At 69.3% G+C, this 57,004-nt stretch carries 53 protein-coding genes and 1 tRNA gene (1 of these 54 cut by a window edge); 39 read left to right on the top strand and 15 right to left on the bottom strand.

What is annotated here, in order from left to right:
• The 6 genes from J2Z79_RS05800 to J2Z79_RS05775 form a co-directional block, all read left to right on the top strand.
• On the top strand, positions 1–659 hold the 3' portion of the coding sequence (locus J2Z79_RS05800; protein WP_245302274.1) for an ABC transporter substrate-binding protein. It extends 565 nt beyond the left edge of the window; 659 of the gene's 1,224 nt are visible here — the last part of the coding sequence; its start codon lies beyond the left edge, outside the window; the stop codon is at positions 657–659.
• Positions 660–736: 77 nt separating this feature from the next.
• Positions 737–1,624 carry a branched-chain amino acid ABC transporter permease gene (locus tag J2Z79_RS05795; protein WP_209465924.1) on the top strand — a complete coding sequence of 296 codons (888 nt, stop codon included), beginning with the start codon at positions 737–739 and terminating at the stop codon, positions 1,622–1,624.
• A gap of 12 nt (positions 1,625–1,636) precedes the next feature.
• Entirely contained in the window at positions 1,637–2,623 is a 987-nt protein-coding gene (locus J2Z79_RS05790) for a branched-chain amino acid ABC transporter permease (protein ID WP_209465923.1), read from the top strand.
• A complete protein-coding gene (locus J2Z79_RS05785) occupies positions 2,610–3,380 on the top strand; it encodes an ABC transporter ATP-binding protein (RefSeq protein ID WP_209465922.1) in 771 nt (256 codons plus the stop codon). The genes J2Z79_RS05790 and J2Z79_RS05785 overlap by 14 nt, the downstream gene beginning before the upstream one ends.
• Positions 3,377–4,096 (top strand): ABC transporter ATP-binding protein, encoded by a 720-nt coding sequence (locus J2Z79_RS05780; protein ID WP_209465921.1) that lies wholly within the window; start codon positions 3,377–3,379, stop codon positions 4,094–4,096. The genes J2Z79_RS05785 and J2Z79_RS05780 overlap by 4 nt, the downstream gene beginning before the upstream one ends.
• 240 nt (positions 4,097–4,336) lie before the next feature.
• Entirely contained in the window at positions 4,337–6,682 is a 2,346-nt protein-coding gene (locus J2Z79_RS05775; protein ID WP_209465920.1) for a methyl-accepting chemotaxis protein, read from the top strand.
• Between the two features lie 48 nt (positions 6,683–6,730).
• On the opposite strand, the gene J2Z79_RS05770 is transcribed toward J2Z79_RS05775, so the two are convergent.
• A complete protein-coding gene (locus J2Z79_RS05770; protein WP_209465919.1) occupies positions 6,731–7,552 on the bottom strand; it encodes an HAD family hydrolase in 822 nt (273 codons plus the stop codon).
• Positions 7,553–7,686: 134 nt separating this feature from the next.
• Between J2Z79_RS05770 and J2Z79_RS19110 the strand changes: the two genes are divergently transcribed.
• Complete coding sequence (locus tag J2Z79_RS19110; RefSeq protein ID WP_209465918.1) at positions 7,687–8,805, top strand: M24 family metallopeptidase; 1,119 nt, start codon at positions 7,687–7,689, stop codon at positions 8,803–8,805.
• 144 nt (positions 8,806–8,949) lie between these two features.
• Positions 8,950–9,156: a heavy-metal-associated domain-containing protein gene (locus J2Z79_RS05760; protein ID WP_342589425.1), complete on the top strand. Its 207-nt coding sequence runs from the start codon at positions 8,950–8,952 to the stop codon at positions 9,154–9,156.
• 57 nt (positions 9,157–9,213) lie between these two features.
• Here the strand turns inward: J2Z79_RS05760 and J2Z79_RS05755 are convergent, their stop codons facing one another.
• The 5 genes from J2Z79_RS05755 to J2Z79_RS05735 form a co-directional block, all read right to left on the bottom strand.
• On the bottom strand, positions 9,214–10,299 hold the full coding sequence (locus J2Z79_RS05755) for a sulfate/molybdate ABC transporter ATP-binding protein (RefSeq protein WP_209465917.1): 1,086 nt from the start codon (positions 10,297–10,299) through the stop codon (positions 9,214–9,216).
• Positions 10,296–11,141 carry a sulfate ABC transporter permease subunit CysW gene (gene cysW, locus J2Z79_RS05750; RefSeq protein ID WP_209465916.1) on the bottom strand — a complete coding sequence of 282 codons (846 nt, stop codon included), beginning with the start codon at positions 11,139–11,141 and terminating at the stop codon, positions 10,296–10,298. Before cysW ends, J2Z79_RS05755 begins: the two co-directional genes overlap by 4 nt.
• Positions 11,134–11,964 (bottom strand): sulfate ABC transporter permease subunit CysT, encoded by an 831-nt coding sequence (gene cysT, locus J2Z79_RS05745; protein ID WP_209465915.1) that lies wholly within the window; start codon positions 11,962–11,964, stop codon positions 11,134–11,136. Before cysT ends, cysW begins: the two co-directional genes overlap by 8 nt.
• A gap of 21 nt (positions 11,965–11,985) precedes the next feature.
• A complete protein-coding gene (locus tag J2Z79_RS05740; protein ID WP_209465914.1) occupies positions 11,986–13,041 on the bottom strand; it encodes a sulfate ABC transporter substrate-binding protein in 1,056 nt (351 codons plus the stop codon).
• Positions 13,042–13,244: 203 nt separating this feature from the next.
• Positions 13,245–14,090, bottom strand: a complete 846-nt coding sequence (locus J2Z79_RS05735) for a metal-dependent hydrolase (RefSeq protein ID WP_209465913.1) — start codon at positions 14,088–14,090, stop codon at positions 13,245–13,247.
• A 365-nt stretch (positions 14,091–14,455) separates the two neighbouring features.
• Between J2Z79_RS05735 and J2Z79_RS05730 the strand changes: the two genes are divergently transcribed.
• The gene (locus J2Z79_RS05730; RefSeq protein ID WP_209465912.1) at positions 14,456–14,647 is read left to right on the top strand and encodes an FmdB family zinc ribbon protein; all 192 of its coding nucleotides are present in this window, start codon (positions 14,456–14,458) and stop codon (positions 14,645–14,647) included.
• Positions 14,648–14,844: 197 nt separating this feature from the next.
• Here the strand turns inward: J2Z79_RS05730 and J2Z79_RS05725 are convergent, their stop codons facing one another.
• Positions 14,845–18,102: a winged helix-turn-helix domain-containing protein gene (locus J2Z79_RS05725; protein WP_209465911.1), complete on the bottom strand. Its 3,258-nt coding sequence runs from the start codon at positions 18,100–18,102 to the stop codon at positions 14,845–14,847.
• Positions 18,103–18,503: 401 nt separating this feature from the next.
• On the opposite strand from J2Z79_RS05725, the gene J2Z79_RS05720 reads away from it, so the two are divergent.
• The 3 genes from J2Z79_RS05720 (at position 18,504) to aspA (ending at position 22,332) form a co-directional block, all read left to right on the top strand.
• Positions 18,504–19,193, top strand: coding sequence for an HD-GYP domain-containing protein (locus tag J2Z79_RS05720; protein WP_209465910.1), 690 nt, complete (start codon positions 18,504–18,506; stop codon positions 19,191–19,193).
• Positions 19,194–19,532: 339 nt separating this feature from the next.
• Positions 19,533–20,738, top strand: coding sequence for a methionine gamma-lyase (gene megL / locus J2Z79_RS05715; protein ID WP_209465909.1), 1,206 nt, complete (start codon positions 19,533–19,535; stop codon positions 20,736–20,738).
• A 184-nt stretch (positions 20,739–20,922) separates the two neighbouring features.
• Positions 20,923–22,332 (top strand): aspartate ammonia-lyase, encoded by a 1,410-nt coding sequence (gene aspA / locus J2Z79_RS05710; RefSeq protein WP_209465908.1) that lies wholly within the window; start codon positions 20,923–20,925, stop codon positions 22,330–22,332.
• Between the two features lie 935 nt (positions 22,333–23,267).
• Here aspA and J2Z79_RS05705 read toward each other — a convergent pair.
• Positions 23,268–24,929, bottom strand: coding sequence for an RsmB/NOP family class I SAM-dependent RNA methyltransferase (locus J2Z79_RS05705; RefSeq protein WP_425353533.1), 1,662 nt, complete (start codon positions 24,927–24,929; stop codon positions 23,268–23,270).
• Between J2Z79_RS05705 and J2Z79_RS05700 the strand changes: the two genes are divergently transcribed.
• Entirely contained in the window at positions 24,915–25,343 is a 429-nt protein-coding gene (locus J2Z79_RS05700; protein ID WP_209465906.1) for a hypothetical protein, read from the top strand. The two genes, J2Z79_RS05705 and J2Z79_RS05700, sit on opposite strands and share 15 nt — an antisense overlap.
• On the opposite strand, the gene J2Z79_RS05695 is transcribed toward J2Z79_RS05700, so the two are convergent.
• The gene (locus tag J2Z79_RS05695; protein WP_209465905.1) at positions 25,340–26,170 is read right to left on the bottom strand and encodes a purine-nucleoside phosphorylase; all 831 of its coding nucleotides are present in this window, start codon (positions 26,168–26,170) and stop codon (positions 25,340–25,342) included. The genes J2Z79_RS05700 and J2Z79_RS05695 overlap by 4 nt on opposite strands.
• A gap of 365 nt (positions 26,171–26,535) precedes the next feature.
• Here J2Z79_RS05695 and pfkA point away from each other — a divergent pair, with 365 nt between their 5' ends.
• The 5 genes from pfkA to J2Z79_RS05670 all read left to right on the top strand — a co-directional run bounded on the left by pfkA (position 26,536) and on the right by J2Z79_RS05670 (position 31,987).
• Complete coding sequence (gene pfkA / locus J2Z79_RS05690) at positions 26,536–27,495, top strand: 6-phosphofructokinase (RefSeq protein WP_209466000.1); 960 nt, start codon at positions 26,536–26,538, stop codon at positions 27,493–27,495.
• Positions 27,496–27,518: 23 nt separating this feature from the next.
• Positions 27,519–29,273, top strand: coding sequence for a pyruvate kinase (pyk, locus tag J2Z79_RS05685; RefSeq protein ID WP_245302271.1), 1,755 nt, complete (start codon positions 27,519–27,521; stop codon positions 29,271–29,273).
• 103 nt (positions 29,274–29,376) lie between these two features.
• Entirely contained in the window at positions 29,377–29,796 is a 420-nt protein-coding gene (locus J2Z79_RS05680; protein WP_209465904.1) for an acyl-CoA thioesterase, read from the top strand.
• Between the two features lie 150 nt (positions 29,797–29,946).
• Entirely contained in the window at positions 29,947–31,059 is a 1,113-nt protein-coding gene (locus tag J2Z79_RS05675) for an Mrp/NBP35 family ATP-binding protein (protein WP_209465903.1), read from the top strand.
• A gap of 250 nt (positions 31,060–31,309) precedes the next feature.
• Positions 31,310–31,987, top strand: coding sequence for a TIGR00266 family protein (locus J2Z79_RS05670; RefSeq protein ID WP_209465902.1), 678 nt, complete (start codon positions 31,310–31,312; stop codon positions 31,985–31,987).
• Positions 31,988–32,105: 118 nt separating this feature from the next.
• On the opposite strand, the gene J2Z79_RS05665 is transcribed toward J2Z79_RS05670, so the two are convergent.
• From J2Z79_RS05665 to J2Z79_RS05655, 3 genes are read right to left on the bottom strand one after another with little or no spacing between them, the layout of a single operon-like run.
• On the bottom strand, positions 32,106–32,456 hold the full coding sequence (locus tag J2Z79_RS05665) for a hypothetical protein (protein WP_209465901.1): 351 nt from the start codon (positions 32,454–32,456) through the stop codon (positions 32,106–32,108).
• A gap of 21 nt (positions 32,457–32,477) precedes the next feature.
• Complete coding sequence (locus tag J2Z79_RS05660) at positions 32,478–34,991, bottom strand: ATP-binding protein (RefSeq protein WP_209465900.1); 2,514 nt, start codon at positions 34,989–34,991, stop codon at positions 32,478–32,480.
• Positions 34,988–35,350 carry a response regulator gene (locus tag J2Z79_RS05655; protein ID WP_209465899.1) on the bottom strand — a complete coding sequence of 121 codons (363 nt, stop codon included), beginning with the start codon at positions 35,348–35,350 and terminating at the stop codon, positions 34,988–34,990. Before J2Z79_RS05655 ends, J2Z79_RS05660 begins: the two co-directional genes overlap by 4 nt.
• 223 nt (positions 35,351–35,573) lie before the next feature.
• Between J2Z79_RS05655 and J2Z79_RS19265 the strand changes: the two genes are divergently transcribed.
• Positions 35,574–35,864 carry a matrixin family metalloprotease gene (locus tag J2Z79_RS19265; protein ID WP_209465898.1) on the top strand — a complete coding sequence of 97 codons (291 nt, stop codon included), beginning with the start codon at positions 35,574–35,576 and terminating at the stop codon, positions 35,862–35,864.
• A 19-nt stretch (positions 35,865–35,883) separates the two neighbouring features.
• Positions 35,884–36,501 (top strand): hypothetical protein, encoded by a 618-nt coding sequence (locus tag J2Z79_RS05645; RefSeq protein WP_209465897.1) that lies wholly within the window; start codon positions 35,884–35,886, stop codon positions 36,499–36,501.
• Positions 36,502–36,566: 65 nt separating this feature from the next.
• Here J2Z79_RS05645 and J2Z79_RS05640 read toward each other — a convergent pair.
• Positions 36,567–36,653, bottom strand: a tRNA-Leu gene (locus J2Z79_RS05640).
• Between the two features lie 241 nt (positions 36,654–36,894).
• On the opposite strand from J2Z79_RS05640, the gene J2Z79_RS05635 reads away from it, so the two are divergent.
• The 19 genes from J2Z79_RS05635 to J2Z79_RS05545 all read left to right on the top strand — a co-directional run bounded on the left by J2Z79_RS05635 (position 36,895) and on the right by J2Z79_RS05545 (position 54,155).
• Positions 36,895–37,521, top strand: coding sequence for an RNA polymerase sigma factor (locus tag J2Z79_RS05635; RefSeq protein ID WP_209465896.1), 627 nt, complete (start codon positions 36,895–36,897; stop codon positions 37,519–37,521).
• Positions 37,511–38,716, top strand: coding sequence for a zf-HC2 domain-containing protein (locus tag J2Z79_RS05630; protein WP_209465895.1), 1,206 nt, complete (start codon positions 37,511–37,513; stop codon positions 38,714–38,716). Before J2Z79_RS05635 ends, J2Z79_RS05630 begins: the two co-directional genes overlap by 11 nt.
• 16 nt (positions 38,717–38,732) lie before the next feature.
• Positions 38,733–39,428 carry an SIMPL domain-containing protein gene (locus tag J2Z79_RS05625; RefSeq protein WP_209465894.1) on the top strand — a complete coding sequence of 232 codons (696 nt, stop codon included), beginning with the start codon at positions 38,733–38,735 and terminating at the stop codon, positions 39,426–39,428.
• A gap of 196 nt (positions 39,429–39,624) precedes the next feature.
• A complete protein-coding gene (gene polA / locus J2Z79_RS05620) occupies positions 39,625–42,249 on the top strand; it encodes a DNA polymerase I (RefSeq protein WP_209465893.1) in 2,625 nt (874 codons plus the stop codon).
• Positions 42,242–43,195, top strand: a complete 954-nt coding sequence (gene mutM, locus J2Z79_RS05615; protein ID WP_209465892.1) for a bifunctional DNA-formamidopyrimidine glycosylase/DNA-(apurinic or apyrimidinic site) lyase — start codon at positions 42,242–42,244, stop codon at positions 43,193–43,195. The genes polA and mutM overlap by 8 nt, the downstream gene beginning before the upstream one ends.
• A 112-nt stretch (positions 43,196–43,307) precedes the next feature.
• Positions 43,308–43,511: a hypothetical protein gene (locus J2Z79_RS05610; RefSeq protein WP_209465891.1), complete on the top strand. Its 204-nt coding sequence runs from the start codon at positions 43,308–43,310 to the stop codon at positions 43,509–43,511.
• Between the two features lies 1 nt (position 43,512).
• Complete coding sequence (coaE, locus tag J2Z79_RS05605; protein WP_209465890.1) at positions 43,513–44,139, top strand: dephospho-CoA kinase; 627 nt, start codon at positions 43,513–43,515, stop codon at positions 44,137–44,139.
• Positions 44,139–44,699, top strand: coding sequence for a lytic transglycosylase domain-containing protein (locus J2Z79_RS05600; RefSeq protein ID WP_342589424.1), 561 nt, complete (start codon positions 44,139–44,141; stop codon positions 44,697–44,699). The genes coaE and J2Z79_RS05600 overlap by 1 nt, the downstream gene beginning before the upstream one ends.
• 23 nt (positions 44,700–44,722) lie before the next feature.
• On the top strand, positions 44,723–44,929 hold the full coding sequence (locus tag J2Z79_RS05595; protein ID WP_209465889.1) for a hypothetical protein: 207 nt from the start codon (positions 44,723–44,725) through the stop codon (positions 44,927–44,929).
• A 185-nt stretch (positions 44,930–45,114) separates the two neighbouring features.
• On the top strand, positions 45,115–45,564 hold the full coding sequence (locus J2Z79_RS05590) for a DUF4418 family protein (protein ID WP_209465888.1): 450 nt from the start codon (positions 45,115–45,117) through the stop codon (positions 45,562–45,564).
• A complete protein-coding gene (locus tag J2Z79_RS05585; protein WP_209465887.1) occupies positions 45,554–46,765 on the top strand; it encodes an ABC transporter permease in 1,212 nt (403 codons plus the stop codon). The genes J2Z79_RS05590 and J2Z79_RS05585 overlap by 11 nt, the downstream gene beginning before the upstream one ends.
• Positions 46,766–46,778: 13 nt before the next feature.
• On the top strand, positions 46,779–47,447 hold the full coding sequence (locus J2Z79_RS05580) for an ABC transporter ATP-binding protein (RefSeq protein ID WP_342589423.1): 669 nt from the start codon (positions 46,779–46,781) through the stop codon (positions 47,445–47,447).
• 40 nt (positions 47,448–47,487) lie between these two features.
• Entirely contained in the window at positions 47,488–48,387 is a 900-nt protein-coding gene (locus tag J2Z79_RS05575) for an FtsX-like permease family protein (RefSeq protein WP_209465886.1), read from the top strand.
• A gap of 461 nt (positions 48,388–48,848) precedes the next feature.
• Positions 48,849–49,772: a DUF4097 family beta strand repeat-containing protein gene (locus tag J2Z79_RS05570; protein WP_209465885.1), complete on the top strand. Its 924-nt coding sequence runs from the start codon at positions 48,849–48,851 to the stop codon at positions 49,770–49,772.
• Positions 49,773–50,278: 506 nt separating this feature from the next.
• A complete protein-coding gene (gene liaF, locus J2Z79_RS05565) occupies positions 50,279–50,803 on the top strand; it encodes a cell wall-active antibiotics response protein LiaF (protein WP_209465884.1) in 525 nt (174 codons plus the stop codon).
• Entirely contained in the window at positions 50,800–51,855 is a 1,056-nt protein-coding gene (locus tag J2Z79_RS05560) for a HAMP domain-containing sensor histidine kinase (protein WP_209465883.1), read from the top strand. Before liaF ends, J2Z79_RS05560 begins: the two co-directional genes overlap by 4 nt.
• Positions 51,852–52,481 (top strand): response regulator, encoded by a 630-nt coding sequence (locus J2Z79_RS05555; protein ID WP_209465882.1) that lies wholly within the window; start codon positions 51,852–51,854, stop codon positions 52,479–52,481. Before J2Z79_RS05560 ends, J2Z79_RS05555 begins: the two co-directional genes overlap by 4 nt.
• Positions 52,482–53,002: 521 nt before the next feature.
• On the top strand, positions 53,003–53,911 hold the full coding sequence (locus J2Z79_RS05550; protein WP_209465881.1) for a DUF6220 domain-containing protein: 909 nt from the start codon (positions 53,003–53,005) through the stop codon (positions 53,909–53,911).
• A gap of 13 nt (positions 53,912–53,924) precedes the next feature.
• The gene (locus tag J2Z79_RS05545) at positions 53,925–54,155 is read left to right on the top strand and encodes a DUF5957 family protein (RefSeq protein WP_209465880.1); all 231 of its coding nucleotides are present in this window, start codon (positions 53,925–53,927) and stop codon (positions 54,153–54,155) included.
• A gap of 63 nt (positions 54,156–54,218) precedes the next feature.
• Here J2Z79_RS05545 and J2Z79_RS05540 read toward each other — a convergent pair whose 3' ends face one another.
• Together J2Z79_RS05540 and J2Z79_RS05535 are read right to left on the bottom strand one after the other, a co-directional pair.
• Positions 54,219–54,914: an aspartate/glutamate racemase family protein gene (locus J2Z79_RS05540; protein WP_209465879.1), complete on the bottom strand. Its 696-nt coding sequence runs from the start codon at positions 54,912–54,914 to the stop codon at positions 54,219–54,221.
• 253 nt (positions 54,915–55,167) lie between these two features.
• Positions 55,168–56,199: a PDDEXK family nuclease gene (locus J2Z79_RS05535; protein WP_209465878.1), complete on the bottom strand. Its 1,032-nt coding sequence runs from the start codon at positions 56,197–56,199 to the stop codon at positions 55,168–55,170.
• Positions 56,200–57,004: the final 805 nt, after the last annotated feature.

The raw sequence follows: 57,004 nt of genomic DNA, 5'->3' as shown, positions 1-57,004 counted from the left end.
TCGCCCTGAACGACCTGGGCGTCAAGACCGCCGCGGTCTTCTACGACAAGGGCAACCCGTACACCGTGGGCCTCGCCGAGTCGTTCCGGGCTGAGTTCGAGGCCGGCGGCGGCCAGATCGTGGCGTGGGAGTCCTACTCCCAGGACGACACCGACTTCTCCGCCGTGATGACCAACGTCGCTGCGCTGAAGCCCGACATGCTCTACCTGCCCGACTACTACAACAAGGTCTCCCTGCTGGCCAAGGCCGCCAAGGACAAGGGCCTGGACGTGCCCATGCTCGGCGGCGACGGCTGGGACTCCACCGACCTGGACTTCGGTACGCTGGACGGCAACTACTTCACCGCCCATTACTCGGCTGACGATCCCAGCCCGGCGGTCCAGAAGTTCGTCAAGGACTTCGAGGCCAAGTACGGCACCAAGCCCGACTCCTTCGCTGCTCTGACCTATGACGCCACCAACATCATGCTCGAGGCGATCCGCATCGCGGGGACCGACGACACCGACAAGATCCGTCAGGCCATCCAGGACCTGAAGGGCTTCCAGGCCGTCGGCGGCTCGATCTCCTTCGACGAGAAGGGCAACCCGATCAAGGCCGCGACCATCCTTCAGGTGAAGGCCGACAAGACCTACGGTTTCGTCACCACCGTCAACCCGTAAGCATTCCGGCGTCGTGCCAGGGCCTGGCCGGTGGCGGCCTGGCCCTGGCCTATCCGCATTCATAAGGAGGCGGGCCTATGGGCCAGTTACTAGAGCAGGTGGTCAACGGCCTCCAACTCGGATTTGTCTACGCCTTGATCGCGGTGGGCTACACCATGGTCTACGGCATCATCAAACTGATCAACTTCGCCCATGGAGATGTCATCATGGTGGGCGCCTTTGTCACCTTCTTCGGGCTGGTCCGGGGGATCCCGTGGCCCGTCGCCATCCTGGTCGGTATGGTCACCTGTGCTTTGCTGGGCGTGGTGATCGAGCGGCTGGCCTATCGGCCCCTGCGGGAGAAGGGGGCGCCGCGCATCGCGGCGCTCATCACCGCGATCGGCGTCTCGCTCTTCATTGAGAACTTCTCGAGCCTGCGGATCGCCTTCGGCCCGGACTACCGCCAGTTCCCGGCCATGATCCCGCGGGCCCAGTGGAACCTCTTCGGGGTGAAGGTGAGCAGCGTTCAGGTGCTGATCATCGTCTCCACGCTGATCCTGGTCGCGATCCTGCAGCTCGTGGTCTACCGGACCAAGATCGGCAAGGCGATGCGGGCGGTCTCGATGGACATGGACGCCGCCCGGCTGATGGGGATCAACGTGAACCAGGTGATCGCCTTCACCTTCGCCATCGGCTCCGCCCTCGCCGCCGCCGCCGGCGCGCTCCTGGCCGCGGCGTATCCGCAGATCTGGCCGTACATGGGCATCATGCCCGGCCTGAAGGCATTCACCGCGGCGGTGCTCGGCGGCATCGGCTCCATCCCCGGCGCCCTGCTGGGCGCGGTGCTGATGGGGCAGGCCGAGGTGCTGACGGCAGCCTACATCACCACCGACTTCAAGGACGCCGTCGCCTTCGCCCTGCTGATCCTCGTGCTGCTGGTCCGCCCGGCGGGTCTGCTCGGCAAGGCCGGACCGGAGAAGGTGTAGGGGGTGGCGCAGATGCAGAAGAAGAGCATTCTCTCTTTCGCCCTGGTCGTCGCCCTCTACGTCGTGATCTACTTCCTGCGCAGGGCCGGGGTGATCACGACCTACTGGGGCCTGATCCTGGACCTGGCCCTGATCACGACCATTTCGGCGGTGGGCCTCAGCCTGATCTACGGCTTCGCCGGCCAGTTCTCGCTGGGCCACGCCGCCTTCTACGGCGTCGGCGCCTACGTGGGCGCCTTCATCACCAAGGCCTATGGCGGCACGCCGCTCAACTTCGTGCTGGGCCTGATCGCGGGCACCCTGGCCGCTGCGCTGATCGGCTTCCTGATCGGCCTGCCCATCCTCCGGCTGCGGTCGGACTACCTGGGCATCGCCACGCTGGGATTCGGCGTGATCGTCAAGGTGCTGTTCGACAACAGCGACAAGATCTCGAAGCTCCTGGGCGGCTCCATGGGCATGATGGGCATCCCGCGCATCACCACCTTCACCTGGGTCTTCTGGTGCGCGGTCCTGGTGATCTGGCTCGCCCGCAACCTGATCAACTCCAGCCACGGGCTGGCCTGCATCAGCGTGCGGGAGGACGAGATCGCCGCCGACATCATGGGCATCGACACCACCCGGTTCAAGATGCTGGCCTTCACCCTGGGCTGCGGCATGGCCGGGCTGGGCGGCGGACTCTACGCCCATCTCTACAGCTTCCTGCACCCCAGCAACTTCTTCTTCCTGAAGTCGTTCGACGTGCTGCTGATCGTGGTGCTGGGCGGCCTGGGCAGCCTGACGGGAACGGTGGTGGCCGCCATCGGCGTCGTCTTCCTGCAGGAGATCCTGCGCGACGTGCTGGGCCAGCAGTTCCTGGAGTGGCGCGGCGTCGTCTACGCCCTCGCACTCATCGTATTGATGATCCTTCGGCCGCAGGGGCTGATGGGCGGATGGGAGTTCAGCCTGGACCGGCTCTTCGTCCGCCGTCCGAAGGGAGGGAACGCCCGTGGCGCTGCTTGAATGCCGTAAGGTCTCCCGCCACTTCGGCGGCCTGAAGGCCCTGGTCGACTTCGAACTGACCCTGGAGAAGGGCGAGCTGGTGGGCCTGATCGGGCCCAACGGCGCCGGCAAGACCACCGTCTTCAACGTGATCACCGGCGTCTTCCCGCCCACCCTGGGCGAGGTGGTCCTTGAGGGCCGCGTGATCAACGACCGCAAGCCCTTCCAGATCACCCAGATGGGCGTCGCCCGCACCTTCCAGAACATCCGGCTGTTCAAGGAGATGACTGTCCTGGACAACGTCCGGGCGGTGATGCACCCCCGGTGCGGCTACAACCTCCTCGACTCCTTCGTGCGCACGCCCCGGTTCGCCCGGCGCGAGCGGGAGCTCACCGAGGAGGCCGAGGCGCTGCTGGAGCGGATGAACCTGGCCGACCGGCGCCACGAGAAGGCGGGCTCCCTGCCGTACGGCGCCCAGCGCCGGCTGGAGATCGCCCGGGCCCTGGCCACCCGGCCCAAGCTGCTGCTGCTGGACGAGCCGGCCGCGGGCATGAACCCCTCGGAGGTCGGCCAGCTGGTCGAGCTGATCCGCAAGGTGAAGCAGGAGTTCGACCTGACCGTGCTGCTCATCGAGCACCAGATGGGCCTGGTGATGAACCTCTGCGAGCGGCTGGTGGTGCTGGACTTCGGCCAGATCATCGCCAGGGGTACGCCGGCCGAGATTCAGGCGAACCCCCGGGTGCTCGAGGCCTACCTCGGAAAGGCGGTGGCCGAATGATCCTGCAGGTGCAAGACCTCCAGGTTGCCTATGGCAACATCCAGGCGCTGCACGGCGTCTCCCTCGAGGTGAACGAGGGCGAAATCGTTACCCTGATCGGCGCCAACGGCGCCGGCAAGTCCACCACCCTGCGGGCGATCTCGGGGCTCAACCGGCCCAAGAGCGGCACGATCCGCTTCCAGGGCACCGACATCACCCGGGTTCCGGCCCACCAGATCGTGGCGATGGGCATCGGCCACGTGCCGGAGGGGCGGCGGGTCTTCCCCGACCTGACGGTCCGCGAGAACCTGGAACTGGGCGCCTACATCGCCAGGCCCGACACCTTCCACAAGAACCTGGCGGAGGTGTTCGAGCGGTTCCCCCGGCTGAAGGAGCGCGAGTTCCAAAAGGCGTCGACCCTGTCCGGCGGCGAGCAGCAGATGTTGGCGCTGGGGCGTGCGCTCATGCTGCAGCCCAAGCTGCTCCTGCTGGACGAGCCCTCCATGGGCCTCGCGCCGCGGCTGGTGCAGGAGATCTTCGGCATCATCGCCGAGCTGAACAAGCGCGGCACGACCATCCTGCTGGTGGAGCAGAACGCGGCCATGGCGCTCTCCATCGCGCACCGGGCCTACGTGCTGGAGACGGGGCGGGTCGTCCTCTCCGGCCCGGCGGCGGAGCTGCAGTCGCACCCGGCTGTGCGGGAGGCGTACCTGGGCGGTTCCGGGCACGGCCACTGACCGGCCGGAACGCCACCGGCGGGCCATATAGTATTGAAGGAAGGAGCGGGACGGGCGGACTGCCCGTCCCGTGCCCATTGTTGCTCAGGTACTGCCTCCAGAGGAGGTCGATCGGACGGGTCGATACGTACAGAATCAACCTGTTGACTTGAGTCAATGTAACTAATAGTAATAGAGGGAATGGGCTCGCCGTCGGAGTAATCTAAACTAGACTATACTTTGAAGGGGCTGGTCTACACCATGCAAGTCGGTCTAGTTCGCCGCAGCTCGCTCGCCCTCCGAGTGGTGTTGATCACGCTGCTGGCGGTTGCCCTGCCCGCGATCGGCCTGGTGGGGACCAGCGCCTACCTGCGGGACGCCGTGACGCGCGATATCGACCGCCAGGCGAACACCACCCTGCAGCTTGCGATTCAGGTCCACCACTCCGCGATCGAGGGCCGGCTCGAGTCGCTCCGGTCGGCCGCGAGCGCTCTGCTCGCCGGCGGCGAGGTGGCCGGCGTCGCGACCGGGGCGAGCGCCTCCACCGCCGCGCTGGAGCAGTTCGGCAAGGCGATGACGGGCCAGGCGGACGTGCTCCTGGTGGTAGACGCCACCGGGCGGGTGCGGTACCGTTACGGCGCGCAGCCCGGCGACAGGGTGTCGTACGGCGGCATGGTCGAGGCGGTCCTGAAGGACGGCATGACCATTACCTCCGCGGTCCGGGTGGCGGCGGCGGACCTGCAGCCGGAGCGGGCGGTGGTGCGGCAGCAGGTGCCCGTCAACGTCATCGAGACGCCCGGGGCGCACCACGAGCTGACCGGAACGGTGCTGGGCGACGCGCTGGCCCTGGCCGCGGCGGCACCCGTCCGGGGGGCGGACGGCCGCATCGTCGGGGCCGTGGTGCTCGCCGACATCCTGAACAACGACCCCGCCATCGTCGACGAGGTGCAGCGGCGGTCTCCGGACGGCACGCCGCTCACCGCCACCATCGCGCTGGACGGCATCCGCATCACCACCAACGTCCGCCGGCAGGGGTCGGTGGAGCGGGCGGTGGGTACGATCTTCTCCGACGCGGTGATGGAGCACATCAGGAGGGGTGAGGCCTACCAGGGCAGGGCGGTGGTGGTGGACCACTGGCAGAAGACCATCTACACGCCCATCACCGATTTCAGCGGCCAGGTGATCGCCAGCGCCTATGTGGGCATTCCGGAGGAGCACTTCGAGCAGGTGGCGGGCGCATTCCAGTTGGCCACCGGCGCCGGCATCACCATCGGGGTTGCCGCGCTGCTGATCGGCGCGCTGCTGCCCTGGTGGCTGGCCAGGCGGACCATCAGCCGGCCGCTGCTGCAGTTCTCCGCGGCGCTGGATGCCGGCGACCTGTCCACGACCTTCACGGCCCCCGCGCGCGACGAGGTGGGCAGGATGGCGGACAGCCTCAACGGGCTGCTGGCGCGCGTGCGGCAGGCCACGGCCCACGTGGCCGGGGCCGCCCGCGAGGTCGCTGCGCTGAGCGCGTCGCTCCTCTCCTCCGCCGACCGGACGGCCGGGCTCGCGGCTGACGTGGCGGCCCGCACGGATGCGGGCGCGGCTGTGGCCGGCGACCTGCAGCAGCAGTCCACCGAGGTCGGACGGGGCATGGCCGACCTGAGCCAGGCCGCCGAGGGCATCGCCCGCGGCGCACAGGAGCAGTCCAGCCACATCGACCGGATGATGGCGATGGTCGACGAGATCGACCGCGCCGGCGCCGCGAGCCTGGCGCAGGGCGAGGCGGCCCGGCAGGCGGCGGAGCAGACGTTCCGGCTCGTCCGGGAGGGCGACGAGGCTCTGCGGGCCACCTTGGAGGGGGTGCAGCGGATCGCCGAGAACGCCGAGCGGGCCGTTGCGCTGGTGGAGCGGCTGGGCCAGCACTCCCGCTCGATCAACGAGATCTCCTCCACCATCTCCGAGATCGCGGAGCAGACCAACCTGCTGGCCCTGAACGCCGCCATCGAGGCGGCCAGGGCGGGCGAGCACGGGCGGGGCTTCGCGGTGGTCGCCAGCGAGGTCCGCCGGCTGGCGGAGCGCTCGGCCCAGTCCACCCAGGAGATCGGCCAGCTGATCGGCACGACGCTCAGCCTGATCGAGCAGACGGTCAGCGCCATGCGCGAGACCCGCGCCCTGGCGCAGGACGGCGTGGCCTCGGGCGGCCAGGCCCGGGAGAGCCTGGACCAGATCCTCGCCGCCAGCCAGACCTCGGCGGCCGCGGTGGACCAGATCGTCCGCGAGACGCTGGAGCCCACCGCCGCGCGCGTCCGCCACATCGCCGGGGCCATGCAGAACGTGGCCGCGGTGGTGGAGGAGAACACCGCCTCGTCCGAGGAGATGGCGGCTTCCACGGAGCGGGCGCTGGAATCGGTCGAGGCCATCTCGAGCGGGATCAGCGAGGTCTCGGCCATGGTGAGCGACATCCGCAACCAGATGGAGAAGGTGGTCGAGGCGCAGACCGCGCTGCGGGAGATGGCCGGGCGGCTGCAGCAGGTCTCGGCCGGCCTGGCGCAGTCGATCGCATCCCTCGGCGGCGGCGAGGCCGGCGGGGAGCCGGGATCCGGAGCCGAGGAGCCGGAATAGGCAGCGGAATGGGAAGGCGGCGCAGCCGGACAGGCTGCGCCGCCTCGCCTACACCGCCCCGGGCGGGGCCAGGAAGGATTCAATGAACTCGGCCACGCCGTCCGCGTCGTGGTGGCCGACCACCCGCGGCGCCACCTCCCGCACCGCCGCGTTCGCATTCTGCACCGTGGCCCCGCGGCCCGCCCAGAGGATCATCGACAGGTCGTTGCGCTCATTGCCGATGGCGGCCACCTGTCTGCGGTCGATCCCCAGCCGCTCCGCCAGGGTTCGGAGCGCGTCGCCCTTCGTGGCGCCGGGGGCCGTCAGCTCCAGCACGTAGGGTTCCGAGCCCGTCACCTCCAGCCCGGCGCCCCAGCGCGCACACACCTCCCGTTCCAGCGCCGGGATCTCGTTCACGTCGGCGAAGAGGAGGATCTTGGCGGCTCCCCGCTGCAGCGCGGCCGCGAGATCCCGCTCCACCCGGACCCGCGGCCCGTACCGCCGCATAAAGGCCCGGGTCTCCTCCGTCATCCTGTTGACCAGGACCAGGTCGTCGACGTAGACCTTCACGTAGACGCCCTGCGCGCCGGCCCAGGCGACCACCGCGCGCGCCAGGGACGGGTCCACGACCCGGGTGCTGAAGGGCTCGTCCTCCCCGGGGGCGTAGAGCAGCGCCCCGTTGCAGGCGGCGACCCATATCGGGCTGCCGGGCCAGCAGTTCAGGTACGGCGTGACGCCCGGGTAGAAGCGTCCCGTGGCCAGCACGACCGCAATGTCCCGCTCGAGGCAGGCGGCCACGGCCGCCTGGTTCCGCGGGGAGATCGTCTCGTCTGAGCGGAGCAGCGTTCCGTCCATGTCCAGTGCAAGCATGCGAACGGGGAGATCCGTCATGAGTCTGGCATCCTCCTTGCCCACTCAGTGTAAGCATGCCGATAGCGAACGGTCAACGAGTGTAAACTGGGAGGAGGAGCCGCCGCCGGGGCAGAAGCAGTCCTGGACGCAAATGTGCGAAGGAGGCAACGACCGTGAACGAGAGCAACGCCCGGTTCGGGGCGATACGCGCGGCGCTGCGCCGGCTCGGCATGGCGGCCGGGCTGGTGACGCACCCTACCAGCATGCGCTACCTGACCGGCTGGTCCAACCCCAGCAAGCGGTTCTCGGGGCTGCTCGTCCCCGCCGACGGCGACCCCGTGCTGCTGCTGCCGGCGCTGGAGGAGGAGAGCGCCCGCGCGGCGACCGCCCTGCGGCTGGTCACCTGGAGCGACGGCGAGGATCCCTTCGCCCGGCTCGCCGGGCTGCTGCGGGAGGCCGGCGCGGGCGGCGGCGCGCTCGCGCTGGAGCAGGAGGCGTTCCCCGTCGGCCAGCTGGTGCGGGTGGCCGGCGCCCTCGGACTGGCGCCCGGCGCCCTCCTGGGCTCGGTGGCCGACCTGAGCCCGGTGCTGTCTGACCTGCGGGAGTGCAAGGGCGACGACGAGGTCGCGCGGATCCAGAGGGCAGCCGACCTCCTGGGACCGGCGCTGGACGTGGCGATGAAGGCCATCCGTCCCGGCATCACCGAGCGGGAGCTCGCCCGCACGCTCGAGGACGCCATGGCCGCCGCCGGGGCAGAGGGGGTCGCCTTCCCGACCCACGTGCTCTTCGGCCCGGCCTCCGCCCTGCCCCACGGCGAGACCGGCGACCGCGTGCTGGAGCGCGGTCAGGTGGTCCTGATGGACTTCGGGGCGCTGTACCGGGGATACCGCTCCGACATCACCCGCACCGTCTGCTGCGGCGAGTGGCCGGAGGAGCTGGCCCGGGTCTACGACGTGGTGCTGGCGGCCAACCGCGCGGCCATCGCCGCGGTGAAGCCGGGCGTCGCCCTGGGCGACGTGGACCGCGCGGCCCGGCGCGTGATCGAGGAGGCGGGCTACGGCGAGTACTTCATCCACCGCACCGGCCACGGGCTCGGGCTCGAGATCCACGAGGAGCCCTACGTGGTGGCTGGAAACCCGAAGCGCCTGCGGCCGGGCAACGTGGTCACCATCGAGCCCGGCGTCTACCTGCCCGGCGTGGGCGGCGTGCGCATCGAGGACGACGTGGTCGTCACCGAGACGGGCTGCCGGGTGCTGACCAGCTGGACGAAGGAGCGGCTCACCGCCGGCTGATGCCGCGGTGCGCCGCGGCCTGGATCAGGTATTGACGGTTTGCGGTGCGAGGGTTTACGATGGATCTGTGAACCCGTACCCCGTAGGGGTACATCAAGGCTTGCGAAACTGCAGGGGGTACGTGTACCACCGGCGAGGAGGAGCGTGAGTTTCAGGATGACCACCGTCAAGATCGCGGGCATGAGCTGCAACCACTGCGTGATGGGCGTCAAGCGGGCGCTGTCTGCCATCCCGGGCATCGAGAACCTCGAGGTGAAGGTCGGGGAGGCCCGGTTCGACGGGAACGTGGACCTCGAGGCGGTCAAGGCGGCCATCGAGGACGAGGGCTACCAGGTGATCTCAGTCGCCTAGTCGCTTGCGTACACGCACATGAGGAGGCCCGGTGGACTGCCACCGGGCCTCCTTTTCCTAATGAGCCAGGCCGACCTCGGCGTCGCCCAGGAACACCCGCAGCCGGCGCGGCGTCACGAACACGCTCTCGCCCACGGTGAGCCCCAGCTCCCGGAACCGGTCCTTCGCCAGCTCCGCCTCGATCGACTCGCCGGTGTCGGTCCGGCCCAGCTCCACGCGCACCAGGGGGCCGATCACGTGGATGTTCTTCACGAGCATGGGCAGTCCGCCGCCCTCGCCGACGGCATCCCTGTGCACCACCAGCTCGTGAGGCCGGACGTAGCCCAGCGCCGGGGTGTCCCGCACATCCTGGTGCCCGGGGACCTCCACCTCCAGGGGGCCGATGCGCATCCGACCCCGGTCGAGGCGGCCGGGCAGGACGTTGGTGCCGCCCAGGAACTGGCAGACGAAGGGGTTGACCGGGTGCTCGTAGACCTCCTCGGGCGTGCCGATCTGCTCCACGCGCCCCTGGTTCATCACCACGATCTGGTCGGCCACCTCCAGCGCCTCATCCTGGTCGTGGGTGACGAGTACCGTGGTGATGTGCAGCTCGTCGTGGAGCCGCCGCAGCCAGCGCCGCAGCTCCTCGCGCACCTTGGCGTCGAGGGCGCCGAAGGGCTCATCCAGGAGCAGGACCTTGGGCTCGATGGCCAGCGCCCGGGCCAGCGCCACCCGCTGTCGCTGGCCGCCTGAGAGCTGCGACGGGTACCGATCCGCCATGCCCTCGAGATGGACGAGCTGCAGCAGGTCCTGCACCCTTCTGCGGATCTCGGCCTCCGACGGCCGCTGTGCCCTGGGCTTGACCCGGAGGCCGAACGCCACGTTCTCGAACACGGTGGTGTGGTAGAACAGCGCGTAGTGCTGGAAGACGAAGCCCACCCTGCGTTCCCGGAAGTTGCGGTAGGTATAGTTCTTGCCGTCGAACAGCACCACACCCTCGTCCTGCTGCTCCAGCCCTGCAATGATGCGCAGCAGGGTGGTCTTGCCTGAACCGGACGGGCCCAGCAGGGCGACCAGTTTGCCGTCGGGTATGTCGAGACTCACATCCCGCAGGGCGGCGAAGTCACCGAACCGCTTCATCAGGTGACGAACCTGAATGCTCATTTTCCCTCTCTCCGCTCAGGATTTGGTCTCTCCGAGCGCCACTCCACCACACCCTTCGCAACCAGCGTGACGAGGGCCAGCAGGGTCAGCAGCGAGGCAACGGCGAAGGCGCCGGTGAAGTCGTACTCGTTGTAGAGAATCTCGACGTGGAGCGGAAGGGTGTTGGTGCGGCCCCGGATGTGCCCCGACACCACCGACACCGCGCCGAACTCCCCCATGGACCGGGCGCTGCAGAGCACCACGCCGTAGAGCAGGCCCCACCGCAGCTTGGGCAGGGTGACCCGCCAGAACGTCTGCCACGCGTTGGCCCCGAGGGAGAGGGCCGCTTCCTCCTCGTCGGCCCCCTGCACCTGCATCAGCGGGATCAGCTCCCGCGCGATGATGGGGAGGGTGACGAAGAGTGTGGCCAGCACGATGCCCGGGGTGGCGAAGATCACCTTGAGGCCCCGTTCGGCCAGCCACGGTCCCAGCACCCCATGGGAGCCGAAGAGGAGCACGAACATCAGGCCGGTCACCACCGGAGAGACGGCGAAGGGCAGGTCGATCAGGGCGATCAGCAGGCTCTTTCCGGGAAACCGGAACCTGGTGAGGGCCCAGGCGGCCGAGAGACCGGCGACGAGGTTCACCGGCACCACGATGGCGGTGACCGTGAGCGTGAGGCGCAGCGCGGCCAGGGCGTCGGGGTCACGGATGGCTGACACGTAGCCAGCCCACCCCTTCTGGAACGCCTCCACGAACACCACGACGACCGGTGCGATGAGGAACAAGGCCAGGAAGAACAGGGCTGTGGCGATCAGGATCCAGCGCACCAGCGCGGGCTCGGCATGGGCTGACTCACGCATCGCCGGCACCCCGGTGGCTGGACCATTGTATGGCGTTGATAGCCAGGAGGAGCGCAAACGAGAGCACCAGCATCCCCACCGCGATGGCCGTAGCCCCGGCGTAGTCGAACTGCTCCAGCTTGGTCATGATCAGGAGCGGGGCGATCTCGGTCTTCATGGGCATGTTGCCGGATATGAAGACCACCGAGCCATATTCGCCCAGCCCGCGCGCAAAGGCCAGGGCGAAGCCGGTGAGGAGCGCCGGCAGGATGGAGGGCAGGATCACCCGGGTGAACGTCGCCCACCGGGAGGCGCCAAGGGTGGCCGCTGCCTCCTCCGTCTCGCCGCTCACGGCCTGCAGGACGGGCTGCACGGTCCGCACGACGAAGGGCAGGCCGATGAAGGTCAGCGCGATCACGATCCCGAGCGGGGTGAAGGCGGCCTTCACGCCCATCCGGCCCAGGAGTTGGCCGATCCATCCGTTGGGCGCGTAGAGCGCCGTCAGCGCCACGCCGCCCACGGCGGTGGGCAGGGCGAAGGGCAGATCGACCAGGCCGTCGATGACCGCCCGGCCCGGGAACCGGTAGCGGGTGAGCACCCAGGCCACCACCAGCCCGAAGATGGCGTTGATGAACGCCGCGGAGCCCGAGGCGATGAAGCTGAGCCGGTAGGCCGCCAGCACCCTGGGGGACGTGATCTCGGCCCAGAACTGCTGCCAAGTCAGGCTGGCGCTCTTCAGCACCAGCGTCGACAGGGGGATCAGCACCAGCAGGCTGAGGTAGACCACGGTAAAGCCCAGGGAGAGGCCGAACCCCGGCAGAATGGAACGATCGTTCCGCCGCACCGCAACCGCTCCTTCCGCAGTTCAGCGGGGTTGGTAGAGCTGGTCGAAGACGCCGCCGTCGGCGAAGTGGATCCGCTGCGCCTCCTTCCACCCGCCGAAAACCTCCTCGATGGTGAAGAGCTCGATGTCCGGGAACCGCGAGGCGTACTTCCGGGCGATCTCCTCCATCCGCGGGCGGTAGTAGTGGCGGGCGGCCAGCTCCTGACCCTCCTCGCTGTAGAGGTACTCAAGGTATGCCTGGGCCACGTCGCGCGTGCCCCGCTTGTCGACCACCCGGTCCACCACCGTCACCGGCGGCTCCGCCAGGATGGAGAGCGAGGGGACCACGATCTCGAACTGGTCACCTCCCAGCTCGTTCAGGGCGAGGAAGGCCTCGTTCTCCCACGAGATCAGCACGTCGCCGATGCCGCGCTCCACGAAGGTGATGGTGGCGCCCCGGGCCCCCGAGTCCAGCACCGGGACGTTCCGGAAGATCTGCGCCACGAACTCCCGGGCCGCGGCCTCGTCGCCGCCGTACTGCCGGAGCGCATACCCCCACGCCGCCAGGTAGTTCCACCGGGCGCCCCCCGAAGTCTTCGGGTTCGGCGTGATCACCGAGACGCCCGGGCGGGCAAGGTCATCCCAGTCCCTGATGTCCATGGGGTTCCCCTTGCGCACCAGGAAGACGATGGTGGACGTGTACGGGGCGCTGTTCTGGGGCAGCCTGGCCTGCCAGTCCTCCGGGATCAGCCCCGCTTCGGCCAGCGCATCGATGTCGTACGCCAGGGCCAGCGTGACCACGTCGGCCTCCAGCCCGTCGATCACGGAGCGGGCCTGCTTGCCCGAGCCGCCGTGGGACTGCTTCACCGTGACCTTGCGGCCGGTTTCGGCCTCGTAGTGCCGGGCGAAGGCGGCGTTGAACTCCTCGTAGAACTCGCGGGTGGGGTCGTAGGAGACGTTGAGAATCTCGACGGCCCCTGCCTTCCGGGCAGGTGGCGGGGTGGCGGCGGCCGGGTCCGCTGCGGGGCGGCCGGTACAGGCGGGGAGGAACAGGAGCAGGCCGAGGAGCGCAGCACCGAGCTTCGGGTTCCTGCGCATGGTTATGTTCACCCTCCTCACGACGTGTGCGTCGGCTGCTTCACCGATACGCGAACCCCGAAGGGGCCGAGCATGGTCGTACCATTCCCGACAGGAATCGACTTCCGTCAGGCGGAGGAATCGCTCGGACAAGAAGAACGCCCCTCCGTCCCCAGGCAGAGGGGCTCAGAGGGGCGGCTCAGCGGCCCGCCAGGATGCTGATCTCACGACTCCACCGGGATGCGCAGCGGCCGGAAGTCGGCCCGCAGGCGGCGGAGGGCGTCGCTCCAGACCACCTCGTGCGCCTCCACCCGGGCGACGGGATACTCGGCCTCGCACAGGAACTGGCTGACACGGGGGTCGGAGAGCGAGGCGGCGATGCGCGGGTCCTCCCAGCGGGGGAAGGTCTCCAGCACGATGCGCTCGCCCCGGTGCCAGCGGCCGAACTCGACGCCGTAGTCGGTCTCGGCGATGTAGCGCCACGAGCTGTACCAGGGCACGATGCGGGCCCGCCGGGCTCCCTCGTCCAGCAGCTCCCTGATCAGCCGGTTGGCGGCGCGGATGCGGGTCAGCACGTACGCCCACATGACGAGGAAGGAGCTGCCCACCCAGGAGACGGGGTTCCAGCCGGCGGCCGCGCCCAGCGCCGGAAGCCCCAGCATGAGCAGGAGGACGGGGTCGGTGATGTGCAGCACGCCCACTTCCAGGCGGCGGTCGCTGACGGGCCAGAATGGCCGCACGCCGAACAGGTTCAGGCCGTCGACCGCCAGGTGTGCGAGGATGCCCAGCAGCGTCCAGAGGCCCAGGAGCAGCAGGCTGGACGCGGGAAAGCGCGCCCGCAGCGCGAGTGCGGTGCCCGCGGTGAGGGCGACCGCTCCGGCCAGGGTGTGCGTAAATGTGCGGTGCAGCGTGATGCCCCGGCGCAGCAGGAGGCTGACGGGGACGTCCAGGTCTGGAAGCGAGTTGCCCAGGAAGGCCGCCCAGTAGACGCCGGGGCCCGCTTCAGGCGTCACGGTCGTGGCCAGCGCGCCCAGCGCGTGGCCCATCAGCATATGGGTAAGCGAATCCACTACATGACCCTCCGATTCATATACGCAGCTACCTCCAAGTGTAAAAGTGCGGGGTTGGCCGGGCCATGATCAATACCTGGGCATGATGGCGGCTCGCTGCCAGCCGAGGAAGCGCATGGGCGGGACTTGACACGAGCGCGGCGACCGGTCTATCTTTATACCGTACGGGGTATAGGGTCAGCGAGGGAGTGGACGAGCGGTGGCGAGGCGAGGGGAGACCTGCAGCACGGGCGCCTGAGGTGCCCCGCGGAAAGGCAGGCGTGTCCTGCCGCCGGTCTGACCTGGTGTGATCGTGTGGCTCCTGGCAGGAGCCCTGTGGATCTTGCAGACGTACTTGCAGAGGTAGCTGGGCGAGGTGACTTGGGGTGCCGTTCTATCGCTTCGAGTGTGAGCAGTGCGGCCACCGGTTCGAGGAGCTGGTGGCCTACAGCCGGCGCGACGAGGTGGTCTGCCCGCACTGCAAGGGCAGCACCCGCGTGCTGGTTTCGTCCTGCGCCTCCCACGTGGGCGGGGGCGGTTCGGCAGCCTCCTCGGCGCCGGCTCCGCGCTTCACCTGAGCGGGCTGCTGACGAGGGGCCGTGTGCCCCGGAGAGCATACAGCGTACGAAAAGCGGATCCCCCGGCTGTGTCCCGCCGGGGGATCCGGTTCATCTGCGCCTTGCAGGGTCGGCCGGCGGCTCCGGACCGGGCTGCCCCCTCGTTTTCTCCATGCACCCGCGGGGGCGGCCGTCGGCCAGGGCTGCCCCCTCGGTTTCTACTTGCGTTTGCGGGGGGCGGCGGGCGGCTCCGGTCCGGGCTGCCCCTCGTTTTCCATTGCGATGGCGAGCTGGTGCAGCGCCTCCGTCGACGCCGACGGCTCGACGCCCAGCTGGCTGGCCAGCGCCTCCCGGCACGCGGCGTACTGCTGCCGGGCGCGGTCGATCTGGCCGGTCTCCAAATAGATCCGGATCAGCGACTGGTGGGTGGGCTCGTGGCTGTCGTCGAGGGCCAGGCGGCGCTGGAAGGAGGTGATGGCCCGGCTCGGGACGCCCGCCTCGTGCCAGTAGTACTCGCCCAACCAGTCCAGCGCTTCGGCGTAGCGGGCGCGCCAGTGCTCGCGCAGCTCGCTCAGCGTGTAGGGATCGTCGGCCAGCAGGTCGCCCTGGTAGAGCCGGCAGGCCGCCTCCAGGTGGCCGGCCGCCTCCCTGGGGTTGCCGGCCTCCCTGGCCTCGTCCGCCCGGCGCAGCGCCTCGCGGAAGCGGTCCAGGTCGATCTGCACCTCGGGATGCCGGCTGAACCACACGAGCCCGCCTTCCGTGTGAATGTAGCGAGACTTGGCCTTGCCCCCGAGATGGGGCTCCAGCAGGCGGCGCAGGTGGTGGAGCGACACCCGGAGCGAGGTGTCGGCCGCGCTGGCGTCCAGGTCCGGCCAGAGCTGCTCGATCACCTGCTCCCGGGGCAGGGGCCCCTCGTTGGCGACCAGCAGGGTGAGCAACTGGCCGCTCTTGCGCCGCTTGAGCGCCCGCACGTCGATCGCGGTGTCGCCCACGGTGACGGCCAGCGGCCCCAGCACCTGGATCGTGAGCGGCGAGGGGCCGGTGGCCAGGGTGACGACCCGCTTCCGGTCGCTGGCCGTGAGCAGGGAGGCGAAGGTCTCGCGGATCTCGTCGTCCGGCAGGGCCTGCCATGCCGCCGGCAGCACGCGCAGCTCCGGATCGGCCACGGGGATGCCGGCCTGCCGCACCGGACGGGGCAGATCCTCGGCCATCTTGCGGATCAGCCTGAGGCAGAACTCGGCCTGAACGTCGTACGCGAGGCCGTAGATCACGGCGGCCAGCGCCAGCTGCCACTCGTGCAGCACGAAGAACTCGGCGCCCCGGCGCTGGCAGTCGGTGAGGCCGTCCTGCAGGATGCGCACCGCCTCGGGCCGCGACTCCGTGCGGGTCAGGCGGAAGCGGGCCACGGCCAGCGCGAGGGTGAGGATCACGCGCTGCAGCACGGTGGCCTGCTTGTCCTGCCGGACGAGGGTGCGCTCGGCGATCTGCGCGGCCTTCCCCGCGTTTCCTGTGTAGAACAGGTGTAGCAAGACCGCATGGGTGCGGATCGGGAACTGGAGGTGCGACAGGTCGCCCGCCCGGGCCAGGTGCAGCGCCTCGTTGGCGAAGGGGACCGAGGCCTGGCTCTGGCCGGCCAGGCGGTAGAGGCAGGCCAGGTTCGCGGTGAGGGCGGTCTTCGCCTCCGCCGACCCGGTCTCCTCTACCAGGGCGTTGACGGTCGAGGCCAGCGCGGCGGCCTTTGCGAACTCGGCCAGGCGCGTGTAGGCGACGAGTAAGTACATTCCGGCATACAGGCGCCGCATCTTGCGGGCGGAGGAGGCGAGGATCGGCTCGCAGAGCGCCACCACGTCCGCGAAGCGGCCCACCTCCAGGTAGACCCACGCGAGGTTGATGCCGACCTCGTGCGCGGGCTCGCCCAGCGAGCGGGCGATCTCCACCGTCCGCTCCAGCAGCTGGATGGCCGTGCCGTAGTCGCCCTGCTGCGCCCGCACGACGCCCAGCAGGTCCGAGACGGCTGCCTCGCCCAGCAGGTCGCCCAGTTCGACGTAGAGCGCGAGCGACCGTCGGAGGTCGGCCTCCGCCTCGCTGGGGTCGCGGTCGGCCATGTACGCCAGCCCCGCCCGGCGGAGCAGCAGCAGGGCCTCCTCGTGCCGGAAGTCGGGTTCCAGCAGCTCCTTGGCCTTGGCCAGCTCGGCCTCGCCCGCGGCGAACTCCTGGCGCACCGCGAAGCAGTCGGCCAGGAGCATGTGGGCGTGGAACTGGCCGCGCCGGTCGCCGTACTCGCCGAAGGCCCGGAGCGCCAGCCGCGCCATCCCCACCGCGTGGTCGCCCTGGCCCGAGTGCAGCAGGTAGCGCGCCTCGCAGAGGGTGATCCACGGGTACTGCTCCTTGATGGACTGCGGCAGCTCGGCCAGCAGGGTCTGCAGCCGCTCCAGCCGGTGGGCGCGCAGCCACTCCGGGGCCAGGCTCTCCGCCAGGCCCGCCGCCTCCTGGAGCCAGCCGCCCCGCAGGTAGTGCTTCACCGCCTCCTCCGGCTCCTCGCGCTGGACGTACCAGTCGCCGGCCTGCTTGCAGAGCCGCGCGAAGTCGCCGGACTCGCGCGCCCGCAGCCGGTCCTGCAGGAATCGCTGCAGCAGGTGGTGGTACCGGTAGGCGTCCGGCCCCACCTGGATGACCAGCAGGGAGGAGCTGGAGAGCTGGTTCAGCATCGCCGCCGAGTCCTGCCGCTCCAGCACCTCATCACAGATGGTGGGGCTGAGGACGTCCAGGATGGAACTCTCCTCCATGAAGGCCTGCATGTGGGGGTCCAGGCTGCCCAGCACCTCCTCGGCCAGATAGGCGAAGAGGTCGCCGGGAAGCCCGCCCGAGAGCAGCGGGCCGAGGCCCCCGCGCCGCCGCGCCGCGGAGGCCAGCAGTACCAGCGCCGCCGACCAGCCCTCGGTCAGGTGCTCCACCTGCTCCAGCTCCTCCGGCGACGCGTCCTGGCCGGTCAGGCCGGAGAGGAAGGCGGTGATCTCCTCCCGGGAGAAGCGGAGGTCGTCCTCCGTGATCTCCCCGGCCTCCTGGATGACCTTGAGCCGGGCGGTGGAGAAGGGCAGCGCCGTGCGGGAGCAGACGTACAGGTGGGTCTGCTCGCCCAGGTACTGCAGCAGCCGCTGGATCAGCCCGACGACCGGCGACTCCCGGTCGATCAGGTGGAAGTCGTCCAGCACGATCATGTGGTGGCCCGGGCAGGCCTGCAGGTCGGCCAGGAGGAGGGGGACGGGGTCCTCCAGCGGGCCGCCGTTCTCCAGGGCGCGCAGGAGGCTGTTCCCGCCGCCCAGCTCCTGCTGGATCCCCAGCGCCAGGTAGCGGAGGAACGTGTACACCTGGCTGTCGGCGGGGTCCAGCTGGATCCAGAGCACGGGCACCCCAGCCTCGGCGGCGAAGCTGGCCAGCGTGGAGGTCTTGCCGTGCCCGGCGCTGGCCAGGAGCACGGTCAGCCGGCGCGACAGCCCCTCACGGAGCAGCTCCGCCAGGTGCGGCCGCGGCAGGTAGAACCGCGCGGCCTTGGGCCGGAGGAGCTTCGTCGCGAGCGGGAGCTCTCTCTCTGCGTTCAGGCTTATCCCCTCCTCGGTAACGACGTTGTAACGTCTTTCGTTCTACGATGAAACCACTGCAGGCCCGCCCCATGGGCCACATTTCGCTGGGAGGGATTCCGAGATGCGTCGGCTCATCACCGTTCTCGTGGTCACGACGGCTCTGGTCGCGACACTGGCCTCCAGCGCTCTTGCCTATACCGCCCCACCGTGCATCATCGGCTGCTTTGGCACTGAATCTGTCACTCCCGTCGCTAGCCTCCGCTAACATCTTAACACTAAACTTGAGGAGGGCGTCTATGGCGGTGCAACCGCCGTCCACAGAAGGGGGCGGCTGCGAACCCATCTCCCGACATCCGATGGTCGCCCGCCCCCTGCTGGCCCGGATGGCCGCCAAGCATGCGCCCACGTACCAGCATCTCGGCAGGGTGTCACGGATTGCAGAATACTTCGCCACGCACTTGCGGCTCTCCCGCAAGGAGGTCCGGCTGGTATCGCTCTCCGCGCTGCTGCACGACATCGGCAAGCTGGAGATCCCGGACGCCTTGCTGACCAAGGAAGGCTGGCTCACGGCTTCCGAAATCGAGACGGTGTGTGAGCATGCGGCCCGCGGGGCCGATATCCTCTCCCGGATCCCCGCCCTGGCCGACCTGGCCGGGGCCGTGCGCCACCACCACGAGTGGTTCGACGGCCGTGGGTATCCCGATGGACTGCAGGGTGAGGACATCCCCTGGGTCTCCCGGGTGATCGCCATCTGTGACGCCTTCGACTCGATGATCACGCCCCGCCCTTACGCCCCCGCGCTGTCCGTGGACCAGGCGCTGGAGGAGCTCCGGAGGGGAGCCGGCACGCAGTTCGACCCCGAGCTGACCCGGCTGTTCGTCGAGCGGCAGCAGCGGCTGACCGTCGTACGGCCGAAGGTGCACTGCGAGTGGGGCGACCCCGAACAGCGCCCCCGCCCTCTTGCGGTTCGCCACAAGCGCATGTAGCGAAGCTAGGAGCATTTTACATTAAGAATTTTGAAGAGAGCAACAGGAAGTTGCTCTCTTCTGCTATTTCTGGATGTTCTCGGGAGGACAGCCCAGGCTCCCCGCTCTCCGGCCATCTCGCTGTCCGCCGCCCGCCGCCGGCACGCGGACCGTCCCCACGGGCCGGCGGGACGCGCCGGCGCGCTAACAGGGTGGCGCTGTACAGCGCCGCGATCGGGACGGTCGCGACAGGTTGCGGTTGACGCATGTCGAAATCTTAAGCACACCCTCTGGCGTCGCAACGGGCCGCCGCATAGGCATGGGATGACGGGATCATCATGCAACCGGAGGTGCTTTGCCATGGAAGTGACCCGACACGGTCGCCTGTCGACCCGATGCGTCCACGCAGGCCAGCGCCCCGACCCCGCCACGGGTTCCATCGCGACCCCGATCTACCAGACCTCTACCTTCGCCTTCTCCAGCGCCGAGCAGGGCGCGGCCCGCTTCGCCGGAGAGGAGCCCGGCTACATCTACACCAGGCTGGGCAATCCCACCGTGGCAGCCCTCGAGGAGAAGCTGGCGGACCTCGAGGGTGCGGAGGACGCCGTGGCGTTTGGCTCGGGCATGGCGGCCATCGCCTCCACCGTCACGGCACTCGTCAGCGCCGGCGACCACGTGCTGTTCGGCAGCCCGATCTACGGGTGTACGTTCGACTTTCTGATGGAGGTGATGCGCCGGTTCGGCGTGGAGGCCACCCCGGTTGACACTTCCCGCACCGAAACGGTTGCGGCCGCGATCCGCCCCAATACGCGACTGCTGCTCTTTGAGACCCCGGCCAACCCCACGATGCGGCTGGCCGATATTCGCGCGCTGGCCGACCTCGCGCACGGGCATGGGATCACCGTCGTGGTGGACAATACTTTTATGTCGCCCTTCCTGCAGCGGCCGCTGGAGCACGGGGCGGACATCGTGATCCACAGCGCCACCAAGTACATCGGCGGGCACGGCGACGTCGTGGCCGGACTGGCCGCCGGCCCGGCGCAGGTGATGGCGGAGATCCGCCGCACGACGCTGAAGAACTTCGGGGGCATCATCTCCCCGTTCGACGCCTGGCTGCTGCTCAGGGGGCTGAAGACGCTCCACATCCGCATGCAGCGGCACAGCGAGAACGCACTGCGCGTCGCCCGCTTCCTCGAGCAGCACCCCATGGTCATGCGGGTCTACTACCCCGGGCTGGAGTCCGCACCGCACCACGAGCTGGCCAGGCGTCAGATGGACGGCTTCGGCGGCATCATGTCGTTCGAGGTGATGGGCGGGATCGCGGCGGGCCGTGCGCTGCTCAACGCCGTACGGCTCTGCACCGTGGCCGTCTCGCTGGGCGACACCGACACGCTGATTCAGCACCCCGCGTCCATGACCCATGCGGTGGTTCCGCCCGAGGCGCGGGCCTTGGCCGGCATCACCGACGGCCTCATCAGGCTCTCCGTCGGCCTCGAGGACCCGGAGGACATCATCGCCGACCTGGACCAGGCGCTGGCGGTCGCCGGGCGCGCCAGCCAGCCCTAAGGGACATGGTTCCAGAGCCTGTACTAGTGCCTTCTGCCTGCCGAGCGGTGGGGCTTAAGAATGGGATGGACAGTGTCCGGATATGGGCATACCGGCGAGGTTGTGGCTTGTGAAAAAGAGTGCTAGCATCAGGTTGGAACGCGGTGCAACAGGCAATCACTGTACGAACCAGGAGGACTAAGCTATGCAGAAAACCCGCATCGAACGTGACTTTCTGGGCGAGAAAGAGATTCCGGCTGACGTCTACTACGGCGTACAGACCGCTCGCGCCCTCGAGAACTTCCGCATCACGGGACAGAAGCTCCACCCCGCGCTGGTGAAGGCGCTGGCCCAGGTGAAGAAGGCCGCGGCCCAGGCCAACCACCAGCTCGGCTACCTCCCTGCAGATGTCACCAACGCCATCGTGCAGGCCTGTGACGAGATCATCGCCGGGAAGTTCGCCGACCAGTTCCCCGTCGACCCGATCCAGGGCGGCGCGGGCACGTCGGCCAACATGAACGCCAACGAGGTCATCGCCAACCGGGCCATCGAGATCCTGGGCGGCCAGAAGGGCGACTACAAGATCGTCTCGCCCAACGACCACGTCAACTTCGCCCAGTCCACCAACGACGCCTTCCCCACCGCGCTGCGGCTCGCGGTCCTGGACCGGACCGACGTCCTGATCGAGCGCCTGGTCGGGCTGGAGGAGGAGCTGCGGGCCAAGGCCGTCGAGTTCGACGACGTCGTCAAGATGGGCCGCACCCACCTGCAGGACGCCGTTCCCATCCGGCTGGGCCAGGAGTTCAAGGCCTGGGCCACCACGGTGGAGCGCTGCCGCCGGCGCGTGGCCACCTCCGTCCAGGGCCTGTACGAGGTCAACATGGGCGCCACCGCCGTGGGCACCGGCCTGAACGCGGATCCGAAGTATCCGCCGTTGGTCATCTCCTTCCTGAGCCAGATCACCGGCCGCCCGCTGCGTGAGCCCGTCGACCTGGTCGACGCCACCCATGCCCTCGACGGCTTCGTGGCGGTGAGCGGTTCCCTGAAGGCCCTGGCCGTGGCGCTCTCGAAGATCGCCAACGACCTGCGCCTGATGGCCTCCGGTCCCCGCTGCGGCCTGAAGGAGATCAACCTGCCCGAGATGCAGCCCGGCTCCTCCATCATGCCGGGCAAGGTGAACCCGGTCATGGCGGAGGTGCTCAACCAGACCTGCTTCCTGGTGATGGGCAACGACCTGACCATCACCCTGGCGGCCGAGGCGGGCCAGCTGGAGCTGAACGTCATGGAGCCGGTGCTCGCCTACGCGCTGTTCAGCAGCCTGGATTCGCTGGCCAACTGCGTCGGCCTCTTCGCCGACCGCTGCGTGCGCGGGATCACCGCCAACAAGGAGCGGTGCCGCGAGATGGTGGAGAACTCCGTCGGCCTCGTCACCGCCATCAACCCGATCGTCGGGTACAAGAACGCCGCCGAGGTCGCCCGCGAGGCTGTGCGCACCGGCCGGCCGGTGCGGGAGATCGTCGTGGAGAAGGGGCTGCTGACGGAGGAGGAGGTCGACCACATCCTCTCGCCCAAGCAGTTGACCACCATGGGCATCGCCAAGCGGGAAAAGAAGTAGTCACATACGCACACAACCGGGCTGTCCCGGCAGAGCAATCTGCGGGACAGCCCCTGTTTTGTCCCGGGGTCGCATCCGGCCGTCCGTGCGGCCCAACGCGTACCGGCATGCTTGTCCGATGCGTGTCCTGTGAGCAGCCCAGGCATATCCGCTGCGTTTCGCGTGCCTGCGGATCACGAGCGCACGCGACGGCTCGATTTTGACTTCGATTGGCTGGGTAACGCGAAGATCGTCGGTACCCGGGCTGCCATGCGCGCGGCGTACTGCGGGCTCAGCGCATCGTTGCGGTGCGCAGGCGTTGCGCCTCGCGGTCGCCCCGTTTGGCGCAGCGCAAGCAACACGGAGGGGCGCAGACCAGGCGCTCCGCAGCGTCCGGAGGCCGCTGGTTTTCGACTCCGGCCGCTGGGTGCAAGTGGAAAACCACCGGTTCCCGGATGCCCCCAAGCGCCCGGATACCTCTGCGTGCGGTGCACTGCCGGCGCCGAGCCCGCTTGCGGCTGTGCACTGGCGCAGCCCAGGCAACGTGCCGGGGAAATCGGCATGGGACAGGTGCCCCGCAGCAGCTGGAGGCCGCCGGTTTTCGACTTCGGCCGCTGGGTGCAAGGAGAAAACCACCGGTTCCCGGATTCCCCCGAGCGCCCAGATACCCCTGAGTGCGGCGCACTCTCGGCGCCAAGCCCGCTTACGGCTGTGCACTGGCGCAGCCCAGGCAACGTGCCGGGGAAATCGGCATGGGACAGGCACCCCGCAGCATCTGGAGACCGATCGTTTTCGACTTCGGCCGCTGAGTGCAACTCGAAAACGGTCGGTCCCGAGACTCCGGTGAGCCGCCGCCTGCCTCGTTGCGCGCGAAAATGAGCCACGCCGCACAACCGGCGTGGCTCTGGGGTAGAACGCGCCACCGTGGCCGACAGCCCTGCCGCAACGGCAGGGGATCAGTCCTCCCCGTCCCCGGCCGGCGGTGGGGAGGAGAGCCAGCGCAGCCCCTTGGGATAGTGGTTCTTCAGCACGCCGTCTGACGCCCTCGCCCAGCCCAGCGGGAACCCGTCGACGGTGACGAGGGTCCAGCCCTTCTGATCGCTGGCCGGCAGGGTCTCGCCCCGCAGGTAGGCCAGGGCCGCGGGCGAGCCGGCGGCGAGGTCGCAGGTCTGGCGGACCAGTTCCGGCCGGAGCGCCAGCGCCAGGGCGTGCGCCGGCTCGAAGCGGCCCTTGCGGGCGAGGCCCAGCTGCAAGCCGGCCCGGAGGACGTGGAGCCCGGCGAGCGCCTCGCTGCCTTCGGGGGGCCGGTAGAGCCAATCACCGTGCTGGGCGATCTCCCCCGACTGCAGTGCGTCGGCGCCCTCGGGCGAGAGCGCCTCGCGGCAGAACGCCGCGAAGGCGCCCAGGGCCTCCCGCCTGGCCGGCGCCCAGCCCTGTGCCTCCTGCGTTGCCCGACCGGCTCGGATCCGCCCCTTTCCGGTCGGGGTCCGGCCTGCCGACTCCGCCGGGGTCCGTCCCGCCGACTCGGCCGGAGCCCGGCCCGCGGACTCGGGTGTTCCCCACGGGCCGGCCTCGCCTGGAGACCCGGCCTCATCCAACTTCTGCAGCAGCGCGACGAAGTGCCCCTCGCCCCGCAGCCGGTGCGGCCAGAGCCGCCCGGCCCGGTGGACCCCCAGGGCGGCGGCGCGGTCCGGGTCGGACGTCCAGTCGGGCCGTGCGGGCGCGATCCCGGGAACCGCGGGCAGGTCGAGGAGCCGCAGCTCCGGGTGGCGGGTGAGCAGCTGCAGCAGCACCTCCTCGTTCTCCTCCGGGGCGAAGGTGCACGTCGAGTAGACGAGGAGGCCGCCGGGGCGGAGCATGGCCACCGCATCGTCGAGGATCTGTCCCTGCACCCGGGCGCAGGATGACGGCAGGTCGGGCCGCCACGATTCGCGGGCCTCGGGCAGCTTGCGGAACATGCCCTCGCCCGAGCAGGGCGCGTCGACCAGGATGCGGTCGAAGAAGCCGGGCAGGCTGCGGGCGAGCCGGTCGGGCCGCTCGTTCAGCACCACCGCGCACGTGATGCCCATGCGCTCCACGTTCTCCAGCAGCGACCGAGCCCGGGCGGGGTGGACCTCGTTGGCCACCAGCAGGCCCCTGTTCTCCATGAGCGCCGCCAGGTGGGTGGTCTTGCCGCCCGGCGCGGCGGCGAGGTCGAGCACCCGCTCGCCCGGCCGCGGCGCCAACAGCGGTGCGACCGCCATGGCGCTGGGCTCCTGCATGTAGTAGAGCCCCGCGGCGTGGAGGGGGTGGCGTCCCGGCCGCAGGCTGGCGGGGAAGTAGAGGCCGTCGGCGGTCCAGGGCACGGGGTCGACCGGCATGCCGAGGCGCGCCGCGAGGGCCGCGGGGTCGGTCTTCAGCCGGTTGACCCGCAGCCCGTGGGTGCGCGGCTCGCCGTAGGTGGCGGCGAAGGCTTCATACTCGTCGCCCAGCAGCCGGCGCATCCGGTCGGTGAACGGCTGTGGGAGCGGGAGGGAGTCCAGGCGATTCGCCCCCTTGTCAGAAGATGGAACAAACCATATAATAGCAACACAGGGAACGAGAGGGAAGGGGAGGCGATCGAGATGAGCCAGGCTCACGAGACGCTCGAGAGTGTGGCGGAGCGGGCGCGGCGGGCACTGCGGGACAACGAGGCGGCCCACCTGCAGGCGCAGGCCCAGGCGGCGCCGCGGGCCGTTGAGGGTACACAGAGAGATGGGGCGCCGATCCAGCAGGGCATCGGCACCCCGACCGATCTCATCAACCAGCGCATCCGGGCGATCGCCAAGGTGAAGGAACTGGAGCCGCGGCTGGCCAGCGCCCGGGCACGGGCGGCCGACCTGTCGCAGCGGCTCACGTCAACCGCCACGGATTCGGTCCACTACGCCGAACTGCTCCGCTGGCTGGGGGAGGTCCACGCGCAGCTGCGCCAGCTGGAGGCGGAGTACGAGGAGGCGCAGCACGTCATCCGCAACAGCGCCTGGGTCATGCACCTGCTGGCCGATCCGAGCTAGATGGCCGCCATCCGGCGCAGGACGCCCCGGATCAGGCTCTGGAACCGCGGCTTGGTGCGCAGGGCGACCTCCATCACCTGCTCGTGGGTGAGGTGGATGGGCTCGTCCGGCAGCGCCATGTCGGTGATGCAGGCCACCCCCAGCACGCGCAGGCCCATGTGCCGGGCCACCACGACCTCGGGAACGGTGGACATGCCCACCGCGTCGCTGCCCAGCCGCTGCAGCATGCGCAGCTCGGCGCTGGTGTTGAACGACGGGCCGGAGATGGGCGAGTAGACGCCCTGGCGGAGCGCAACGCCGAGCTCGTCCGCCACCGCAAGCGCCAGCTTGCGGAGCTCCGGGGTGTAGGCGTCCACCATCGCGGGGAAGCGGGGGCCGAGTTCATCCGCGTTGGGACCCCGCAACGGGTCCTGCCCCATCATGTTGATGTGGTCGACGATCAGCATGAGGTCGCCGGCCGAGAAGGCGGGGTTGAGGCCGCCGGCAGCGCAGGTGACGATCAGCGTCTCCACGCCCAGGGCGCGCATCACGCGCACGGGGAAGGTGACCTGCTCCATCGTGTACCCCTCGTAGAAGTGGACGCGCCCCTGCATGGCCACCACCGGCTGCCCCTCCAGGTGGCCGATGACCAGCTGCCCCGCGTGTCCCGGCACGGTGGAGACCGGGAAGTGGGGAATCTCACCGTAGGGGATGCGCACGGCGCCCTCGATCTGGTCGGCCAGGTCGCCCAGCCCGGAGCCGAGGATGAGCCCGACCTTCGGGCTCACGCCGCCCCGCGCGGCGATGGCTGCCCGGGCTTCTTCCATGCGTCGCAACAGGTCAGACATAAGGTAACACCTCTCTTGCCGGTAGCGTGGCTGGCGGCGCTGGGGCTGATGCACCCGGCGCCGCCTCTTGCCACAGCCCTCACCGACTTTTGTAGACAGACCTAACAAAGTTGCCGACACAAGAAGGAAATTCCGCACCAACGTACCGAATACCTGCAAGTACGCATCGACCCAGCGTCCTGGCAGGCCGGGCGCGGTACCCTCAGGGAATACTAACGCCACCGTTGCCGGGCGCAGAGGGTTTCAGCCGAACGCTGACCCGCATGGAAGCCTGCAGCCGCGGGCAGGGCGCGTGCGGGACTCTCAGTCGTAGTGCGGATGCAAGATTGCCAGACGTATCAGGGATGGTGAGGAGATTGCCCGGAATTCGCAGGGTTGGTGTTCTGACCAGTGGGGGCGATGCTCCCGGCATGAACGCCGCCGTCCGCGCGGTTGTGCGGCGGGGCGTTTCGCTGGGGGTGCAGGTGGTTGGCGTTCGCCATGGTTACGCCGGACTCATCGCCGGCGACTTCATTGACCTGGACATCAGTTCCGTCGGCGACATCATCCATCGCGGTGGAACGGTTCTGCAGACCGCGCGCAGCGACCGGTTCATGACGCCGGAGGGGCAGCGCGAGGCCGTGGAGAAGGCCCGGGCCGCCGGGATCGACGGCATGGTGGTAATCGGCGGCGACGGCTCGTTCCGCGGGGCGATCCGCCTGACCGAGCTCGGGCTGCCGGCCATCGGCGTGCCCGGCACGATCGACAACGACATCTACGGCACCGACCGCACCATCGGCTTCGATACGGCGGTGAACACCTGTCTCGAAGCCATCCGCAAGATCCGCGACACGGCCACCTCCCACGATCGCACCTTCGTGCTGGAGGTCATGGGCCGCCACTCCGGCTGGATTGCCCTGGCGGCCGGCCTGGCGGGCGGTGCGGAGTCGATCCTGCTCCCCGAGCGGCCGCTGCCCATCGAGGAGGTCGTCGCCCGCCTGAAGCGGGGCGTGGAGCGCGGCAAGCGCCACTCGCTGATCATCGTGGCTGAGGGCGTGGGGTCCGGATTCGACGTGGGCCGGGAGATCCGCGAGCGGACCGGCTACGACACGCGCGTCACCGTGCTGGGGCACATCCAGCGGGGCGGGGCGCCCACCGCCGCCGACGCGATGCTGGCCTCCCGCATGGGCGCCCGGGCGGTCGAGCTGCTGGTCGAGGGCCGGGGCGGCCTGTTCGTGGGCGAGGTGGACAACGAGCTGGTCGCGGCTCCCCTCGCGAGCGTGCTGGACCGGCGCAAGGAGATCCCCGAGGAGCTGCTCGACCTGGCTGAGGTTCTCGCGATCTAAACCGACGAGGTGATATAGCTACAATGCTGCGGAAGACCAAGATTGTTGCGACCATCGGCCCCGCCAGCGAGCGGGTTGAGGTGCTGACCCGGCTGATCGAGGCCGGCGTCGACGTCTGCCGGCTGAACTTCAGCCACGGCACCCAGGAGGAGCACCGGCGGCGGATTGCCAACATCCGCGAGGCTGGGCGCCGGGTGGGCAAGGACGTCGGCATCATGATCGACCTTAAGGGGCCTGAAATTCGTATCGGTACCTTTGAAAACGGTAAGATCCTGCTGCGGGAAGGCGACTTCTTCACCCTCACGACCGAGAAGTGCGTGGGCAACCAGGAGCGGGTGTGGGTGCAGTACCCGGGCATCGTGAACGATGTGCCCGAGGGCGGCTACCTCCTCCTGGACGACGGCAACCTGACCTTCCAGGCCGTCGAGGTGCGCCCGACCGAGATCCTCTGCCGGGTCATCGTGGGCGGCCAGCTCTCCGACCGCAAGAAGGTGAACCTGCCGGGCACCAAGGTCTCGCTGCCGGCGCTCTCGGAGAAGGACGAGGAGGACATCCGCTTCGGCGTCGAGATGGGCGTCGACTTCGTCGCCGGCTCCTTTATCCGGAAGGCGCAGGACGTGCTCGACATCCGCCGGGTGATCGAGCAGGCGGGGGGCCACCAGCAGATCATCTCCAAGGTCGAGTCCCAGGAGGGCTTCGACAACCTGGAGGCGATCCTGCAGGTCTCCGACGGCCTGATGGTCGCGCGCGGCGACCTGGGCGTGGAGGTCCCCACCGAAGAGGTCCCGCTGATGCAGAAGCAGATGATCGAGCGGGCCAACGCCATGGGCAAGCCCGTGATCACCGCCACGCAGATGCTGGAGTCGATGGTCACCAAGCCCCGCCCGACCCGTGCCGAGGCCTCCGACGTGGCCAACGCCATCATGGACGGCACCGACGCGATCATGCTCTCCGCCGAGTCGGCCGCCGGCCAGTACCCGGTGGAGGCGGTGAAGGTGATGGCCTCCATCGCCCGCCGGACCGAGGAGGCCCTGGACCACTCGGCGATGCTCTCCCGGCGCGGCCGGTTCGGCAAGCTCGACACCGTGACCGAGGCCATCTCGCACGCCACGGTGACCACCGCCAGCGACCTGGGCGCCTCCGCCATCGTCTCGGCCACGACCTCGGGCTTCACGGCCCGCATGGTCTCCAAGTACCGCCCGTCCTGCCCTGTCATCGCCGTCACCCCCTCGCCGGAGGTGGCGCGCCAGCTCCGGCTGGTCTGGGGCGTCATCCCGGTGGTCATGCCCGAGGCCGTGGGCTCCGAGGACCTGACCCAGCGCGCCGTGGAGGGCGCCCTGGCCTCCGGCGTCGTGAAGAACGGCGACCTGATCATCATCACCGCCGGCCTGCCCCTGGGCGTCAAGGGCACCACCAACCTGATCAAGGTCCACACCGTGGCGGATGTGCTGGCGCAGGGCACCGGCATCGGCCGCCAGCCGGTCACGGGCCGGGCGCGCCTGGTGCTCTCCGAGGACGACCTGGATGCGGTGCAGCCGGGCGAGATCCTCGTCACCCGCTTCACCGATGCCGCCTACGTCCCGGCGATGGAGCGGGCGGCGGGCATCGTGACCGAGGAGGGCGGCCTTACCTCCCACGCGGCGGTGGCCGGCATCTCCCTGGGCAAGCCGGTGATCGTCGGCGCCGCCGAGGCGACGAGGCGCATCGCCGACGGAGCGGTCATCACGCTGGACGTGGCGCACGGCCTGGTGCTCCGGGGCGAGGCGACCGTCAGGTAGCACATGCGGGAGGGGGTGCCCCCTCCCGTCTCGCTTCTTGACCACTGGCAGCAAAAAGGGTAACACTGTTTGAGTGGACATGATTTGAGCAGGGGGCATGCCTGTGGTCAGGACGCAGGTGCGGGTTCGGTACGCCGATACCGACGCGATGGGCGTCGTCTACCACGCCAACTACCTGGTGTGGTTCGAGGTCGGGCGCAACGAGCTGATGCGGGCGTGGGGCGCGCCCTACGTCGACTTCGAGCGCCGGGGCGTGATGGTGCCGGTCACCGAGGCGCAGGTGAAGTGGGTTTACCCCGCCCGGTACGACGACCTGCTGGACGTGGAGACCCGGGTGGAGCGGCTGACGCCCGCCCGCATTACCTTCGCCTACCGCATCTCCCGGGCGGAGGACGGCCGGCTCTGCTGCGAGGGCAGCACCACCCACGCCTTCCTGGGTCCCTCCGGCCGCGCGGGCGCCCTGCCGAAGCTTGCGCCGGAGCTGTGGGATCTCTTCCACCGGCGGCTGGAGCAGGGCGCGTAGGTCCCGTACTTGCGCGCCGCGCCCTCACGTCTAAAGGCTGAGTCGAGGTGTGACCGCTGTCACCCCTTGATCGGCGCAATCCGGGTATGCTGTATGTAGCGCGACGTTTGATGAACGGCCCCCCGCGGGCCCGGGAGGAGAGGTAACCGAATGGCCATCACCCGCGAGCAAGTCCTGGAAGCCTTGAAGGTCGTCAACGATCCGGAGCTGCACAAGTCCATTGTCGAGCTCGACATGGTGAAGGATATTCAGATCGACGGCGGCCACGTCACGGTGACCGTCAACCTGACGGTGCCGGGCTGCCCGCTGAAGCACCGCTTCCAGCAGGATGTGGAGGCGGCCCTCGGCAAGGTGCCCGGCGTCGAGCGGGTCACCGTACAGTTCGGCGCCATGACGGACGAGGAGCGCGCGGCCGTGGCCGCCAAAGTCCGCGGCGGCGAGCCCCACGGCGAGGCCAGGAAGTCCACCATGGCCCTGGCGTCCAAGACGACCATCATCGGCGTCGCCTCGGGCAAGGGCGGCGTCGGCAAGTCCACGACCACCGTCAACCTGGCCGTGGCCCTCAAGAAGCTGGGGTACAGCGTCGGCATCATCGACGCCGACATCTACGGCTTCTCGATCCCCCGCATGATGGGTAACATGTCCCGGCCGCAGGCACTGGACGACCAGATGCTGCTGCCCGTCTGGGCGCACGACATCCCGTTCATCTCGGCCGGAAGCCTGGTGAACGAGGACCAGGCCATCATCTGGCGCGGCCCGATGCTCGGCAAGATGATCGAGCAGTTCCTGCTGAACGTGCAGTGGGGCAAGCTGGACTACCTGCTGATCGACCTCCCGCCGGGCACCGGCGACGTGGCCCTCTCCGTCGCCCAGATGCTGCCCAACACCGACCTGGTGCTGGTCACCACGCCGCAGGCGGCTGCCGCCCAGGTGGCCTCCCGGGTGGGGTCGATGGCGGCCAAGACCAACCAGCGCATCCTCGGCGTCATCGAGAACATGGCCTACTTCCTCTGCGACCAGTGCGAGAAGAAGCACTTCATCTTCGGCAAGGGCGGCGGGCAGGCGCTCGCGGCCAACCTGGGCTGCGAGGTGATCGCCGAGATCCCGCTGACCGCCGACGTCCGCCTGGGCTCCGACGTGGGGGACCCGATCGTGGCCGACAAGGAGGACCACCCGGCGGCGCAGGCCTACCTGCAGGCCGCTCGCAAGCTGGCGGAGCTGTCGCCGCCCAAGGTCTGGACCGACGAGCTGAAGGTGCTGTAGGAACGGAGGGAGAGGGGCGGACGCCCCTCTCGGCCTGGTGGGAACTACCGGCGGAACACCGCCCCGGCGGCGGTGTTCCGCCTTTTCCGCGCGCCCGGAGGAAGTCGGCCGCGGCGTTCCGGCCCGACGGCGCGCCCGGAGGCCGGCGCCCGCGGACCGGAGGTCTCGGGAGGTATTCCCGAATGGTCTGGCAAGAGGAGCATACCTTGCTGCGAAGAGCGGAGAATGCCAGAACGCGGGAGGTTGAGCCATGCGCTGTGAGATCTGCTACCAGCCCGGCTACTCGCTGGCCGTCGTGCATCTGGCGCCGGGCGAGGAGGTTCAGGCCGAGGCCGGCGCCATGGTCTCGATGAGCAGCAACATCGAACTGGAGGCCGAGATGAAGGGGGGCTTTCTGGGCGCCCTGGGCCGGTCGTTGGGCGGGGAGTCCTTCTTCATCTCCCGCTACCAGGCGCGCAGCGGCGCCGGTGAGCTGGCCCTCGCCCCGCCGCTGCCGGGCGACATCGGCTACCTTGAACTGGCGGGAGAGACCTTCTACCTGCGGTCCGGCGCGTACCTCGCTGCAGATCCCAGCCTCTCTGTCGACTCCCGGTGGGGCGGCGCACAGGGCTTTTTCGGCTCCCACAGGCTCATCCTCCTGCAGGTGCGGGGAACCGGCGGCGTGCTGTTCTCCGCCTACGGCGCGATCCACCGGCGGGACCTCGCCCCGGGGGAGCGGTACGTCGTCGACAACGGCCACGTGGTCGGCTTCACCGACGGCATGGGCTTCACCGTCCGCAAGGCGGCGCAGGGCTGGTTCTCCACCTTCGCCAGCGGTGAGGGCCTCGTCTGCGAGTTCACCGGGCCGGGCTCCATCTACCTGCAGACGCGCTCGGAGGATGCGCTGATCAGCTGGATACGGGCCAGGGTTTCCAGCAAGCGCAACTGATGCGGAACAAGAGGCGCCCCCGTTCCGGCCGTCCGTCGGCCGCCGGGGGCGCCCTTGTCTGCAGTCTGAGACCCCGCCCAGAGCGGGCGGGGTCCTTTCGTGCCCGGGCGCCGCGTCGTCAGGCACCGGGACCGGCCTTGCGCAGCGTATCCCGGCCCGGCATGCGCCAGACCATCAGGAAGGCCTCCACCTGATCCCAGAAGGCCTCGGTGCCCATGGCGGCCTCCCGGGTGTCGTAGGTGTTGGGCCGGCCGATCCCGCCGCCGCCCACGTCGATGATCTGCCCGTCCCGCAGGGCGAGCGTCAGGTACTGCACGTGCCGGGGCGTCACCGCCAGGCCCGTCCGGTCGGAGAGCCAGCGGGCGATGGTCTCGTGGGTGGCCGCCAGCTCGCGGCGGCCCGCAGCCTTCCGCTCTTCGATCAGGTCGATGAACGCATGCAGCAGGAGCGCCTCCACCTCGTCCCGCATGGGCAGAACCTCCCCGTCGCCCTACTCCGCGCGCCAGGCCCTGAAGGTGACGGTAAACCGCGATCCCTTGCCCGGCTCGCTCTCCAGCCGCAGTTCCCCGCCGTGCTCCTCGACCATCGTCCGCACGATGGGCAGCCCGAGGCCGGTGCCGCCCACCTCCCGGACGTAGGGGTGCTCCGCCCGGTAGAACTTCTCGAAAATCCGCTTCTGGTCGGAGGGGGAGATGCCGATGCCCGTGTCGGCCACCGAGAGTTCCACGCGGTCGCCGTCGGCGGACACGGTGATGGTCACCCCGCCCTCGCGGGTGTACTTCACGGCGTTGGAGACCAGGTTGGAGACGATCTGCGTCAGCCGGTCCGGGTCGGCCTGGATCAGCGGCTCGCCGCCCTCCGGCAGGTTGACGGTGAAGGAGAGCCCCTTCTGCTCGGCCTGCACCCGGAAGGTCTCGGCCACCTGGCTCACCACCTGGGAGAGCGAGGTGGGGGTGAGGTTGAGCGGCATGCGGCCGGATTCGATGCGCTGGATGTCCAGCAGGTCGTTGATCAGGTTGGCCAGCCGGCTGGTGTTGCGGGAGACCACGTTGAGGAACTCCCGCTGCTGCTCCTGCAGCGGCCCCACCGTCTCCGCCAGTACCAGGCTCAGGTAGCCCATGATGGAGGTGAGCGGCGTGCGCAGCTCGTGGGAGACGGTGTTGACGAACTCCGACTTCAGCCGGTCGAGCTCGGCCAGTTCGGTGACGTCCTGGAAGGTGAAGAGGCGGCCTACCCGGCTCTGGCCGGACCCGACGGGGGCGGAGGACCACTGCAGCGTGTAGCCGGTCGTCAGGTGCAGCCTGCCGTCGGCCGTCTCCCGCGGGTCGTGGATCAGCTGGCGGACGATCTCGGGGAAGGGATCGTCCGGAGGCAGCACGGCGCTGATCCGGGCGAGCACCTTCTCCAGGGGCTCGTCGGGCGCCGTCGCGCCGAAGAACTCCTGGAACATCGAGTTGGAGACCAGCAGGTTGCCGCCGGTGTCGCAGAGCCACGCGCCGGCCGGCATCGTCGAGACGATGGAGAGGTAGATGTCCAACTGGGCCGAGGTGCGGTCCCGCTCCTCCTCGAGCTGGGCGTTGAGCATCTCGATCTGCGCCGCCTGCTCCTGCAGGGCGGTGAACGCCCGCTTCACCTCCAGGTGGTTCTGGGCCGCCGCCAGCGCCACCGAGGCCTGGCTGGCCACGGCGTGCCAGAGCGCCCTGGCCTCGGCGTTCACCTCGGTCGGCTCGGTGAAGGCGATGACCACCACGCCGATGGCCCGGCCGGTGTGCACCAGCGGCACGTAGATCTCCTGCGTCACGGGCACCGCGTGCGTCCAGACCGAGAACCGGGTCTGCGTTTCGGGGTAGCGGGCGATCACGACCTCCTTGAGCTCCATGCAGCGGGCGAGCTGGCCGGAGGCGGGGATGAACTGGCCCTTCAGCTCCGGCGACAGCCAGCGCTCGGACAGGACCCGCAGCCGCTCGCCGAACTCGTCCGCCATCAGGAGGGCGCCGGCCACCCCGCCGTAGAGGTCGAGGTACTCGTCCAGGATCAGGGTGGAGAGCTGGTCGATCTCGATGGAGCCCACCATCTTGCTTGAGAGGCTGTGCAGCCGGCTCAGGTGGCGCTCCTGCCGCTCCAGCTCTTCCGCGTGCTGCTTCACCGACTCCTGCTGGGCGAGCAGCTCCTCGTTCTGGGCGATCAGCTGCTCCTGCTGCGCCTGGAGCCGCTTCTCCTGCTCGGCGAGCGTGACGGACATCGCGGCGAAGGCGTTGGCCACGACCTGCAGCTCACCGTCCAGCGGCGCCTCGAGCACCACCCCGCGCTCGCCCTGGGCGATGCGGTTGGCCGCCTCGGCGAGGGCGGTGGTGGACCGGGTGACGCCGCGGGCGAAGATCAGGAAGCCGCCCAGCGCCAGCACCGCAGCGAGGGAGATCGCCAGCCAGGTGACGAGCACCACCTGGTCCGCGGCCCGGTTCGCGTTCAGCATGCCGGTCTCCTCAAGGCGGGACTCGGCGTCGATGAACGCATCCCGCTCCGCCCTGATCAGGGCGATGTAGTTGACGCCTTCGTCCATCAGCAGGCTGCCCGCGTCCGGCGAGCCCTGGCGCTTGCGCTCGATCTCCGGGTCGGCCACCCGCGACCGCCAGTTCTCAATGAGCTCCCGCACGCGGCGCACGCGCGCCAGCTGCTCATCCTGATCTTCCACGTCGTGTTCCAGCTGGGTGAGCAGCTTCTCGACCTCCATCAGGCCGGGCCCGTACGGCGCCAGCACCACCTCGCTGCCGGTCAGCAGGTAACCCCTGAGGGCGGCCGTCATCTCGGCGTAGGTGGTGGCCACCTGCTGCATGCGGTTGACGTTCTGCTGGCTGGCCTCCGCCCGCTCCCGGTAGGTGTTGAGCTGGGTGAAGGTGATGGTGAGGATCAGGCCCAGCCCCACCAGCAGCGAGAGCAGGAAGAGAAGCAGGCCGAACACCCGCACCCGCAGCCCGGTATCCCAGCGGTAGGGCGTCTGGTTCATCCAACGGCCTCCTTCACGGCGTGGATCAACTGCTCCAGATCAAAGGGCTTCACCAGGTACGCGGTTGCGCCGGCGGCGATCCCGGCCTGGACGTCGCCCTGCTGCGCGCGGGCGGTCATCAGGATGACGGGGATGTGCCGCAGGGAGGGGTCGGACTTGAGCGCGGTGAGGCACTCCATCCCGTCGAGCCCCGGCATCATCCAGTCCAGGAGGATCAGGTCCGGCCGGCCCGCGCGGGCGCGGTCCAGGGCCGTGTTGCCGTCGTGGGCCAGGGTCACCTGATATCCGCTGTATTTCAACTGGAACTCGACGAGGCGTGCGATGTCGAGGTCGTCGTCGGCAACAAGGATGTGCGGCATGGTGAACTCCCTCCATCTCGGGCAGGCGCTTTCTCCCCGGTCTGTGGATCGGGTACTACCACTTTAGTGTACCAGTATTAGATGCAGTTGTGTGGATATGTTTCAGTCTACTGTATAGACCGGATAGTACGTTTACCCTTCCATCTTCCCTCCCGGGGGCGGAAACATGCGGTGACAATGCGATGCGGGCCGCAGGGGCAAATCCCCGCAGCCCGTCTGCTGCGTGGTGCCGAAGGCGGGACTTGAACTCGCACGGGCCGAGCGGGTCTGCCTCCCTCGCTCTTTGCAGAGAGAAAAACGCCGTAACTATTGCAATGTTACGAGCCAGGCGCCATTGTGGGAGTGTAATGCAAAATCCTTCAGCCACAGTGTAGCGACTCATGAGCCGGGCCATGCGCTGGGCTTGCACGATGAAAATAGCGAAGTTGCAACCATGAACCAGGGTCGGGATCGAGACCAGACCTACGTGCCGCAGCCAGATGACACCAGCGGGATCACAACGATGTACCCCTGACGGTGCGGAGGTGTGTGCAGTGAAAAGGTGGGCGATCTCGGCAGCGCTACTTGCGTTGCTTGTCACCTCGTCTTTCGGACAGGGGACTCGGGACTCGATGGTGCCGGAGGACATGGGTGAGTCCCAGGAAGTCGAAGTCACGCTCCATGTTGACTTTCTCACCATCTCGACACTTGAGGAGTTGACTCAGCAGGCGACACTCATCGCTGTTGGGACCGTCGAAGGAGTGGCTGGTACACGCAACTTGGCCCGTGACCCATGGGACCCCCAAAAGCCTCATCCGTCCCTTGAGATACTTGGAGTCGACTATCGGTTTAGAGTTGAAGAGATTTTGAAAGGGTCTACACCCTCAACGATCTTGGTTACAGAATCGAAGTCGGCTGCGAGCAAGGGTAGACAACACGTTCTCTTTGAAGGCTTCAAGGAGATGCCTCGGGGAGCTCGATATATCTTGTTCCTCAGGGAAACCCACGATGGCTACGGAAGTTGGGTTGGAATCGCTGAACCCTGGCGCTTTGCACTTCGTGGATCCAAGGTGAGTGTTGAAAGCAAGTGGGAAGCCGCCCACCAAAAGTTTGCCGTGAACGATCGTAATGCGTTCATTGCGCAAGTCCGTGCCCACGCCGGCCCGCGGTAACGGTTGACCGTTCTGCCACACGGAGAAGGGCTACAGCGTCAAACCGCTGCAGCCCTTGTGTCGTCTGGTGCCGAAGGCGGGACTTGAACCCGCACGGGGGGTTACCCCACTCGATTTTGAGTCGAGCGCGTCTGCCATTCCACCACTTCGGCCTAAGTAGCGCAGTTATCATAGCACAGCGCGCCGCTACTTACAAGGGGCCGCTTCCGTGGCGAATCGTTCCACAGGCCCATCGCGCAGGGAAAGTTGACCCGATTACCGAAGTATCTTTGGAACCGCGTGGTCCGCCGTGAGGTCGCACTTCACTCGGAGCTGATTTCTGTATATGCTGGAACAATGGCCCCGTCAACTCCGTCAGGAACATTGCCCCGCACCGGGGGAGGAGTGAAGTTGGTGTCCAAATCCCTCGACGAACTTCTCGTAGAGAGGGCGAAAAAGGGAGACGTTGAGGCGTTTGAGCAGCTGATCAGCCAGCACGAGCATACCGTATACAACATCGCGTACCGGCTGACCGGCAACCATGACGACGCCGCCGACGTGGCCCAGGAAGCCTTTATCCGTGCATACAGTTCGTTGGCGGACTTCCGGGGCGACTCCTCCTTCGCGACCTGGCTGTACCGCATCGTGAACAACGCGTGCCTGGATGAACTCCGGAAGCGCAAGCGGCAGCGGGTCACCTACATCGATCAGACCGTCGAGATGGAGGATGGCGAGGTCTCGCGCCAGATCGCCGATACCGCCGACGGCCCCGAACAGGCGCTGGAGCGGGTCGAGATCCGGCGGGCCATACAGGAGAGCATCTGCCAGTTGGATGAGGAATACCGCGTCGTACTCGTGATGCGTGAGCTGCAGGGGTACTCGTACAACGAGATCGCAGATGCACTGGGCCTCAATCTCGGCACGGTCAAGTCCCGGCTGAACCGGGCCAGGCACGCGCTCAAGGAAAAGTTCGCGCGCCTGGAACTTTTGACGCCGAGAGTCGTCTACAGTCCCAGGAGGGGAAAAGCCCATGAACTGTGACGGAGTACGTGCACTCCTGTCCGCCTACATCGATGGCGAGCTGTCCGGCGGAGAGTTGCTGCGCGTTGAGCAGCACCTCCGGCGGTGCCATTGGTGCGCGGGCGAAGTGGACGCTCTCCGCCAGACCATCGCACTCGTCGCAAGCCTGGATGAGGTTGAAGTTCCAGCCACATTCCGTCCCCGACTCCACGAGCGCCTGGTGGCCATGGCGCCGCCTGTCGCCGCCCCGGCCGGCCCGGGTCAGCGCAGGTCCCGCCGCAACGCGTTCGTGCGCTGGTCGATTCCGGCGGCCGCCGCCGCAGCCCTCGTCATCGGCGCGGCCGGCCTGAGCCGCATGATGCCGCCTGCGCCGGTGGTGCAGGCGCCGCCGCAGGAGCAAGTCGCCGGGACGGCCCCGCAGCACGTGGCGTCCGGTGAGCAGCCCGGCAGCACGGTTCCCGGTTCGTCGGACGTGGCAGGTCAACCTGGTTCGGTGAGCACGCCGGAAGTGCAGACGCCGTCTGGCACCGGAGAGCCGACAGATCCGACGAAGAGCAACCATGAACTGGTGACCCAGCCCGGCGGCTCGACGCAGGTGGCTGGCGCTGTGGATCCTTCCACCCCGGCCACCGGCCCCGATCAGGAGCCCGCCGGTGAGCAGGGCGCGCCCCTGGGTCAGACCAGCCCCGGCAGGGGCGTGACGACCGCCACGGTGGACACCGCCGGCGGCGATCCGGTCGACCTGCCCTCGCGGCAGCACCTGCGGGCCTCGCTTGAGGTGACCGTCGCCGATCCGGGCCGGGCCGCCAGCGACCTGAAGAGCCGCCTGACCCTGGCGAAGGAGATCCGTGAGGAGAAGAAGGTCAACGTCGTCGAGCTTCAGGTGACGGTCTCCGCCGCGGACTTCGCCCAGGCCGTCCAGCAGCTGGAGCAGCACTTCGCGGGGCAGAACGCGAAGGTGCACCTGGAGCCCGTGGAGCTGAGCGGCCAGCTGGACGAGGTGTTGCGGCAGGTCGCCTCGCTGCAGGCGGAGCGCGCCGACCTGGCGCTGCGCCTCGAGGGGGAGACCGACCCCAAGACGCTGGAAGTAGGCGCCCTCGCCCTGGCGAACATGGATAAGGAGATCGCAGCGCAGGAGGCCAGCTACCAGAACCTGCTGGATTCGCTGGAGAACGGCGAGATACACATCGTCCTCAAGCCTGAGCCGCTGCAGTAGGAGATGACAGCCACCCGTGAAGCCTCAGCAGTTTGCGGCGCTGGTCGCCGGCCTGGGGCTCCTGGCCCTGGTCCTGCTGCTGCCGGGCCGTCCGGGTCCGGCCGCCAGCGAGCCTGAAGCGCCCCCGCCGCGCACCGTGACCGTACTGGGTCAGGGGGAGGTCCGGGTGAAGCCGGACCAGGTCACCCTGTACTTCAGCGTCACCACCTGGAAGCAAGGGGCTTCCGCTGCCGAAGCGGAAGCCCTTCATGACGCGTCTGTGGCACGGCTGCAGGAGGCCCTCCAGGGGGCCGGCGCGGACGCCGCGGCCGTGGCGATCCACGCCCCTAAGGTGCGCCCGCTCACCAGGCAGGACGTCGCCGGCGTCGTCCACCTGACAGGCTACGAGGTGTCCACCCGCGTGGAGGTGACCCTGACCAACCTCCAGCGGATGGACGGCGTGGTCGACGCCGCCCTGGCCGGCGGCGCCACGGAGCTGGCCGATGTCGCATACGGGCTGCGCGACGCCGCCGACGCCCGGCAGCGCGCCCTGCAGGCGGCCGTGACGGATGCGCGGTCCAAGGCCCTGGCCTGCGCACAGGGCCAGAACCGCTCCCTGGGCGACCTGGTCGCGGTGGAGGTGGTGGCCGAGGAGGCCCCGGTGGCGGGGTCGCGCAGCTCGCCCACCGCCCTGGTTTACCGGGTGGAGGTACGGGGTACATTCGAATACTAGGATCTGTTCGCACGAGGGCTGCCGGGAGCAACCCTCGTGTTTCATTCTGGCCGCGCCGACCCCCTGCCGGTGCGTTCTGCGCCCTTCCGCTGTGCCCGTCCTGACCCGCCCGGCAGGACTGAGCCCTTCCTGCCTTGAATTAAGTCGAGACGCGCCCGGTGAAGCTACAAGGGTGTGCAGCAGAGAGGTGACCCCCATGGCGAAAGCAGAGAAACTGCTCCTGCTCGACGGGAACAGCCTGGCCAACCGGGCGTTCTACGCCCTGCAGCTCTTTTCCACCAGCGACGGCGTGTACACCAACGCCGTCTACGGCTTTCTCACCATGCTCTTCAAGCTCCTCGACGAGGAGAAGCCCGACTACATCGCCGTCGCCTTCGACAAGGGGCGGCGGACCTTCCGGACGGCCCTGTACGAGGAGTACAAGGGCACCCGCAAGGCGCCGCCCGACGAGTTCCGGCCGCAGCTCGACCTCCTGCGGGAGGTGCTCACCGCCCTGAACATCCCCTGGTTCCGGGTGGACAACTACGAGGCCGACGACCTGCTGGGCACGCTGGCCCGCCAGGCCACGGAGCGGGGCATCGAGACCCTGATCGTCACCGGCGACCGGGACGCGCTGCAGCTGGTCGGCGAGAAGGTGACGGTGGCGCTGACCCGCAAGGGCATCAGCGAGACCGTACGCTACGACCCGGCCACGCTGAAGGCGGACCTGGGGCTGACCCCGGCTCAGGTGATCGAGCTGAAGGCGCTGATGGGCGATGCTTCCGACAACATCCCGGGCGTGCCGGGGGTCGGCGAGAAGACGGCCCTGAAGCTGCTGGCCGAGTACGGCACGGTGGAGGGCGTCTACGCCCACCTGGACCAGATCAAGGGCGCGCTGCAGACCAAGCTGCGGGAGAACCGGGACAAGGCCGAGCTCTCCCGGACGCTCGCCACCATTGACACGAATGCGCCCGTGGAGCTGAAGCCGGCGGAGCTGCGCGTCCGGGAGCCCGACTACCCCGCGGCCAACGCCCTCTTCCGCAGGCTGGAGTTCAAGTCGCTGCTCCCCCGGGTGACCCCGCCGGAGGGCTCCGCCGCGGCGGAGGCCGTGGCCGGGCAGGCCGCGGCCGGGGCGGTGGAGGTGGTCGCGGCGCGGCGCATCGACCAGCCCGGCGCCCTGCGCCTCACCGGTGAGGCGCCCGTGCTGGCGGAGATGACGGTCGACCCGGGCAACCCAGGCCGTCCGCGCCCGGTGGGGCTGGCGGCGGGCGATCCGCCCGCCTGGCTGGAGGGGGAGGCGCTCGCCGACCCGGCGGGGCTGCTGGACCCCGCGGCCCGGCTCGTGGGCCACGACCTGAAGCCGCTCTACAACTGGCTCTACGCCAGGGGGGTCACCCCGCCCGAACCGGCGTTTGACACGGCGCTGGCCGCCTACCTGCTGGACCCCGGCCGCAGCGCCTACGACCTGGCCGATCTCTGCCGCCAGCACGGCCTGGGCGAGCTGCCGGCCGGCAGCGACCCGGACGCCCGGGCGACCCGGGCCTCGGTGCTGCCCGAGCTGCGCCGGCGGATGGAGGCCGAGCTGGCGAGCCGGGGCATGGACCGCCTCTACTGGGAGGTGGAGCTGCCGCTGATGCCGATCCTCGCCGAGATGGAGGTCGCCGGCGTGGGCATCGACCCGGCCGCGCTCCACGAGATGTCCGGCGAGCTCGAGCGGCGCATCCTGCAGCTCAGCCAGGAGATCTACGAGGTGGCGGGGGTCCAGTTCAACATCTCCTCGCCGAAGCAGCTGGGCGACGTGCTCTTCGGCAAGCTTGGGCTCCCCCACGGGAAGAAGACCCGGACCGGAGGCTACTCCACCGATGCCGAGGTGCTGGAGGAGCTGGCGGCGGACTACCCCATCGCCCAGCTGATCCTGGACTACCGCACGCTCACCAAGCTGAAGGGCACCTACGTCGACGCCCTGGGCCAGCTGATCGCCCGGGACGGGCGCATCCACACCACCTTCGCCCAGACCGTGGCGGAGACCGGCCGCCTCGCGAGCAAGGACCCCAACCTGCAGAACATCCCGATCCGCATCGAGGAGGGGCGGCGCATCCGCAAGGCGTTCATCGCCCGGCCCGGCCACGTGCTGCTCTCGGCGGACTACTCGCAGATCGAGCTGCGGGTCGTCGCCCACTACTCCGGCGACCCGGCGCTGCGCGAGGCCTTCCTGCGCGACCAGGACATCCATACCCGCACAGCCGCCGAGGTCTTCGGCGTGCCGATGGACCAGGTCACCCCCGACATGCGCCGGCAGGCCAAGGCCGTCAACTTCGGCCTGATCTACGGCCAGACGGACTTCGGCCTCGCCCGGGCGGTGGGCATCAGCCGGGCGGAGGCGAAGGCCTTCATCGAGACCTACTTCACCAAGTTCGCCGGCGTGAAGCGGTATATGGAGGAGAAGAAGGCCGAGGCCCGGGAGAAGGGGTACGTCACCACGCTCGACGGCCGGCGCCGCCCGCTGCCCGAGATCAACCACCGCGTCTTCACGATCCGCCAGAACGCCGAGCGCATGGCCATCAACACGCCGATCCAGGGCACCGCCGCCGACCTGATGAAGCGGGCGATGATCGCCGTCCGCCGGGCCATGCGGGAGGAGGGGCTCACCGCCCGGATGATCCTCCAGGTGCACGACGAACTGGTCTTCGAGTGCCCCGTGAACGAGCTGGACCGGCTGGCCCGGCTGGTGAAGCGGGAGATGGAGGGCGCGATGAAGCTGGACGTGCCCCTGAAGGTCGAGGCCAAGGCCGGGCCCGACTGGTACTCGGTGCAGCCGTACGAGGTCGGGACAGATGCCTGAGCTGCCGGAGGTCGAGACGGTCCGCCGCACCCTGTACCCGCGCGTGGTCGGCCGCCGGATCGAGCGGGTTGAGGTGCTGACCCGGCGGCAGATCTACTACCCGGACGCCGACACCTTCGTCGCCGAACTGGAGGGCGCCACGTTCACCGACATCGGCCGCAGGGGCAAGTACCTGCTGTTCAGCCTGGGGCCGGCCCTGCTGGTCGCCCACCTGCGGATGAGCGGCCACCTGTACGTGACAGAGCCCGGGCGGCCCCGCACGAAGCACCTGCACGTCGTCTTCCACCTGGACGACGGCATGGAGCTCCGCTACGACGATCAGCGCAAGTTCGGCGGGTTCCACCTGCTGGGCCCTGACAGGCAGGGCATACCGCCCGGTCTGGCGAATCTGGGACCCGAGCCCCTGTCGGACGAGTTCACGCCCGAGGCGCTGGCCGCCGGACTGGCGGGGCGGCGCACGCCGGTCAAGGCCGCGCTGCTGAACCAGGCGCTGGTGGCCGGGCTCGGCAACATCTACGCCGACGAGGCGCTTTTCTGCGCCCGGATCCACCCCGCCAGGCAGGCCGCCTCGTTGGCGCCGGACGAGGTCGTCCGGCTGCACGGCTGCATCCGCCGGGTGCTGACGGCGGCGGTGGAGAAGCGGGGGACCACCTTCTCGCTTTACCGCGACGGCGAGGGGAACGAGGGCGACATGTACGACGAGCTGCAGGTCTTCGACCGCACCGGCCAGCCCTGCCCCATCTGCGCCACGCCGATCGTGAAGGTGGTCGTGGCCCAGCGCGGGACCCACTTCTGCCCTCGGTGCCAGCCGGCCCCGGAGGGGGTCGCCCTGAAGCCCCGGCGGGCGCGTCCCGGGCGGCGGGGGAACAGCGTCCGGGTCGCCGCCGAGCCGCCCGAGCGGAAGCCAGGGGCAAGGGGGCTCGGCGCCCCTCTCGCTCGCTCGTAGCGCGCCTTCGCCCCCCTTGCCTCTGGGCTGGGCGCGGCCGGGTGACCGCAGCCCCCAGTCCATCCGCATGAGCGGTCCGGGCGCGACAAGTATGTTACGGAAGGTGAGCCCTGTGCAGTACCTCGTGTTCGAGTTCCCGACCGAAAAGGAGATGCGCGACACCGTCAAGAAGCTGTGGGACGGCTACAACGTCTCCGGCGAGATGATGATCCGCCCGCTCTCGGGCGGGAAGTGGCGCGTCGAGGTGCACACGGAGAAGGAGCTGCGGGAGTCCACCCTCGAGAAGTTCGCCGACTACCGGATCGAGGGCGACTAGGATGCGCATCATCGGCCTGACGGGCTCCATCGCCAGCGGAAAGTCCACCGTGACCGCGATCCTGCGGGAGATCGGCGCGCCCGTCATCGATGCAGACGCCATCGTCCACGAGCTGCAGCAGCCCGGGACGGAGGTGACGGCCGCCATCGCCCGGGAGTTCGGGCCGGGGGTCCTGCGCCCGGACGGCTCGCTGGACCGGGCCGCCCTCGGGCGCATGGTCTTCGCGGACCCGGAGCGCCGGCGCGCCCTGGAGGCGATCGTCCACCCGGCGGTCCGGGCCGAGATGCTCCGGCGCGTCGAAGCACTGCGGCGGGAGGGCCGTCCCGCCGCAGTGCTGGACATCCCGCTGCTCTACGAGAGCGGCTGGGACAGGCTGGTGGACGAGGTGTGGGTGGTCTACGTGGACCGCGCCACTCAGAAGGCGCGCCTCATCGCCCGCAGCGGGCTCTCGCCCGAGGAGGCCGAGGCGCGCATCGCCGCCCAGGGCGACCTGGAAGAGAAGGCCCGGCGGGCCGACCGGGTGATCGACAACCGGGGCGGCCTGGCAGAGACGCGTGCGCAGGTGCTGGCCGCCTGGCAGGCCGTGTTGGGAGATGCGGACGGAGTCGGATCAGGGGAGGGCGGATGATGCCCGGGTTGCGACCGAGGCGCCGCCTCGGCCTGTGGCTGGCGGTGCTCGTTTGCTCGTCTGCGCTCGCGCTGGGCGCCCGGCTGGCGCTCATGGAGTGGTACCCGGTGAACTACCGGCCCCAGATCGCACGGTGCGGCGGGGAGCACGGCCTCGACCCCTACCTGGTGGCGGCCGTGATCCGCGCGGAGTCCAGGTTCCGCCCCAAGGCCACCTCGCCCCAGGGCGCGCGGGGGCTCATGCAGATCATGCCAGAAACCGGACGCTGGGTGGCCGAGCAGATGGGCCTGCCCTACCAGGACGACTTCCTCTACGAGCCCGAGTACAATATCCGGGTGGGCTGCTGGTATCTGGCGGCGCTGCTCAGGGAGTTCGCCGGCGACCCGGTACTGGCGCTCGCCGCCTACAACGGCGGGCTGACGAACGTGAACACCTGGCTGAGCGAACGCCGGTGGACGGGCGAGGTTGCGCAGATCCCTTTCCCGGAGACCCGGCATTACGTTGCCGCGGTGCTGCGCGATCAGAAGCGGTACCGCTTCCTCTATGGGGAGTGGCGATGACAGGCTGACGGGGGGAGACGGAGATGGGTTACTCGGATCACGACGAACTGGCCCGGCGCCGGGCGGCCCGGGCGGGGCAGGAGACGCAGAAGGAGGAGCTGCCGCGGTTTACGTGGACGGACACCCTCGCGATGATCATCGCCGCCTACCAGGTGCTCCTGCCCGTCGTGCTGGTGATGATCGGCGTCCTGCTGGCCGTCTACTTCCTGTTCCGCTGGGCGTTCCACTAGGCCCCGGACCGGGGTAAGGGGGCGGTCGGAGGCGCGCACTCCGACCGCCCCGATCTTCTTGTAGTATCTCGACCCGATGCCCGCGGCAGGGGGTCAGGCGGAGAGCGTATTGCACCGGCCAACCAAGGAAGATAACGTCAAACTAAACTAACCGTTTCGGCTCGTCCACGGGAGGGTGGTTTGTCGTGCGTAGCCGGTTTCGCGACTGGCGGCCACTGCTGTTCATCGTCCTCGGCGGCGGGGCGGTGCTGGCGTCCCACTACCTGCTGCACACGTGCGGGGACGCGGGGCACATGGTGCAGACCGCCGGCGGCGGAATGATGCCGATGCGCTGCCACTGGTCAGAACGGGCGTTTCAGGGCGTAGGCGCGCTGGTGGCGCTGATCGGCCTCTTCGCCTACGTCTTCCCTGACTCGGTGCGGGGGCTCTCCCTGGCCGTTGCCGGCGCGGGGGTCCTGATGATCAACATCCCCGTCTGGCTCGTTCCCACCTGCGCCATGCAGGGCATGGTCTGCAACCTCAGCTTCAAGCCCGGCGCCCTGCTCATCGGCGGCATCACCGTGCTGGCCGGCCTGCTGGGCACCGTGCGGTTCGAAGCGCTGATTCCGACAGGGGTGGGACGCAGTGCGGTCTAGTCTGGCCCCGGGGCTGGTGCGGCTGGCGGCGCGGAACCTCCTGCGCAATCCCGGCCGCACGCTGGCCGTGCTGCTGGGCGTGATGGTCGTCGCAGGCACGGCGTTCGCAGGCGGGCTGATCGGACGGGGGGTCAGCCATGCGGTCACACGCGGGCTGGACCGCCTCGGCGCCGACCTGATGGTGGTGCCCGAGGGGGCGGTCGAGCAGACGCACACCGCCCTGGTGATGGGCCTGCCCGCGGCCTTCTATATGGAAGGCGAGGAGGCGCTGGCCGAGATCCGGTCCATCGAGGGGGTGGAGGCCGCCTCCCCGCAGATCTTCGTGGAGACGCTGGCCTCGTCGGCCTGCTGCACCGGTCACCTGATGCTGGTGGGCTACGACCCGGCCACCGACTTCACGGTGAAGCCGTGGCTGCGGCACGAGCTGGGGCGCGAGCTGGCCCCGGACGAGGTGCTGGTCGGCAACCACATCCTCGGCCTGACGGGCGACCCGCTCCTCTTCTACGGTTCGACCTTCCGGCTGGCCGCCCGGCTCGATCCCACGGGCATGGGCATGGACGAGACCGTCTTCCTGCCGGCCGAGGCGGTGTGGGAGATCGCGGCGCGCTCTCACGAGCTGGCAACCGAGCCCCTGGAGATCCCCCAGGGGCACGTGTCGGCGATCCTCGTGGCGCTGGATGACCCCGCCGATGCCCCCGCGGTGGCGGAGGAGATCGCACAGCGGCTGGACGGGGTCGCGGTGATCACCGCCGGCCAGATCGCCCGGGGCGTCGCCGACGACCTGGGGGCCCTGATGGCGGGCCTGGTCCCGATCACCCTGGCGCTGCTGGTGATCGCGCTCCTGCTCTTCCTCATTCTCTTTTTCGCCATCGCCCAGGAGCGCTCCCGGGAGATCGGCCTGCTCCGGGCGATGGGCGCGACCGCGGGCCAGTCCGTGCGTGCGCTGCTCCTGGAGGCGGCCCTGCTGGGCGCCCTGGGCGGGACCGCCGGCGTCGTGGGCGGCGGGGCGGTCTACGCCCTGTTCAAGGAGGCGATCATGGTCTCCTACACCCTGCCCTTCCTCTACCCGCCGCCGGGTGAGCAGATGCTGCTGGCGGCCGGGGTGGTGCTGCTCTGCGCCGCAGGGGGCGTCCTGGCCGCGGCCGGTCCGGCCCTGCGCCTGGCCCGGCTGGAGCCCCACGAGGCCATCTTCGCACGATAGGGGGGTTCGCCCGGTGATCCAGCTCTACGAGGTGACCAAGACCTACCGGGCCGGGCGGCAGCGGGTGGTGGCCGTCGAGCCGCTGTGCGCCCGGATCGAGCCCGGCGAGTTCGTCATGGTCACCGGCCGGTCGGGGGCCGGGAAGTCCACGCTGCTGGCCCTGATGGGCGGCCTGACCCGTCCGGACGAGGGCCGGGTCACGGTGATGGGCCAGGACCTCTGGTCGCTCTCCGACAGGGACCGGGCGCGCTTCCGCGCCCGCCACATCGGGTTCGTCTTCCAATTCGCCAGCCTGATCCCCACGCTCACGGTCATGGAGAACCTGATGCTCCCTGCCTCCTTCCTGCCGCCGGGGGAGGGGGGCACCTGGCGGCGGGCGCTGGAGCTGCTGGAGCGCGTCGGGCTGGCGGACTACGCAGACCGGCTGCCCTGGCAGCTTTCGGGGGGCCAGCAGAAGCGGGTCGCCGTGGCCCGGGCCCTGCTGAACCGGCCCGAGGTGCTGCTGGCCGACGAGCCCACCGCCGACCTGGACGAGGAGACCGAGCGCGCCATCGTCGCCCTCTTCCAGGAGGAGAACCGGGCCGGCACCACCGTGGTGATGGTGACGCACAGCAGCGAGCTGGTCCCGACGGCCGGCCGCCACCTGGTGCTCAGCCAGGGAAGGGTCAGCTGTGCGTCCTGAGGGCGGATCTGTGGGTCGCGGCGGTGTGAGGCCGAGCCCCGTGGGGCTCGGCGGCCTGATCCGCGCAGGGCTGCGCCGGTCTCCCTGGCAGGCGGCTGCCGGGCTGTTGGCGGGACTCCTGGCCGCCGCGGCGCTCGTCGGCGGGCTGGGGCTCTTCCAGGCCATGGGGCGGATGCTGGAGCGCGGGCTCGAGGACCTGGGTGCCGACATGGTGCTGGTCCTGCCCGGGCACGAGCAGCTGGCGGAGCAGTGGCTGGCCAACCGGACGACCGATCCGATCGTGCCGGCCATCGACGTGGCCCGGTGGCGGGCCGCCATCGAGGGCGCCGGGATTCTCGGGCTGCGCGCCCTGGAGGCGGTGGACCTCTCCCGGGGCGGCGCTGGGGAGCCGGCTGGCGACAGGGCCTCGCTCCTGCTCCTCCGGCTCGAGTTCTGGGAGTCGGCCATGATGGTCCGGGCGATCCTGGCGGAGGAGCTCCCCGAGGCCGCGGCGGTGGTGGGCGAGCAGGCGACCCGCCACGTGCTCACCGACCTGCAGCCGCTGGTGCGGCACCTCGGTCGGGCGGCGGCGGTCGCCGCACTGGGGGCCGCGCTGGTCAGCGGGCTCCTGGCGTCGGTCCGAACGGGGCAGCGCCGCACGGAGCTCGGCATGCTGCGGGCGATGGGCGCCACACGGGGGTACCTGGTGGCCCTGACGCTGGGCGAGTCGGCCGCCGTGGCGCTGGCCGGCGGGCTCCTGGGCGGGCTGCTGGCCGCAGGCGTCCTGCACCTGCTGCCGGCGACGGCCGGGCTGCTCCGCCACCTGGGCGGGCTGCACCTGCTCGCCCTGCTCGGACTGGCGTGCGCCGGGACGACGCTGGCATCCACACTGGCCGCCCTGCCGCCGGCGCTTCTGGCGGCGTGGCTGGATCCGCTGGACGCCGTGCGCCGCCACCGGTGAACGCTGGTTGTTCTGTGCATACCGTGAAGCCCGCGGCATCGCTGCCGCGGGCTGCTGCTGTGCGTGGGCGCGTTTGTCTCCGCCCGTCGGGCCAGTCCGGGTGCCGCCGATGCTGCGGGCTGCTGTTGTGCGTGGGCTCGTGTGTCTTCGCCGGCCGGGCCACTCCGGGCGCCGCCGATGCCGCAGACGCCGATGCCGCAGCGTGGTGCTGTGCGTGAAGCCACTGCGTCTCCGCCGCCGGCCAGTCCGGGTGGGGTGTTGATGCCGGTGGCGGTTGCGGGTAGACTGCCCCCGTTGCTTAGGGAATGCTTCGATGTGTCGCGATGCCGGCCAGCTGGTTGGCGACTGCTGCTGCCATCCCGCACATACGACCCGGGTCGTAGGAAGAATCCAACGCTCGTCTCCTTCCGCTTGCCGCACCGCTCTGCTATCGTCAAAAGCGATCATGATCGTCAAAGGCGATGATAAGGAAAGGGGGGGTCACCCTGCGGCGGACGATCGGCGCCATCATGCTCCTGCTGGGCGTGCTCCTCATCGGCCAGGCCGTGGCCGACAGCGCCGTGGGCGACTGGCTGCTGGCCAGCCCCTCGCCCTCGTCCAGCATCCCCATCTCCGATATCGACCGGGTGTTCATCACATCCGGGAGCGGTGAGGTCCGCATCCACGTCGAGGACCGGCAGGACCTGGCCGTGTCGATGCAGGGCCCGGGCGCCGACCGGGCTGCCCTGCGGCTCGATCGCAGGGGGAGCGAACTGCGCATCCGCGCCGCCCGTCCCTGGTGGACGTGGCCGCCCTGGTCCGACCAGGCCGTCCTGGAGGTGCGCCTTCCCGGCGCGTTCGACGGAGCCCTTGGCACGCAGGTCCGTTCCGGCGCGCTGGTGATCAGCGGACCGCCCGTCGGCGGTACCTCGCTCAGGGCGCTGGAACTGGAGCTTCGCTCCGGGTGGGTCGAACTGACCGACCTCGCCGCGGGCGCGCTCAGCCTCACGGTCCGGTCCGGCCAGCTCTCCGCCGAGGGGGTCACGGCCGGCGAGGCCCGGCTCCACCAGGCTTCCGGCGCAGTCCGCCTCGACCGGTTCTCCGGGCCCCTGGAGGCGCAGCTCTCCTCCGGCAACCTGTCGGTTGACTTCGCCAGCCTCCCCGGACCGGTGCGGGTCGACCAGTCCTCGGGCCGCCTGCTCCTGGACCTGCCCGCGGGCGCCGGGTTCGAACTGGACGTGCGCGTGCGGAGCGGCAGCTTCGAGAGCGACCTGCCTGCAGCACCCTCGACCGGCGACGTGCGCTCGGGCATGGTGGCCACGTACGGAGGCGGAGGGCCGCGAGTGCAGATCCGGGCCAACAGCGGTTCGGTCTCGCTGCGCAGCCATGCTCCCGTGGAGCGATAGCGGGGTTGCGCCCGCGCCGTCGCCTGGCGGCGCGAGGCCGGTGTGATCCGATTGCGGGGCGACCTCGCCCGCCTCGTGGCACGGGGCCGGCGTGATCCGATTGCGGGGCGACCCCGCCCGCCTCGTGGCACGGGACGGCGTGGTCCAGTAGCGGGGCGCCCGAGCCGTCACCTCGCGGCGAGAGGTCGGCGTGATCTGCTCGCCGGACGCCCGAGCCATCCCCTCACGACGAGGGGCCGGCCTGGTCCGATTGCGGGGCGACCTCGCCCGCCTCGTGGCACGGGGCCGGCGTGATCCGATTGCGGGGCGACCTCGCCCGCCTTGTGGCACGGGGCCGGCGTGATCCGATTGGGGGGCGACCCCGCCCGCCCTGTTGCACGGGGCCGGCGTAATCCGATTGGGGGGCGACCCCGCCCGCCCTGTTGCACGGGGCCGGCGTAATCCGATTGCGGGGCGCCCCAGGCGTCGCCTCGCGGCGAGGGGTAGCGCTACAAGGGGGTGACCGCTTGCGGCACCGAGGGATCCTTGTCCTGTTCGTCATTCTGCTGTTCTGGCTGTGCGCGGCCCTGATCCGGCTGGATCCCGTCCGCACCGGAGCCGGCCTGCTCCTGGTCTGGGGGGGCTACCGGCTCCTCCGCGCGGCCCCGGAGGGCGCTCACCTTCCGTCCGGAGGCTGGACCCTCTTCGGCACCGTCCAGCGCATGCGCGACCAGTACGTGCTGGAGGGCTTCGCCCTCGCCTGCGGCGTGGCCGACGTGAAGATGGACCTCGCCCGGGCCATCGTGCCGGAGGGGGAGCACGTCATCACCGTGCGTGCGGTGCTGGGGGACGTGTCCCTCTACCTGCCCGACGACCTGCCGGTGGACGTGGTGGCCTCGGTGGGCGCCGGCTCGCTGCACGTGCCCGGCCAGAGTCTGAGGGGCATCGGCCGCCGGGGAGTCTACTCCGCGGAGGGGGTCGGTAACCCGGACGCGCGGCTGCGGATTGTCGTCGCCCTCGGCGCCGGGGACGTGGACGTGAGGCGGATATGAACCGGTTGATCAACATGCAGTGGCGCCTCACCCTCTTCGGGGCGGCGGTGGCGGCAGGTGCCGCCGCACTGGCGCTGGTGATCGTCGCCGGGGCCTTCGAGCTGGACCTCCCGACGCTGCTCGCCGTGCGCTGGCTCGGGACCCCGGTGCTGCCGCTGGGCCTGGGCGCCGCCCTGGCGCTGGGCCTGCTCGCCGGCTACTGGATCGGCAACCGGACCAAGCGGCGGCTGGAGCGGATCATCGCCGCGATCCTCCAGTTCGAGCGGGGCCACCTGTCGCACCGGCTTCCCCCGCTGGGCGAGGACGAGATCGGACTTGTCGCCACCCACCTGAACGAGATGGCCCGGCGGGTGGAGCGGCAGGTCGCCTCGCTGCAGCGGCTGACGGCGCAGCAGGCGGGGTGGCAGGAGCAGGTGCGGCGGGCGGCGGTGGCCGAGGAGCGGCAGCGGCTCGCCCGGGAGCTGCACGATTCGGTCAGCCAGCAGCTCTTCGCCATCTCCATGCTGACCTCGGCCGTCGTGGAGCAGGTGCCGGACGACGGCGGGCCCCTGCGGCGACAGCTGAAGGCCGTCGAGGAGATGGCGGCCCGTGCGCAGGACGAGATGCGCGCCCTGCTGCTGCACCTGCGGCCCGCGGTGCTGGAGGGCAAGGGGCTCAAGGAGGGGCTGGACGACCTGCTGCGCGCCCTGCAGGAGCGGCAGTCGCTGCAGATTCGCTGGGCGGTCGACGACCTGCCCCCGCTGCCGAAGGGGATCGAGGATCACCTGTTCCGCATCGCGCAGGAGGGGCTGTCCAACGTCCTGCGCCATGCCCGCGCCAGGACGGTCACGCTCCGTGTCCACGCCGGCGATCGCCAGATCCGCCTGAAGATCGTGGACGACGGCGTCGGGTTTGTCCCCGAGGAGGCGAAGGGCTCGTCCTACGGGCTGCAGTCCATTCACGAGCGGGCCAGCGAGATCGGCGGAGCGGTCGAGGTGGTCTCCGTGCCCGGCCGGGGTACGCAGCTGACGGTGACGGTTCCGATTGTGGATCAGGGGGAGCGAGCGGAATGATTCGTGTCTTGCTGGTGGACGACCACGAGATGGTGCGGATGGGGCTCTCGGCCTTCCTGCAGACCCAGCCGGACATCGAGGTGGTGGGCGAGGCGGCGGACGGCGCCGAGGGCCTGCGCAAGGCGCTGGAGACGCGCCCGGACGTGATCCTGATGGATCTGGTGATGGAGGGAATGGACGGCGTACAGGCGACCCGGGAGATCCACCGGGCGCTGCCGGAGGCGCGCATCATCGTCCTCACCAGCTTCCTGGACGACGACAAGGTCCTGCCGGTTCTCGAGGCCGGTGCCCTCAGTTACCTGCTGAAGACCGCCCGGGCGCAGGAGATCGCCGCAGCCGTCCGGGCCGCCGCCCGCGGCGAGCCTGTGCTGGACAGCCGCGTCACCGGCAAGGTGCTCACCCGCATCCGGCGAGCCGAGACCCCGCCGCCCCACGAGGCGCTCACCCCCCGGGAGCGGGAGATCCTCGGGCTGATCGCCCAGGGGCGGACGAACCAGGAGATCGCCGATCAGCTCTTCATCACCGTGAAGACGGTCAAGACGCACATCACGCAGATCCTGGCCAAGCTGGGCGTTGATGACCGCACGCAGGCCGCGGTCTACGCCCATCGCAACGGGCTGGTCTGAGACGTGGGTGAAGCAGATAGAACCCGGGAGTCACGCCGACTCCCGGGTTTTTCGCGCCCGGCGTCGCCGTCAGCAGGCGGCTGTGCGAGCCGGTTGAGCCTCCGCGCTGTCACGGTTGCGATGTGATACGCTGCGCTGCCGCGAGTTCCGCCCCGTTGCGCCGTCCGGGACGCCCAGTCAGCGCCGCCCTCTACGACCGGGGTCGTAGGTCGGCGCGCGACGCCGGTCCCAGGGCCGGTCCGAGGCCGCGGTCCTAGTGCGAAATCGTGCTGTGGTTCGTTGGGCGAGTCTGCGGTGCCAGGTATCCTGATAGCGTGCCACGGGCCGTTCGGTGTCATTCCGGGCGACATCGCAGCCTCACCGGTCTTGCGGGCGATCCGGTGAGCGCCAGTGCAGGCGAGTTGGTGAGCCCCGATGCGGGCGATCCGGTGAGCGCCAGTGCGGGCGAGTTGGTGAGCATCGATGGTGGGCGCTCTGGTGAACGCCCACTGGGTCGTGGTTGGAACAAGGGGGAGTGTCGTATGACAGAGCTGCTGAAGCGTGTCCGGCTTCTGGCCAGGATCGGTTACATCCTCGCCGCCTGGGGGCTGGTGGCCCTGATCGCCGTCCAGGTGTTTCACGCTGGCCACGCGGTCCTCGTGAGCCCCGGCGACTGGCGCGCCCACAGGACCCTGGGCGAGATGTTCTCGATACCCATCCTGCCCATGGTCGTGCTCTCGGTCGTGGGGTGGATGCCCATCCGCTTCACCGGTACGAGCCTTGCACTCTTCAGCCTGTATGCACTTCAGTTCCTGCTGGTCTACCAACCTTTTGAGGGGATGCCGTGGCTGGCGGCACTGCACCCGGTCAACGCGCTGGCGCTGTTCGCCCTTGCGGCCGGCGCCGCACGGGGCGCCTGGCGGTTGGTGGTAGCGGAGTGGGACGGCGGCGCACCTGTGCGCAGGGCCATACTTGCCGCCTCCGTCGCTGCGGTCGTTGCGGCGTCGGTGTCGGCGGGTGTGCAGGCCGGCAACTGGACGTGGGCGGAAGCGGGCGGCGCAGTCGCCTCGCTGGCCGACGCCGGCGAGGACGACGTCCCTGAACGCTACCGGACCATGACGTCCCCCTTCCCCGGGGCCATCGGCTCGGGTGAGGGGGTGAACGCCGGCCCGAGCGATCACACCGAGTCCAGGCGACATGAGTCTGCGGTCGCAGCGGGGCGGCAGCTGGCCGAGCAGCGCTGCGCCGGTTGCCACGGCGCAGACTTCCGTGGGCGGCAGCTGGGCGCCGTCAGGTCGGCGGACCTGGTCCAATCTGCCGGGGCCCGCAGCGAGCAGTTCCTGATGTGGGCCATCTCCGAGGGTTCGCAACGGGGGATGCCCGCACACTCGCACCTGCCGGAGGAGCAGCGGTGGCAGTTGGTGGCGTTTCTCAAGAGCCTGAAACCGTAAGGAGGATGCTGCGATGAAGGTGATTGGAATGGCCCTGCTGGGCCTGATCGGAGGGTTCATCGGCGGGATCATGCTCACGGAGATCGTCGCCGTCATGGCCGTGTTGCTGCTCGGGCAGCAGCCCTGGCTCCGGTTCCTCAAGTACTCGCCCATCTGGATCGCCGTGCTCTGCGCCGTGGCTGTGGTCATCTCCTACAACCGGACCAGGGCGAAGAGCGTGGCGGGCGGGCGGTCCGATGTCTAGCCGGGCCGTCCCCCCATGAGAGGCCAGCCCCCGTTCGACTCGCTGGCGTCGCAGGGCTCCCAGCTACCCGGCCAGCGCCGCCGCGATGGCCCCCTCACAGTGTAGGCGCGTGGTGTCGAAGACCGGCACGGTCGCATCCTCCGGCCCCACCAACAACCCAATCTCGGTGCAGCCGAAGACGATGCCCTGCGCGCCCCGGTCCACCAGCCTGGCCATCACCTCACGATAGGCAGCCCGGGAGGACTCCCGGGTCAGCCCCTGGCACAGCTCGTCGTAGATGATGCGATGAACCGTCCGGCGGTCCTCCGCCTCTGGCACCAGGACCTCGAGGCCGAAGCGTGCCGCCAGGCGCTCGTGCATGAACCCGTCCTCCATGGTGAATGCGGTGCCCAGCAACCCCACCCGGCTGATGCCCGACTGCCGCAGCGCGTCCCCGGTCGGGTCAGCGATGTGCAGGAGCGGGATGTGAACGGAGTCCTGCACCTGATCGGCTACCTTGTGCATGGTGTTGGTGCAGATCAGGAGCAGATCCGCGCCGGCTGCCTCCAGCCTGCGCGCCGAGCCGGCCAGGATGGCTGCCGTCTGGTCCCAGCGGCCCGCGTGCTGCAGGTCGGCGATGGTTGCGAAGTCGTAGCTCTCCATCAAGATGTGGGCGGAGTGCAGCCCACCCAAGCGCGCCCGGATGCCCTGGTTGATCAGCCGGTAGTACTCCAGCGTCGATTCCCAACTCATGCCCCCGATCAGACCGATGGTCTTCATCCAAGCCGTCTCCCCTTCAAGGCGCCTCTCATCCAAGACGGTTCTCGTCCAAAACGGTTCTCGTCCAAGACGGTTCTCGTCCTGTTCTCGTCCAAGACGGTTCTCGTCCAGGACGGCTCTCGTCCAAGACGGTTCTCGTCCAAGACGGCTCCGGTTTGAGGCGCCTCCCGTCGGCACGCTCCCCGGAGCGCACCAATACTGGCACTACTTTATCCCAAGACTTGAGTAAGTGCAAACAGTTCAGTCGGCAACCTCAGGACGACGAACGCTGCCCCCTGCTGGCGGCTTTCCGGTACCACTCCGCCCTCTGCTCGAGGAAGTGGATGACGTGCCACCTGTCCTCCCTGAACCCTTCGAAGCGGAGGCGGTGGCCGAGCGCCTGCAGGATTCCTTCGCAGCTCAGGTCCTTCGCCCACAGTGGGATCAGCGCAATACCCATCTCCTGGCACCGTCCTAGCTTGATGAGATCCCGCTTGCGTCGTGCCAGGAACTCCTCGACGCTGGGGTAGAGGTCAGTAGGGCCGGCATGCTGGTTCCCGTGGAACTCGATCGCGAGTCGGTGTTCCGAAATGTATATGTCGAAGTGCATCCGCCCACCGGTCTCGAGGTTGTCGAGGCCGGTGATCTGTTGATTCTCGGAGATCTCAACTCCCGGGTACATCTCCCGGAGCATGCGCGCGAGGATATACTGGCCCTGCGAGTACCCGGGTGTGATCCTGGCGGTCTGCAGGCCGAGTTCCAGCTCCCGCAGGTCCCGCGCTCGTCTGACGGCGTGGGGGTTGGCCCCGCGGAACGAGTAGATCACCCGCCGCGCCTTGCGGTGAGGCCCGCCAACCAGCCACCGGTGCGCGATCAACGCCCTGACGTGCTTGCCCAGGGTGTCCTGGCTGTATCCCGTGGCCTTCCTCAGCTCCTGGTACTCGAACCGGCCACCCATCCGCAGGATGAGCCCCCACGTCCAGCAGGCTCCCCGGGGGAGACTGGGGTCGAACAGTATGTCCGAAGGCACAGTGAGGCGCGGGCCGTCCTCAGGTCCGACGACCTGGCAGCGGACGACCCGAAGGCCCACCCGCTCGTAGATCAACCATCCTGCCCGGGACAACAGGTCCAGGTACTTGTGGAGGCTAGGGAGACTTATGCCAACGCCCTGGCGCAGCTCCTTGAGCGTAAACTCGCTCCGCATGTGCGACAGGGCGGAGACGTAGCACCAGATCAGCTTGGCGCCCTCCGGCAGCGATCGGTCGGTCCAGAGTCGATCCGGGACTGTGATCAGCCTCAGCCGCATGCTTCTCACCGAGAGGAAATATTCGCCAGGGCTGGTGCAAGTTCCTTCTGAGCGCCGAGCGTGCGTTCGGTTTGGTTGCCGGTGTGTTCGGGTTACCGTCACGTACCACCCCAAAGCGTGATCACTGCTTGGTATGCGTGTCCGCTCTCCGCACCCGGCCGTAATGCAGCGGTCGCCGGGTGCGACCTGGGTTCCGTCGAGTCTGGACGACTGCGCACAGTTGCCCTCTGGGTATGCCGCTGCCCTCGGTTCTCGGTGAAACCCAGACCAACTCGGTGAGCCCTCAACCAAGGTGTCTGCGTAGCGGTCATCACCCGTCGGAAGGTCCTGAGGACCGCCGTACACGGGATGGTCGATGCTGCTGGCCCGCCAGGAGCGCGGCAAAGACTCGTAACCGATCCGATTCCGCTTCCACTACCGGAGCCAACTCGAAAACTGGCGGTGGCCAGCGGGACTCAGCCATAGGGGGAGTCGCCACGACATGCCAGTCCGTCATCCCGTTGCTACCGACTACTGCTCTAAGCCCAAGCATCGCACTCACGCAACGCCCCTCGCCCGACCGACGTCGCCTGAGACCCCGGCTTGCATTCTCGGCATGCCCACGACCCGCCTTAGGACGATCGGCGCAGCCTCCGTAACCGCTAGACTTGCACTTCAACTGTCGGCGCCAAGTCGAGAACCGGCGGCCGCCGATGGGACCGGGCCACGGTCAGACGACCCGCATGCGCCTCCAGACGATCCGTACAGCCTCCGTAACCGCTAGACTTGCACTTCAATCGTCGGCGCCAAGTCGAAAACCGGCGGC

It is taken from the genome of Symbiobacterium terraclitae (genome assembly GCF_017874315.1).
Lineage (GTDB): Bacteria > Bacillota > Sulfobacillia > Symbiobacteriales > Symbiobacteriaceae > Symbiobacterium > Symbiobacterium terraclitae.
The sequence above is the reverse complement of the archived record's forward strand: the minus strand, read 5'-3'. Positions and strand labels throughout refer to the sequence as shown.

What these genes read in the sequence shown, in the direction of transcription:
- J2Z79_RS05795 (WP_209465924.1), top strand. Translation starts at nt 737, where the DNA reads ATGGGCCAGTTACTAGAGCAGGTGGTCAACGGCCTCCAACTCGGATTT.
- J2Z79_RS05790 (WP_209465923.1), top strand. Translation starts at nt 1,637, where the DNA reads ATGCAGAAGAAGAGCATTCTCTCTTTCGCCCTGGTCGTCGCCCTCTAC.
- J2Z79_RS05780 (WP_209465921.1), top strand. Translation starts at nt 3,377, where the DNA reads ATGATCCTGCAGGTGCAAGACCTCCAGGTTGCCTATGGCAACATCCAG.
- J2Z79_RS05775 (WP_209465920.1), top strand. Translation starts at nt 4,337, where the DNA reads ATGCAAGTCGGTCTAGTTCGCCGCAGCTCGCTCGCCCTCCGAGTGGTG.
- J2Z79_RS05770 (WP_209465919.1), bottom strand. Translation starts at nt 7,552, where the DNA reads ATGACGGATCTCCCCGTTCGCATGCTTGCACTGGACATGGACGGAACG.
- J2Z79_RS05755 (WP_209465917.1), bottom strand. Translation starts at nt 10,299, where the DNA reads ATGAGCATTCAGGTTCGTCACCTGATGAAGCGGTTCGGTGACTTCGCC.
- cysW (WP_209465916.1), bottom strand. Translation starts at nt 11,141, where the DNA reads ATGCGTGAGTCAGCCCATGCCGAGCCCGCGCTGGTGCGCTGGATCCTG.
- J2Z79_RS05740 (WP_209465914.1), bottom strand. Translation starts at nt 13,041, where the DNA reads ATGCGCAGGAACCCGAAGCTCGGTGCTGCGCTCCTCGGCCTGCTCCTG.
- J2Z79_RS05720 (WP_209465910.1), top strand. Translation starts at nt 18,504, where the DNA reads ATGGCGGTGCAACCGCCGTCCACAGAAGGGGGCGGCTGCGAACCCATC.
- megL (WP_209465909.1), top strand. Translation starts at nt 19,533, where the DNA reads ATGGAAGTGACCCGACACGGTCGCCTGTCGACCCGATGCGTCCACGCA.
- aspA (WP_209465908.1), top strand. Translation starts at nt 20,923, where the DNA reads ATGCAGAAAACCCGCATCGAACGTGACTTTCTGGGCGAGAAAGAGATT.
- J2Z79_RS05700 (WP_209465906.1), top strand. Translation starts at nt 24,915, where the DNA reads ATGAGCCAGGCTCACGAGACGCTCGAGAGTGTGGCGGAGCGGGCGCGG.
- J2Z79_RS05695 (WP_209465905.1), bottom strand. Translation starts at nt 26,170, where the DNA reads ATGTCTGACCTGTTGCGACGCATGGAAGAAGCCCGGGCAGCCATCGCC.
- pyk (WP_245302271.1), top strand. Translation starts at nt 27,519, where the DNA reads ATGCTGCGGAAGACCAAGATTGTTGCGACCATCGGCCCCGCCAGCGAG.
- J2Z79_RS05675 (WP_209465903.1), top strand. Translation starts at nt 29,947, where the DNA reads ATGGCCATCACCCGCGAGCAAGTCCTGGAAGCCTTGAAGGTCGTCAAC.
- J2Z79_RS05670 (WP_209465902.1), top strand. Translation starts at nt 31,310, where the DNA reads ATGCGCTGTGAGATCTGCTACCAGCCCGGCTACTCGCTGGCCGTCGTG.
- J2Z79_RS05665 (WP_209465901.1), bottom strand. Translation starts at nt 32,456, where the DNA reads ATGCGGGACGAGGTGGAGGCGCTCCTGCTGCATGCGTTCATCGACCTG.
- J2Z79_RS05660 (WP_209465900.1), bottom strand. Translation starts at nt 34,991, where the DNA reads ATGAACCAGACGCCCTACCGCTGGGATACCGGGCTGCGGGTGCGGGTG.
- J2Z79_RS05655 (WP_209465899.1), bottom strand. Translation starts at nt 35,350, where the DNA reads ATGCCGCACATCCTTGTTGCCGACGACGACCTCGACATCGCACGCCTC.
- J2Z79_RS05630 (WP_209465895.1), top strand. Translation starts at nt 37,511, where the DNA reads ATGAACTGTGACGGAGTACGTGCACTCCTGTCCGCCTACATCGATGGC.
- polA (WP_209465893.1), top strand. Translation starts at nt 39,625, where the DNA reads ATGGCGAAAGCAGAGAAACTGCTCCTGCTCGACGGGAACAGCCTGGCC.
- mutM (WP_209465892.1), top strand. Translation starts at nt 42,242, where the DNA reads ATGCCTGAGCTGCCGGAGGTCGAGACGGTCCGCCGCACCCTGTACCCG.
- coaE (WP_209465890.1), top strand. Translation starts at nt 43,513, where the DNA reads ATGCGCATCATCGGCCTGACGGGCTCCATCGCCAGCGGAAAGTCCACC.
- J2Z79_RS05600 (WP_342589424.1), top strand. Translation starts at nt 44,139, where the DNA reads ATGCCCGGGTTGCGACCGAGGCGCCGCCTCGGCCTGTGGCTGGCGGTG.
- J2Z79_RS05595 (WP_209465889.1), top strand. Translation starts at nt 44,723, where the DNA reads ATGGGTTACTCGGATCACGACGAACTGGCCCGGCGCCGGGCGGCCCGG.
- J2Z79_RS05570 (WP_209465885.1), top strand. Translation starts at nt 48,849, where the DNA reads ATGATAAGGAAAGGGGGGGTCACCCTGCGGCGGACGATCGGCGCCATC.
- J2Z79_RS05560 (WP_209465883.1), top strand. Translation starts at nt 50,800, where the DNA reads ATGAACCGGTTGATCAACATGCAGTGGCGCCTCACCCTCTTCGGGGCG.
- J2Z79_RS05555 (WP_209465882.1), top strand. Translation starts at nt 51,852, where the DNA reads ATGATTCGTGTCTTGCTGGTGGACGACCACGAGATGGTGCGGATGGGG.
- J2Z79_RS05550 (WP_209465881.1), top strand. Translation starts at nt 53,003, where the DNA reads ATGACAGAGCTGCTGAAGCGTGTCCGGCTTCTGGCCAGGATCGGTTAC.
- J2Z79_RS05545 (WP_209465880.1), top strand. Translation starts at nt 53,925, where the DNA reads ATGAAGGTGATTGGAATGGCCCTGCTGGGCCTGATCGGAGGGTTCATC.
- J2Z79_RS05540 (WP_209465879.1), bottom strand. Translation starts at nt 54,914, where the DNA reads ATGAAGACCATCGGTCTGATCGGGGGCATGAGTTGGGAATCGACGCTG.
- J2Z79_RS05535 (WP_209465878.1), bottom strand. Translation starts at nt 56,199, where the DNA reads ATGCGGCTGAGGCTGATCACAGTCCCGGATCGACTCTGGACCGACCGA.